Source organism: Agromyces sp. Y575 (genome assembly GCF_059445445.1).
Map to the genome: position 1 here is coordinate 1,084,255 of NZ_JCAIUI010000001.1, position 56,537 is coordinate 1,140,791.

The 56,537-nt window shown below is 68.3% G+C and carries 52 protein-coding genes and 1 riboswitch (2 of these 53 only partly in view); of the genes, 18 read left to right on the forward strand and 34 right to left on the reverse strand.

Annotated features, from left to right (window positions below):
- On the reverse strand, positions 1 to 774 hold the 5' portion of the coding sequence (gene dapE, locus AC1C2U_RS05160; RefSeq protein WP_495360627.1) for a succinyl-diaminopimelate desuccinylase. The gene continues 327 nt to the left of window position 1, outside the view; only the first 774 of its 1,101 coding nucleotides appear in the window; it begins with the start codon at positions 772 to 774; its stop codon lies beyond the left edge, outside the window.
- A 103-nt stretch (positions 775 to 877) separates the two neighbouring features.
- Between dapE and dapD the strand changes: the two genes are divergently transcribed.
- Together dapD and AC1C2U_RS05170 are read left to right on the forward strand one after the other, a co-directional pair.
- The gene (gene dapD, locus AC1C2U_RS05165; protein ID WP_495360628.1) at positions 878 to 1,831 is read left to right on the forward strand and encodes a 2,3,4,5-tetrahydropyridine-2,6-dicarboxylate N-succinyltransferase; all 954 of its coding nucleotides are present in this window, start codon (positions 878 to 880) and stop codon (positions 1,829 to 1,831) included.
- A 168-nt stretch (positions 1,832 to 1,999) separates the two neighbouring features.
- Positions 2,000 to 4,615 carry a penicillin acylase family protein gene (locus AC1C2U_RS05170; protein WP_495360629.1) on the forward strand — a complete coding sequence of 872 codons (2,616 nt, stop codon included), beginning with the start codon at positions 2,000 to 2,002 and terminating at the stop codon, positions 4,613 to 4,615.
- A gap of 113 nt (positions 4,616 to 4,728) precedes the next feature.
- Here the strand turns inward: AC1C2U_RS05170 and AC1C2U_RS05175 are convergent, their stop codons facing one another.
- The 5 genes from AC1C2U_RS05175 to AC1C2U_RS05195 form a co-directional block, all read right to left on the reverse strand.
- Positions 4,729 to 6,039 (reverse strand): citrate synthase, encoded by a 1,311-nt coding sequence (locus AC1C2U_RS05175; protein ID WP_495360630.1) that lies wholly within the window; start codon positions 6,037 to 6,039, stop codon positions 4,729 to 4,731.
- A gap of 182 nt (positions 6,040 to 6,221) precedes the next feature.
- Entirely contained in the window at positions 6,222 to 7,337 is a 1,116-nt protein-coding gene (gene dapC, locus AC1C2U_RS05180) for a succinyldiaminopimelate transaminase (RefSeq protein WP_495360631.1), read from the reverse strand.
- Between the two features lie 2 nt (positions 7,338 to 7,339).
- A complete protein-coding gene (gene fdxA / locus AC1C2U_RS05185; protein ID WP_056658762.1) occupies positions 7,340 to 7,660 on the reverse strand; it encodes a ferredoxin in 321 nt (106 codons plus the stop codon).
- A 38-nt stretch (positions 7,661 to 7,698) separates the two neighbouring features.
- Entirely contained in the window at positions 7,699 to 8,082 is a 384-nt protein-coding gene (locus AC1C2U_RS05190; RefSeq protein WP_495360632.1) for a hypothetical protein, read from the reverse strand.
- Positions 8,079 to 8,528 (reverse strand): hypothetical protein, encoded by a 450-nt coding sequence (locus AC1C2U_RS05195; RefSeq protein WP_495360633.1) that lies wholly within the window; start codon positions 8,526 to 8,528, stop codon positions 8,079 to 8,081. Before AC1C2U_RS05195 ends, AC1C2U_RS05190 begins: the two co-directional genes overlap by 4 nt.
- A gap of 161 nt (positions 8,529 to 8,689) precedes the next feature.
- Here AC1C2U_RS05195 and AC1C2U_RS05200 point away from each other — a divergent pair, with 161 nt between their 5' ends.
- Positions 8,690 to 9,499 carry an enoyl-CoA hydratase/isomerase family protein gene (locus tag AC1C2U_RS05200; RefSeq protein ID WP_495360634.1) on the forward strand — a complete coding sequence of 270 codons (810 nt, stop codon included), beginning with the start codon at positions 8,690 to 8,692 and terminating at the stop codon, positions 9,497 to 9,499.
- A gap of 87 nt (positions 9,500 to 9,586) precedes the next feature.
- On the opposite strand, the gene AC1C2U_RS05205 is transcribed toward AC1C2U_RS05200, so the two are convergent.
- From AC1C2U_RS05205 to AC1C2U_RS05230, 6 genes are all read right to left on the reverse strand, one after another.
- Positions 9,587 to 10,387, reverse strand: a complete 801-nt coding sequence (locus tag AC1C2U_RS05205) for a M23 family metallopeptidase (protein ID WP_495360635.1) — start codon at positions 10,385 to 10,387, stop codon at positions 9,587 to 9,589.
- 243 nt (positions 10,388 to 10,630) lie between these two features.
- Positions 10,631 to 12,535, reverse strand: a complete 1,905-nt coding sequence (gene typA, locus AC1C2U_RS05210) for a translational GTPase TypA (protein WP_495360636.1) — start codon at positions 12,533 to 12,535, stop codon at positions 10,631 to 10,633.
- A gap of 237 nt (positions 12,536 to 12,772) precedes the next feature.
- The gene (locus AC1C2U_RS05215; protein WP_495360637.1) at positions 12,773 to 14,542 is read right to left on the reverse strand and encodes a dipeptide ABC transporter ATP-binding protein; all 1,770 of its coding nucleotides are present in this window, start codon (positions 14,540 to 14,542) and stop codon (positions 12,773 to 12,775) included.
- Positions 14,539 to 15,492 carry an ABC transporter permease gene (locus AC1C2U_RS05220; protein ID WP_495360638.1) on the reverse strand — a complete coding sequence of 318 codons (954 nt, stop codon included), beginning with the start codon at positions 15,490 to 15,492 and terminating at the stop codon, positions 14,539 to 14,541. The genes AC1C2U_RS05215 and AC1C2U_RS05220 overlap by 4 nt, the downstream gene beginning before the upstream one ends.
- The gene (locus AC1C2U_RS05225) at positions 15,482 to 16,411 is read right to left on the reverse strand and encodes an ABC transporter permease (RefSeq protein ID WP_495360639.1); all 930 of its coding nucleotides are present in this window, start codon (positions 16,409 to 16,411) and stop codon (positions 15,482 to 15,484) included. Before AC1C2U_RS05225 ends, AC1C2U_RS05220 begins: the two co-directional genes overlap by 11 nt.
- A gap of 187 nt (positions 16,412 to 16,598) precedes the next feature.
- Positions 16,599 to 18,221, reverse strand: coding sequence for a peptide ABC transporter substrate-binding protein (locus tag AC1C2U_RS05230; protein WP_495360640.1), 1,623 nt, complete (start codon positions 18,219 to 18,221; stop codon positions 16,599 to 16,601).
- A 207-nt stretch (positions 18,222 to 18,428) separates the two neighbouring features.
- Here AC1C2U_RS05230 and AC1C2U_RS05235 point away from each other — a divergent pair, with 207 nt between their 5' ends.
- Positions 18,429 to 19,193, forward strand: a complete 765-nt coding sequence (locus AC1C2U_RS05235; protein ID WP_495360641.1) for a CPBP family intramembrane glutamic endopeptidase — start codon at positions 18,429 to 18,431, stop codon at positions 19,191 to 19,193.
- Here AC1C2U_RS05235 and AC1C2U_RS05240 read toward each other — a convergent pair.
- The 4 genes from AC1C2U_RS05240 to gcvT form a co-directional block, all read right to left on the reverse strand.
- Positions 19,139 to 19,645: a hypothetical protein gene (locus AC1C2U_RS05240; RefSeq protein ID WP_495360642.1), complete on the reverse strand. Its 507-nt coding sequence runs from the start codon at positions 19,643 to 19,645 to the stop codon at positions 19,139 to 19,141. The two genes, AC1C2U_RS05235 and AC1C2U_RS05240, sit on opposite strands and share 55 nt — an antisense overlap.
- 140 nt (positions 19,646 to 19,785) lie before the next feature.
- On the reverse strand, positions 19,786 to 22,704 hold the full coding sequence (gene gcvP / locus AC1C2U_RS05245; protein WP_495360643.1) for an aminomethyl-transferring glycine dehydrogenase: 2,919 nt from the start codon (positions 22,702 to 22,704) through the stop codon (positions 19,786 to 19,788).
- 8 nt (positions 22,705 to 22,712) lie between these two features.
- Positions 22,713 to 23,084: a glycine cleavage system protein GcvH gene (gene gcvH / locus AC1C2U_RS05250; protein ID WP_495360644.1), complete on the reverse strand. Its 372-nt coding sequence runs from the start codon at positions 23,082 to 23,084 to the stop codon at positions 22,713 to 22,715.
- Between the two features lie 82 nt (positions 23,085 to 23,166).
- Positions 23,167 to 24,369, reverse strand: coding sequence for a glycine cleavage system aminomethyltransferase GcvT (gcvT, locus tag AC1C2U_RS05255; protein ID WP_495360844.1), 1,203 nt, complete (start codon positions 24,367 to 24,369; stop codon positions 23,167 to 23,169).
- Between the two features lie 246 nt (positions 24,370 to 24,615).
- A riboswitch (glycine riboswitch) is annotated at positions 24,616 to 24,734 on the reverse strand.
- 197 nt (positions 24,735 to 24,931) lie between these two features.
- On the opposite strand from gcvT, the gene AC1C2U_RS05260 reads away from it, so the two are divergent.
- The 7 genes from AC1C2U_RS05260 (at position 24,932) to AC1C2U_RS05290 (ending at position 32,723) form a co-directional block, all read left to right on the forward strand.
- On the forward strand, positions 24,932 to 25,648 hold the full coding sequence (locus tag AC1C2U_RS05260; RefSeq protein WP_495360645.1) for an NUDIX hydrolase: 717 nt from the start codon (positions 24,932 to 24,934) through the stop codon (positions 25,646 to 25,648).
- Complete coding sequence (nadA, locus tag AC1C2U_RS05265) at positions 25,645 to 27,162, forward strand: quinolinate synthase NadA (RefSeq protein WP_495360646.1); 1,518 nt, start codon at positions 25,645 to 25,647, stop codon at positions 27,160 to 27,162. Before AC1C2U_RS05260 ends, nadA begins: the two co-directional genes overlap by 4 nt.
- A 1-nt stretch (position 27,163) precedes the next feature.
- Positions 27,164 to 28,810 (forward strand): L-aspartate oxidase, encoded by a 1,647-nt coding sequence (gene nadB / locus AC1C2U_RS05270; RefSeq protein ID WP_495360647.1) that lies wholly within the window; start codon positions 27,164 to 27,166, stop codon positions 28,808 to 28,810.
- Positions 28,810 to 29,721, forward strand: coding sequence for a carboxylating nicotinate-nucleotide diphosphorylase (gene nadC, locus AC1C2U_RS05275; RefSeq protein WP_495360648.1), 912 nt, complete (start codon positions 28,810 to 28,812; stop codon positions 29,719 to 29,721). Before nadB ends, nadC begins: the two co-directional genes overlap by 1 nt.
- A complete protein-coding gene (locus tag AC1C2U_RS05280) occupies positions 29,718 to 30,863 on the forward strand; it encodes a cysteine desulfurase family protein (RefSeq protein ID WP_495360649.1) in 1,146 nt (381 codons plus the stop codon). Before nadC ends, AC1C2U_RS05280 begins: the two co-directional genes overlap by 4 nt.
- Positions 30,860 to 31,027 (forward strand): hypothetical protein, encoded by a 168-nt coding sequence (locus AC1C2U_RS05285; RefSeq protein ID WP_495360650.1) that lies wholly within the window; start codon positions 30,860 to 30,862, stop codon positions 31,025 to 31,027. Before AC1C2U_RS05280 ends, AC1C2U_RS05285 begins: the two co-directional genes overlap by 4 nt.
- Before the next feature lie 238 nt (positions 31,028 to 31,265).
- Positions 31,266 to 32,723, forward strand: a complete 1,458-nt coding sequence (locus AC1C2U_RS05290; RefSeq protein ID WP_495360845.1) for a DHA2 family efflux MFS transporter permease subunit — start codon at positions 31,266 to 31,268, stop codon at positions 32,721 to 32,723.
- 144 nt (positions 32,724 to 32,867) lie between these two features.
- On the opposite strand, the gene AC1C2U_RS05295 is transcribed toward AC1C2U_RS05290, so the two are convergent.
- On the reverse strand, positions 32,868 to 34,631 hold the full coding sequence (locus AC1C2U_RS05295) for a VWA domain-containing protein (protein ID WP_495360651.1): 1,764 nt from the start codon (positions 34,629 to 34,631) through the stop codon (positions 32,868 to 32,870).
- A gap of 208 nt (positions 34,632 to 34,839) precedes the next feature.
- Here AC1C2U_RS05295 and AC1C2U_RS05300 point away from each other — a divergent pair, with 208 nt between their 5' ends.
- Both AC1C2U_RS05300 and AC1C2U_RS05305 read left to right on the forward strand, forming a co-directional pair.
- Positions 34,840 to 35,970: an N-formylglutamate amidohydrolase gene (locus tag AC1C2U_RS05300; protein ID WP_495360652.1), complete on the forward strand. Its 1,131-nt coding sequence runs from the start codon at positions 34,840 to 34,842 to the stop codon at positions 35,968 to 35,970.
- Positions 35,971 to 36,142: 172 nt separating this feature from the next.
- A complete protein-coding gene (locus AC1C2U_RS05305; protein ID WP_495360653.1) occupies positions 36,143 to 36,793 on the forward strand; it encodes a phosphoribosyltransferase in 651 nt (216 codons plus the stop codon).
- Here the strand turns inward: AC1C2U_RS05305 and AC1C2U_RS05310 are convergent.
- A complete protein-coding gene (locus tag AC1C2U_RS05310) occupies positions 36,782 to 37,597 on the reverse strand; it encodes a putative protein N(5)-glutamine methyltransferase (RefSeq protein WP_495360654.1) in 816 nt (271 codons plus the stop codon). The two genes, AC1C2U_RS05305 and AC1C2U_RS05310, sit on opposite strands and share 12 nt — an antisense overlap.
- A 212-nt stretch (positions 37,598 to 37,809) precedes the next feature.
- Here AC1C2U_RS05310 and AC1C2U_RS05315 point away from each other — a divergent pair, with 212 nt between their 5' ends.
- Both AC1C2U_RS05315 and AC1C2U_RS05320 read left to right on the forward strand, forming a co-directional pair.
- Positions 37,810 to 39,690 carry an anthranilate synthase family protein gene (locus AC1C2U_RS05315; protein ID WP_495360655.1) on the forward strand — a complete coding sequence of 627 codons (1,881 nt, stop codon included), beginning with the start codon at positions 37,810 to 37,812 and terminating at the stop codon, positions 39,688 to 39,690.
- 364 nt (positions 39,691 to 40,054) lie between these two features.
- Positions 40,055 to 40,471: a hypothetical protein gene (locus tag AC1C2U_RS05320; protein ID WP_495360656.1), complete on the forward strand. Its 417-nt coding sequence runs from the start codon at positions 40,055 to 40,057 to the stop codon at positions 40,469 to 40,471.
- Positions 40,472 to 40,544: 73 nt separating this feature from the next.
- Here the strand turns inward: AC1C2U_RS05320 and AC1C2U_RS05325 are convergent, their stop codons facing one another.
- From AC1C2U_RS05325 to AC1C2U_RS05340, 4 genes are read right to left on the reverse strand one after another with little or no spacing between them, the layout of a single operon-like run.
- Entirely contained in the window at positions 40,545 to 41,159 is a 615-nt protein-coding gene (locus tag AC1C2U_RS05325) for a GNAT family N-acetyltransferase (protein ID WP_495360657.1), read from the reverse strand.
- A 30-nt stretch (positions 41,160 to 41,189) separates the two neighbouring features.
- Positions 41,190 to 42,866, reverse strand: coding sequence for an ABC-F family ATP-binding cassette domain-containing protein (locus AC1C2U_RS05330; RefSeq protein ID WP_495360658.1), 1,677 nt, complete (start codon positions 42,864 to 42,866; stop codon positions 41,190 to 41,192).
- A 43-nt stretch (positions 42,867 to 42,909) separates the two neighbouring features.
- Positions 42,910 to 43,488, reverse strand: coding sequence for a GNAT family N-acetyltransferase (locus AC1C2U_RS05335; protein ID WP_495360659.1), 579 nt, complete (start codon positions 43,486 to 43,488; stop codon positions 42,910 to 42,912).
- A 24-nt stretch (positions 43,489 to 43,512) separates the two neighbouring features.
- Entirely contained in the window at positions 43,513 to 44,373 is an 861-nt protein-coding gene (locus tag AC1C2U_RS05340) for an Fpg/Nei family DNA glycosylase (RefSeq protein ID WP_495360660.1), read from the reverse strand.
- A 103-nt stretch (positions 44,374 to 44,476) separates the two neighbouring features.
- On the opposite strand from AC1C2U_RS05340, the gene AC1C2U_RS05345 reads away from it, so the two are divergent.
- Positions 44,477 to 44,842: a DUF4180 domain-containing protein gene (locus tag AC1C2U_RS05345; RefSeq protein ID WP_495360661.1), complete on the forward strand. Its 366-nt coding sequence runs from the start codon at positions 44,477 to 44,479 to the stop codon at positions 44,840 to 44,842.
- 10 nt (positions 44,843 to 44,852) lie between these two features.
- Here the strand turns inward: AC1C2U_RS05345 and AC1C2U_RS05350 are convergent, their stop codons facing one another.
- From AC1C2U_RS05350 to AC1C2U_RS05375, 6 genes are all read right to left on the reverse strand, one after another.
- Positions 44,853 to 46,157 (reverse strand): hypothetical protein, encoded by a 1,305-nt coding sequence (locus AC1C2U_RS05350; RefSeq protein WP_495360662.1) that lies wholly within the window; start codon positions 46,155 to 46,157, stop codon positions 44,853 to 44,855.
- 70 nt (positions 46,158 to 46,227) lie between these two features.
- A complete protein-coding gene (locus AC1C2U_RS05355) occupies positions 46,228 to 46,749 on the reverse strand; it encodes an RNA polymerase sigma factor (RefSeq protein ID WP_495360663.1) in 522 nt (173 codons plus the stop codon).
- A 201-nt stretch (positions 46,750 to 46,950) separates the two neighbouring features.
- Positions 46,951 to 47,412, reverse strand: coding sequence for an NUDIX hydrolase (locus AC1C2U_RS05360; RefSeq protein ID WP_495360664.1), 462 nt, complete (start codon positions 47,410 to 47,412; stop codon positions 46,951 to 46,953).
- Positions 47,413 to 47,549: 137 nt separating this feature from the next.
- Entirely contained in the window at positions 47,550 to 48,404 is an 855-nt protein-coding gene (locus AC1C2U_RS05365; protein WP_495360665.1) for a DNA-formamidopyrimidine glycosylase family protein, read from the reverse strand.
- Between the two features lie 157 nt (positions 48,405 to 48,561).
- Entirely contained in the window at positions 48,562 to 48,822 is a 261-nt protein-coding gene (locus tag AC1C2U_RS05370; protein ID WP_495360666.1) for a DUF6458 family protein, read from the reverse strand.
- A 39-nt stretch (positions 48,823 to 48,861) separates the two neighbouring features.
- Positions 48,862 to 49,044, reverse strand: coding sequence for a CsbD family protein (locus AC1C2U_RS05375; RefSeq protein ID WP_495353423.1), 183 nt, complete (start codon positions 49,042 to 49,044; stop codon positions 48,862 to 48,864).
- 416 nt (positions 49,045 to 49,460) lie between these two features.
- Here AC1C2U_RS05375 and AC1C2U_RS05380 point away from each other — a divergent pair, with 416 nt between their 5' ends.
- Complete coding sequence (locus AC1C2U_RS05380) at positions 49,461 to 51,092, forward strand: helix-turn-helix transcriptional regulator (RefSeq protein WP_495360667.1); 1,632 nt, start codon at positions 49,461 to 49,463, stop codon at positions 51,090 to 51,092.
- 56 nt (positions 51,093 to 51,148) lie between these two features.
- Here the strand turns inward: AC1C2U_RS05380 and AC1C2U_RS05385 are convergent, their stop codons facing one another.
- The 5 genes from AC1C2U_RS05385 to AC1C2U_RS05405 all read right to left on the reverse strand — a co-directional run bounded on the left by AC1C2U_RS05385 (position 51,149) and on the right by AC1C2U_RS05405 (position 55,639).
- Positions 51,149 to 52,294 (reverse strand): FAD-dependent monooxygenase, encoded by a 1,146-nt coding sequence (locus tag AC1C2U_RS05385; protein ID WP_495360668.1) that lies wholly within the window; start codon positions 52,292 to 52,294, stop codon positions 51,149 to 51,151.
- Positions 52,294 to 53,736 carry an FAD-binding oxidoreductase gene (locus AC1C2U_RS05390; RefSeq protein WP_495360669.1) on the reverse strand — a complete coding sequence of 481 codons (1,443 nt, stop codon included), beginning with the start codon at positions 53,734 to 53,736 and terminating at the stop codon, positions 52,294 to 52,296. Before AC1C2U_RS05390 ends, AC1C2U_RS05385 begins: the two co-directional genes overlap by 1 nt.
- Positions 53,737 to 53,936: 200 nt before the next feature.
- Positions 53,937 to 54,752: an alpha/beta fold hydrolase gene (locus AC1C2U_RS05395; protein ID WP_495360670.1), complete on the reverse strand. Its 816-nt coding sequence runs from the start codon at positions 54,750 to 54,752 to the stop codon at positions 53,937 to 53,939.
- A 199-nt stretch (positions 54,753 to 54,951) separates the two neighbouring features.
- A complete protein-coding gene (locus AC1C2U_RS05400) occupies positions 54,952 to 55,197 on the reverse strand; it encodes a hypothetical protein (protein ID WP_495360671.1) in 246 nt (81 codons plus the stop codon).
- Complete coding sequence (locus AC1C2U_RS05405) at positions 55,166 to 55,639, reverse strand: NUDIX domain-containing protein (protein WP_495360672.1); 474 nt, start codon at positions 55,637 to 55,639, stop codon at positions 55,166 to 55,168. The genes AC1C2U_RS05400 and AC1C2U_RS05405 overlap by 32 nt, the downstream gene beginning before the upstream one ends.
- A gap of 88 nt (positions 55,640 to 55,727) precedes the next feature.
- On the opposite strand from AC1C2U_RS05405, the gene AC1C2U_RS05410 reads away from it, so the two are divergent.
- On the forward strand, positions 55,728 to 55,955 hold the full coding sequence (locus tag AC1C2U_RS05410) for a hypothetical protein (RefSeq protein ID WP_495360673.1): 228 nt from the start codon (positions 55,728 to 55,730) through the stop codon (positions 55,953 to 55,955).
- A 122-nt stretch (positions 55,956 to 56,077) separates the two neighbouring features.
- Here the strand turns inward: AC1C2U_RS05410 and AC1C2U_RS05415 are convergent, their stop codons facing one another.
- Positions 56,078 to 56,537 carry the 3' portion of an NIPSNAP family protein gene (locus tag AC1C2U_RS05415; RefSeq protein ID WP_495360674.1) on the reverse strand. The gene runs 224 nt beyond the window's last position, so only the last 460 of its 684 coding nucleotides appear in the window; the start codon falls outside the window, past its right edge; the stop codon is at positions 56,078 to 56,080.

Here is a 56,537-nt window from a genome sequence, read left to right on the forward strand (position 1 = left end):
CGCGAAGCGGTAGTTCACGGTGAGCACGGCGTCGTCGGGGATCACGTTGCCCGCGATGCCGCCCGAGACGAGCACAGCGTTCAGCCCCTCGCGGTAGGCGAGGCCGTCGACCTCGACGGTCTCGGCCTGGTACTCGGCGAGGCGAGTGAGCGCCGGAGCGAGCTTGTGGATCGCGTTCTCGCCGACCCAGCTGCGCGCCGAGTGCGCCCGCAGCCCGGTTGTGCGCACCTCCGCACGGAGGGTGCCGTTGCATCCGCCCTCGACCTGGCCGTTGGAGGGTTCGCCGAGGATGGCGAAGTCGGCCTCGAGGAGGTCGGGTCGGGTGCCGGCCAGTAGGCCGAGCCCGTTGAGGTCGGCAGCCACCTCTTCGTTGTCGTACCAGAGCCAGGTGAGGTCGACGACGGGCGAGGCGAGTTCGAGTGCGAGCTTCAGCTGCACGGCGACCCCAGCCTTCATGTCGACCGTGCCGCGGCCCCAGAGGTACTCGACGCCGTCGATCGTCTCGAACCGCGTCGGCAGATTGTCGTTGATCGGCACGGTGTCGAGGTGCCCGGCGATCGCAACCCGCCGTTCTCGGCCGAGGTCCGTCCGCGCGACGACGGTGTTGCCTGAGCGGATGATCTCGAGGTGGGATGCCCCGGCGAGCGCCTGCTCGACGAGGTCGGCGAGCAGAGATTCATCGCCCGATACGCTCGGCACGTCGCAGATCGCGCGAGTGATGGCGACGGAATCGGCTGACAGGTCGAGCGGCGGCACGGTCGGCACGGGAGGCATGCCCTCGATTCTACGGTCGCGCTCGCTGCGCTCGTCGAAGCGCAAGTTTGCGCGACACGTCCCCTGCAGCCGGCTCAGAGAACGGGGCCGATACGCTGGACGCATGCCCGCGAACGACGACTCCAACCCGCCCCGCATCGCCCGGGGGGCTGCACTCATCACGGTCGCGGGCGATGGCACCGTGCTCGACGCCTGGTTCCCGGCACCGTCCCTCGGCGGCGACACCGCCACCCCGCTCTCAGCCGAGCACGTCGCGCTCGCCGGAGCCGACGAACGCCGTGGCGTCACCATCGAGGCCGTCGACGTCACGATCGATCTCGACGCTCCGCCCGCCGGCACCACCGACGCCTACCTCCGCCTCCACGTGCTCTCGCACCTGCTCGCAGCACCGAACACCGTGAACCTCGACGGCATTTTCGCGCACCTGCCCGCCGTCGTCTGGACGAACGCGGGCCCGGTGCATCCGAAGGACTTCGACCGTTTGCGGCCCGCCCTGCAGCGCGCCGGCATCCAGGCGACGGGCCTCGACAAGTTCCCGCGCCTGCTGGATTACGTCACTCCCGACCGGGTGCGGATCGCGGATGCCGCTCGGGTGCGCCTCGGCGCGCACCTCGCTCCCGGCACCACGGTCATGCACGAGGGCTTCGTGAACTTCAACGCCGGCACGCTCGGCACCTCGATGGTCGAGGGCCGCATCTCCCAGGGCGTCGTCGTCGGCGACGGCTCCGACATCGGCGGCGGCGCGTCGATCATGGGCACCCTCTCCGGCGGTGGCACCCAGCGTGTCAGGATCGGCGAACGTGCGCTGCTCGGAGCGAATTCCGGCATCGGCATCTCGATCGGCGACGACAGCGTCGTCGAGGCCGGCCTCTACGTGACCGCGGGCACCAAGGTCGTGCTGCTCGGCGGGGCGGGCGAGCGACCCAGCACCGTGAAGGCCGTCGTGCTCTCGGGGGTGCCCAACCTCCTCTTCCGTCGCAACTCGCTGAACGGTCAGGTCGAGGCCATCTCCCGCACCGGCGAGGGCATACTGCTGAACGCATCACTGCACGCCTAGCGGCCGGCGAGGTGTCGATCGCTCGCTGCGCTCGCTCCTCAACCCACTGGGGTCAGCACACATCACAGCCCTGCAACGACCCGCCGCAACGCGCGCCGTCTCGGCTACAGTTGGTGACTCGGGCCGCCATGTGGCGGCCCCTCGTCTTGCGCATCACGAAGGAGTGGCGTGGGTACCGACGCACCGAGAACCCGCCGGCATCGGGGAGTGAGCTTCCTCATCGGCCTGCTCGTCACCGTGCTCGTGCTCACCGTCGTGGCGGCGGGGGTCGGCTGGTGGACGGTGCAGCGATCGTTCCCGACGACGAGTGGTCGCATCGAAGTTCCGGGCCTCACCGCGGAGGCCACCGTATACCGCGACGATGCCGGCATCCCGCAGCTCTACGCCGAAACCGACCACGACCTCTTCTTCGCCCAGGGGTATGTGCATGCCCAAGACCGGTTCTGGGAGATGGACTTCCGCCGCCACGTCACCGCGGGCCGTCTCGCCGAGCTGTTCGGCGAGTCGCAGGTCGGCACCGATGCATTCATCCGCACCCTCGATTGGCGTGGCATCGCCGAGCAGGAGTACGGCTTGCTCGACGAGGTGTCGAAGGCGTACTACGACGCCTACGCCGAGGGCGTGAACGCCTACCTCGCCGAGCGCAGCGGCGCCGACCTCTCCCTCGAGTACGCCGTGCTCGGTCTGCAGCGGCCGGGCTACTCCCCCGAACCATGGTCGGGCGTCGACTCGATCGCGTGGCTGAAGGCGATGGCGTGGGACCTCCGCTCGAACCTCGGCGACGAGATCGATCGAGCGCTCCTGTCGACGGTGCTCCCGCCCGAAGAGGTGGCACGACTCCATCCCGATTTCGCCTGGGGGCAGATGCCGACGATCATGGGCCCGCCGCCCGTTGCGGCGCCGGCAGCGCTCTCGGTCACACCGCTGGCCGCGGCCGACGACGAGTCGAGCGAGGGCGAGTCGAGCGAGGGCGAGTCGAGCGAGACGGATGCTCCGGCGGCATCCGGGCTCGACGCCGACTACGCTGCTGCACTCACGAGCCTCAGTGCGGCGATCGACGGAGTGCCCGAGATGCTCGGGCCCGAGGGCGGCGACCTCGGTTCGAACTCGTGGGTCGTCTCCGGCGCTCTGACCGAATCCGGGCTGCCCCTGCTCGCCAACGATCCGCACCTCGGCCCGGCCATGCCCTCCATCTGGACGCAGATGGGCCTGCACTGCGTCGCGATCACCGACGAGTGCGGGTTCGACGTCGCGGGGTACTCCTTCTCGGGCCTGCCCGGCATCATCATCGGGCAGAACGACAGCATCGCGTGGGGGTTCACCAACCTCGGACCCGACGTCGCCGACCTCTATCTCGAGCGCGTCGACGGCGACGCGTACGAGCTCGACGGCGCCCTCATACCACTCGAACTCCGCGAGGAGACGATCGAGGTTGCGGGCGGCGATCCCGTCACGATCACCGTACGATCCACCGCACGCGGACCGATCGTCACCGACATCGGCGAGGACTTCAGCAGGCTCGCGAGTGAGTTCCCGGCAGCATCGGGCCAGGCCGATGGGCAGTACGCGGTCTCCATGCAGTGGACCGCGCTGACAGCAGGCAAGACGGCCGGTGCGATCTTCGCGCTCGACCGCGCGCGCGACTGGAATGCGTTCCGAGCGGCCGCGGCACTCTTCGACGTGCCGGCGCAGAACCTCGTCTACGCCGACATCGCCGGCAACATCGGCTACCAGGCACCAGGCCGCGTCCCGGTGCGAAAGTCGGGCGACGGCACAATGCCCCTGCCCGGTTGGACGAGCGCCAACGGGTGGGCGGGAACCATCCCCTTCGACGAACTCCCGTCGGAACTGAATCCCGCCGCGGGCTACATCGTCACGGCCAACAACGCCGCAGCCGGCCCCGACGGGCCGATGCTCACGAAGGACTGGGACTACGGCTACCGCGCCGCCGGCATCGACCGCCTCCTCACGGAGCAGATCGACTCCGGAGAGAAACTCACCGTCGACTCGCTCGCCGAGATCCAACTCGACACGAGTGACGCGAATGCCGAGGCGTTCCTCCCGGTGATCGCGTCGCTCGACCTCATCGGCGATGCCGGGCACGGAGCCGACCTCCTCCGCGGCTGGGATGGCACGGCGGACGCCGACAGTGCGCAGGCCGCGTATTTCGCAGTCTTCTGGCGCACCCTGCTCGACGACATGTTCGGCGACCTTCCCGAGGCGACTCGACCCCAGGGCGGCGACCGGTGGTTCGACGTCGTGGGCACCCTCCTCGACGAACCGGATTCGACCTGGTGGACGGACGAGGACCAAGACGTCAGCGGCCGTGACGCGATGATCGCGCACGCGCTCGGCGCGGCTTGGCGCGAGTCGGCGAACCGCATGGGATCCAACTCCGACACCTGGCGCTGGGGCCGCTTGCACACCCTGACGCTCACCAGCCAGAGCTTCGGCGAGTCGGGCATCGCCCCGATCGAGTGGCTCTTCAACCGCGGCCCCTACGAACTCGGCGGCGGCTCGGCGATCGTCAACGCGATCGGCTGGGACGCGAGCGTCGGCTACGGCGTCGACTGGGTGCCATCGATGCGCATGGTCGTCGACCTCGACGACCGCGATGCGTCTCGCTGGATCAACCTCACGGGCGCGTCAGGTCATGCCTTCCACGCGAACTACGCCGACCAGGCCCCGCTCTGGCAGCACGGCGAGCTTCGCGACTGGGCGTTCACCGCCGACGCCGTGAAAGTGAGCGCCCGCGACACCCTGACGCTGACGCCGGGCGGCTGAGACGGCGAACGCCCGCCGAACAGGGAGACGTATCGAGCCCGCCGAAGGCTGGTCTCGATACGCTCGCTGGCGCTCGCTACTCGACCGGCGAGGTACTCAGAACGCTGAGTAGCTCAGGCCGAGGGGTAGTGCCGCTCGGCCTCGCCGATGTACAACTGCTGCGGGCGACCGATCTTCGTCTGCGGGTCGAGGTTCATCTCGCGCCAGTGCGCCATCCAGCCGGGCAGTCGGCCGATCGCGAAGAGCACCGTGAACATGCGCGTGGGGAAACCCATCGCCTTGTAGATGACACCCGTGTAGAAATCGACGTTCGGGTAGAGGCGTCGCTCTTTGAAGTAGTCGTCTTGCAGGGCGAACTGCTCGAGTTCTTTCGCGATGTCGAGCAGCGGGTCGGCCACGCCGAGCCCCGCGAGCACCTCGTCGGCCGACTGCTTGACGATCGTCGCGCGGGGGTCGTAGTTCTTGTAGACGCGGTGCCCGAAGCCCATGAGCTTGACACCATCTTCTTTGTTCTTCACGCGCTCGACGAACTTCTCGACGCCTTCACCGGAGTCGCGGATGCGGGCGAGCATCTGCAGCACCGCTTCGTTCGCGCCGCCGTGCAACGGGCCCGAGAGCGCCTGGATGCCCGCGGAGATCGAGGCATAGAGGTTCGCACCGGTCGAGCCGACGAGCCGCACCGTCGACGTCGACGCGTTCTGCTCGTGGTCTTCGTGCAGAATCAGCAACCGGTCGAGCGCGGTGGAGAGCACCGGGTCGACCTGGAACGGCTCGGCCATGTTGCCGAAGTTGAGCTTCAGGAAATTGTCGACGAACGACAGCGAATTGTCGGGGTAGAGGAACGCCTGCCCGACCGACTTCTTGTGCGCGTACGCGGCGATGACCGGCAGCTTCGCGAGAAGGCGCACCATCGTCAGCTCGACCTGCTCGGGGTCGTGCGAGTCCGAGGAGTCTTCGTAGTACGTCGAGAGCGCCGACACGGCACTCGAGAGCACCGACATCGGGTGAGCCGTGTGGGGCAGTGAGGAGAAGAAGCGCTTGAGGTCTTCATGCAGCAGCGTGTGGTGCCGGATCTTCTCATCGAATTCGCCGAGCTGATCGGCCGTCGGCAGTTCGCCGTAGATGAGCAGCCACGCGACTTCGAGGAACGTCGAGTTCGCCGCGACCTCTTCGATCGGGTACCCGCGATAGCGGAGGATGCCCTGCTCGCCGTCGATGTAGGTGATCGCCGATCGCGTCGAGGCGGTGTTCACGAACCCGTAGTCGAGCGCGGTGAGTCCGGTCTGACGAGTCAGCGTCGACACGTCGATGCTCGGGTTGCCCTGCACAGCGGCGCGGACGGGGAATTCGGCGGTGGTGCCGCCGAAGCTGAGGGTGGCGGTCTGGGGGTTCTCCCCTGCCGCACTGTTCACGACGTCGCTCACGGCGCCTCCTGTGATCGTCACTTGCGCGGTCACCTGCTTTCCGGGCATGACCGTTAGGGGCGGTCCACGGCCCGACTACAGCCTAGACGCGCTCCGAGCACACTGTTGCATCCGCCAATAGATCAGGGCATCCATTGGCGGTGATCACAAGACGGGCGATGAAACGGCCCAGCGAGCGGATGTCACGCCGCAGCGGCGGCCCCGAGTCGCCTGGCGGCCGCCTCGACCCGCTCATCGCTCGCGGTCAGCGAGAGCCGAACATGCTCGGGGTAGTGAACGCCGTAGAAATGGCCCGGACCGGCCACGATGCCGAGGTCGGCGAGGCGCCCGATCGAATCCCAGGCATCGCGACCCTCGGTCGCCCAGAGGTAGAGCCCCGCTTCGCTGCGGTCGATACGGAACCCCGCCGTCTCGAGAGCAGGCTTCAGAAGTGCGCGACGGGCCCGGTATCGCTCCTTCTGCACGAAAACGTGCTCGTCGTCGCGGAGCGCTGCGAGCATCGCCGCCTGCAGCGGCTGCGGGACCATCAGTCCGGCGTGCTTGCGCACCGTCGTGAGGCGACCGATGACTGTGCTGCAGCCGGCGACGAACGCGGTACGGTAGCCGGCCATGTTCGACTGCTTCGACAGCGAGTATGCGACGAGCGTGTTGCGGCGGCTCTCGCCGATCACCCGCGGGTCGAGCAGGCTCGGCACAGGGGCATCCGCCCATTCGCCCTCCCACCCGAGCTCGGCGTAGCATTCGTCGCTCACGATGACCGCGCCGAGATCGAGCGCCCGCTGACGCGCAGTACGCAGCTCCTCGATCGTGAGCACGCGGCCGTCGGGGTTGCCCGGGCTGTTCAGCCAGACGAGCTTGGTGGCGGCGGGCCATTCGGCCGGGTCATCGGAGGCCATCACCGTCGCACCGACGAGCACGGCGCCCATCTCGTAGCTCGGGTACGCGGCACGCGGGTGCACGACGACGTCCCCCTCGCCGAGTCCGAGGAGGAACGGCAGGAGGGCGACGAGCTCTTTGGAACCCACCGTCGGCAGCACGTTCGCCTCGGCGAGCCCGGTCACGCCGCGGCGACGCGCGAACCAGTCGACGATGGCGGCGCGGAGCTCTCGGGTGCCCGTCGTCTGCGGGTAGGCGTGCGCGTCGCTCGCCTTCGCGAGCGCTTCGCGCACGAGCACCGGCGTCGGGTCGACGGGTGACCCGATCGACAGGTCGACGACCCCATCGGGGTGGACTGCGGCACGCTCACGATACGGCGCCATGAGGTCCCACGGGTAGTCGGGCAGCTCGCCGCGCGCCATGCTCAGTGCGCCTGGGGAGGAAGCACCGCGATCACCGGGTGATCCTTCGGGATGACGCCGATCTTCGCCGCGCCGCCGGGCGAACCGATGTCGTCGAAGAACTCGACGTTGGCCTTGTAGTAGTCGGCCCACATCTCAGGGAGGTCGTCTTCGTAGTAGATCGCCTCGACGGGGCACACGGGCTCGCACGCCCCGCAGTCGACGCACTCGTCGGGGTGGATGTAGAGCGAACGCTCGCCCTCGTAGATGCAGTCGACAGGACACTCGTCGATGCACGCACGGTCTTTCACGTCGACGCACGGAAGGGCGATCACATAGGTCACGGTGGTTCGCTGTCCCTTCGGAAGGCTGGAACTCCAGTCTAAGCGTCGCGCGGCCGCGCCGATGGCAGCTTCGGCCAGGCGACCACGAACACCGCGATGAGCGCGGGCGCGATCGACCACACCGTGCCGGTGAGATCTCCGACGATGATCACGGACCCGCCGGGGCCCGGCAGCGTGAGCACGGCGACCGCGACGATGATGCCCGCGGCCGCAGCGGCGGCGGCGAACCGACCGCCCGCGACCAGGCGCATTCCGAGGAGCAGCGCCGCGACGCCGACGAGCGCTGCGACGAGCCCCAGTGGAATCGTGAGGTCTACGATCTGCAGGGTCATGCGGTGGCCGACCGTTGCGAGGGCGCCGTAGACAAGCCCGATCAGGAACGAGATGACGACGGTGCCGATGCGGTTCGCCGCCTTCGTCATTGCGGCTGCTGCGTCACCGTGTACGAGACGGTATCGCCGTCACCGGCCACGAGCACGAAGTACTCGCCATTCGAGAAGACCATGGCGTCGGCACCTTCGCCTGACAGGCTCGTGTCCTTCGTGAACCCTGCAGCCTCGAGGGCGCTCGCGGCGTCGGCGACCGGCTCGGCGGCCGTCGAAGTGATCATGACGATCCAGCCTTCACTGCCGCCGGCACCGGCGGCGAACGCGATCTCGCCGTCGATCAGCGCGACCGGCTCGGGGAAGTCGGCGGGCAACTCGCCGCCGAGACTCACCTCGCCACCCGTCGCGTCTTCGACGGCGTCTTCGAGGCCCTTGTCCACGAGGTCGCCCGGGTTCGGGAAGCAGCCCGACAGGAGCGTCATGGTCACGGCCACGATCGCCGCGGCGGTGCCCACGCGACGACGCGTACTGGAGTGTCGCATGGCTGGCTCCTCTGGTGCGAGCGATCAGGTGAAGAGTTCGGGGAACGGCGGAACGCAAGCATCCGCACCCTCGATCGAATTCTACCCGCCCCGCCGGGTGGGGGCGATGGCGTACCGTGGACCGGGACACGGAACGGACCGTGCGGGAAGGATCGACGACGATGGCCGAAACCGGTACCGAGGCATCCGCACCCGAAGTCCGCGTGGAACGCGACGACACTCTTGCGATCGTGACGATCGATCGGCCCAAGGCACTGAACGCCCTCTCGCCCGCCGTGCTGACGGCGCTCGACGGGGCATTCGAAGCCCTCGCCGCCGGTGGCCCCGCCGTGCGCGGCGTGATCCTCACGGGCGCCGGCGGCCGCGCGTTCGTCGCCGGCGCCGACATCCGTGCCATGGCCGACTTCACTCCGGAGCAGGGCGAGGAGACGGCGCGGCTCGGTCACCGTGTCGCGGACGCCATCGAACGCCTGCCCGCTCCGGTCATCGCCTGCGTCGACGGATTCGCGCTCGGCGGCGGTCTCGAGCTCGCCCTCGCCTGCGATTTCATCTACGCGACGGATGCCTCGATCTTCGGCCAGCCCGAAGCTCACCTCGGTCTCATCCCCGGTTTCGGTGGAACGGTGCGCCTGCCCCGCGCCGTGGGCCTCGCCCGGGCGAAGGAACTCATCTACACCGGCCGGCGCATCGATGCGGCCGAGGCGGCATCAGTGGGTCTCGTCAATCGCACCTTCACCGATCGCGAGTCGCTGTTCGAAGGCGCCCGGGCAACGCTCGCCGAGATCGGCGAGAACGCCGCGCCGGCGGTCGGCCTCGCGAAGCGAGTGCTCGTCACCGCGGCCGGCCGGCGCACCGAGAGCGCGAGCGAACTCGAGATCGCCGGGTTCGGCGACGCGTTCCGCACCGATGACATGCGCGAAGGCGTGGCCGCCTTCATCGAGAAACGCGAGCCGCAGTTCACTGGGGCGTGACCGGCGGGGCTCGACAGGCCCCTCTGCAGAACGATCCGTCACGTCGAATGGGTTCTGCATTCCCGGTTTCGGGCTGGGCCAGCCGGGTCAGGCGACGTGGGCGCCAAGCCAGGCGAACCCGTCGAACCGCACACCGTCGACGCCGAACATCTCGAGGTGCATGTGCGGGCCGGTCGACTGGCCGGTCGTGCCCACGAGGCCGACCTGCTGCCCGGCGACGACGCTCTGGCCCACCGAGACGGCGAGCGACCCGAGTTGCATGTGTGCGTACGAGCTCGTGACGAGTTCACCGCCGATGTTGTGCTGCACCTCGACGTTGACTCCGAGACCGCCGCCGGCCTCGGTCGCGAGCACGACCACACCGTCGGCGAGCGACATCACCGGGGTTCCGTTGCCCGGGTTGAAGTCGACCCCGTCGTGGTTCGTCGAGCAGCCGGCGCAGGGCGCGGAACGCGGGCCGAAACCCGAACTTCGACGCTCGGGAGTCAGCACGGGCCAGACGACCGCCCCGGTGTCGATGAGCGAGACGCTGCCGAGGCTCGCCACCTGCGAGGTGATCGGCGGTGGCGCTGCCTCGACGTTGTAGGCCTCGGCGGCGAGCGTCGACATCACACCGTCGCCGCCGACCTCGATGGTCTGCGGTTCGTAGTGCAGCGTGTCTTCAATCGGAGCGTAGACCGAGGCGCGCGGCTCTGCGTCGGTCGCCGTGATGGCCAGGGCGGGAACGCTCGTGGCGACCATCATCGCACCGACGAACGACATCGCCACGACGGAGAAGATCGGCCGGAACGAGGCGCGCGCTCCGCGAGGCGCGCGCGGACTGCCGGAGACGGCAGTGGTGGGCGTGGGGCGGGCAGGAGCGGGTGCGGCCGCGCGGCGGCCGTGCATGGGGGAAGGCATAGATTGAGTGCGTCGCGTATCTGTGGGGGTAGGTTCGAGACAGTTCGGGTTCGAGACAATCTCAGCTACCGTACGTAGCGACTCTGGGAGGAACCTTCGCGGAGCATGCGTGTTCCCCGAGTGCCGCTGAGAGCGGTCTCACGGCGGCCCGCCGGGAACGACGAAGCGGATGCCGCGGGCCCGTGTGGCCCGCGACATCCGCTCGCTTCACTCAGTACTGCTGCGCGCCGCTCAGCCTTGCTTCTTCAGGCGCGACGTCGCGCGAGCGCGTGCGGTGGCATCGAGCTCGACCTTGCGGATGCGCACGATCGCCGGGGTCACCTCGACGCACTCGTCTTCACGCGCGAACTCGAGGCACTGCTCGAGCGAGAGTTGACGCGACGGGGTCATCGACTCGAACGTGTCGGAGGTCGACTGGCGCATGTTCGTCAGCTTCTTCTCTTTGGTGATGTTCACGTCCATGTCGTCGCTGCGCGAGTTCTCGCCGATGACCATGCCCTCGTAGACCTCTTCGGTGGGGTTCACGAAGAAGGTCATGCGCTCCTGCAGGGCGATGATGGCGAAGGGCGTGACGACGCCGGAACGGTCGGCGACGATCGAGCCGTTGTTGCGCGTGACGATCGCGCCTGCCCACGGCTCGTAGCCGTGCGAGATCGCGTTCGCGATACCTGTGCCGCGGGTCGTCGTGAGGAACTCCGTGCGGAAGCCGATGAGGCCGCGGCTCGGCACGATGAACTCCATGCGCACCCAGCCCGTGCCGTGGTTCGCCATGTTGTCCATGCGGCCCTTGCGCCCGGCGAGCAGCTGCGTGATCGCGCCGAGGTACTCTTCGGGGGCGTCGATCGTCAGGTGCTCGTAAGGCTCGTGCACCTTGCCATCGACCTGCTTCGTGACCACCTGCGGCTTGCCCACCGTGAGTTCGAAGCCCTCGCGACGCATCTGCTCGACGAGGATGGCGAGTGCCAGTTCACCACGGCCCTGCACCTCCCACGCGTCGGGGCGGCCGACGTCGACGATCTTGAGCGAGACATTGCCGACGAGTTCGCGGTCGAGGCGGTCTTTGACCATGCGGGCAGTGAGCTTGTGACCCTTGACCTTGCCGACGAGCGGCGAGTTGTTCGTGCCGATCGTCATCGAGATGGCCGGCTCGTCGACCGCGATGATCGGCAGGGGGCGCACGTCTTCGGGGTCGGCGAGGGTGTCGCCGATCATGATGTCCGGGAAGCCCGCGACAACGGCGATGTCGCCGGGGCCGGCGCTCTCGGCCGGGTAGCGGTCGAGAGCCTTCGTGAGGAACAACTCGGTCACACGCACGTTCTCGACGGAACCGTCATGCTTCACCCAGGCCACCGTCTGGCCCTTCTTGATGGTGCCGTGGAAGACGCGGAGGAGCGCGAGCCGGCCGAGGAACGGTGACGCGTCGAGGTTCGTGACGTGCGCCTGCAGCGGGTGCTCGTCATCGTAGACGGGGGCCGGGATGTGCTCGAGGATCGCCTCGAAGAGCGGCTCGAGATCGTCGTTGTCGGGAAGCTCGCCGTTGGCCGGCTTGTGGTGACTCGCGGCGCCGTTGCGCCCCGATGCGTAGACGACGGGCACGTCGAGGATCGCGTCGAGGTCGAGGTCGGGCACGTCGTCGGCGAGGTCTGAAGCGAGACCGAGCAGCAGATCTTGGCTCTCGGCGACGACCTCATCGATGCGCGCGTCGGGGCGGTCGGTCTTGTTGACGAGCAGGATGACGGGCATGCGGGCCTCGAGCGCCTTGCGCAACACGAAACGGGTCTGCGGCAGCGGGCCCTCGCTCGCGTCCACGAGCAGCACGACACCGTCGACCATCGACAGGCCGCGCTCGACCTCACCGCCGAAGTCGGCGTGGCCGGGGGTGTCGATCACGTTGATCGTGATCGGACCGTTCGTCGCGTGCGTGCCCTTGTACGAGATCGCCGTGTTCTTGGCGAGGATCGTGATGCCCTTCTCACGCTCGAGCTCGTTCGAGTCCATGGCACGCTCTTCGAGGTGCGCGTGCGCGGCGAACGAGTCGGTCTGTCGGAGCATGGCGTCGACGAGGGTCGTCTTGCCGTGGTCGACGTGTGCGACGATCGCGACGTTGCGCAGATCGTTCCGGGTGGCGTTGGCCATAGTTGGTCCTCGAGGATGCCGGCTGCCGAGCCGCCGCCCGCCAGGCTTGCGCACGGCACAGCGACAGCGTGGAAGCGCTGAGATGTAGATCTGTGGGGAGCGCAGGATGCCGCAGTGACGGTGTGCGCCCCACTAGCCTACCCTGCCGGAGCACCCCGATGCTGGGAACGCGGAACGCCCGGCATCAGTGGGTACGGATGCCGGGCGCTCGCGTTGTGCGTATGCCGGAACTGCCTACTATGCGCCGAGCTCGATGTTTGCACCCGGGATCGCCGCGAGGAGATCCTTCGTGTACTGCTCCTGCGGGTGGTCGAACACCTCGTCGGTGGTCGCTGCTTCGACGATCTTGCCCTTCTGCATCACGCAGACGTTGTCTGCGATGACCCGCACGACCGCGAGGTCGTGCGTGATGAAGAGGTACGTCAGCCCGAGCTCTGCCTGCAGGTCGGCGAGCAGGCGCAGGATCTGAGCCTGCACGAGCACGTCGAGCGCCGAGACTGCTTCGTCGAGCACGACGATCTCGGGTTTCAACGCGAGCGCACGCGCGATCGCGATGCGCTGACGCTGGCCGCCCGAGAGCTCGTTCGGGTAACGGCTGATGAGCGTGCGCGGCAGCGACACCTGATCCAGCAGCTCGTACACCCGCTCGCGTCGAGAGTCCTTCGAACCGACCTTGTGCGTGAACAACGGTTCGGCGATGGTGTTGCCGATGTTGCGCAGCGGGTTCAGCGAACCGTACGGGTCCTGGAAGACCGGCTGCATGCGGCTGCGAAGGTCGAACAGCTCTTTGCCGGTGACGCTCGCGAGGTCGTGCCCGCCGACGACGATCTTGCCGCTCGTGGTGTCTTCGAGCTTCAGCAGCATCTTCGCAACGGTCGACTTGCCCGAGCCGGACTCGCCGACGAGCGCCGTGGTGGTGCCCTTGGCGATCTGGAACGACACATTGTCGACCGCGGTGAATGAGCCCGAGCCGCGGATCTTGAAGACCTTCGTGAGATCTTCCACCACGATCGCCGGCGGTGCGGGCGGAGCGGCCGCGAGCGCCTCGGCACGAGCCTCGGCAGTGGCGATCAGGTCGATCGTGTCGCCCGCGGCAGACGCTGCACCCTCGACCATCGCGGACTCTGCCGCCGCGAACGATCCTGATGCCTGGATACGGCGCGAGGCGAGGCTCGGTGCCGCCGCGACGAGTCGCTGCGTGTACGGGTGCTGCGGGTCCTGCAGGATGTCGACCGACGGACCGGACTCGACGACCTTTCCCTTGTACATGACCACGAGCTGCTCGGCGCGCTCGGCTGCAAGGCCGAGGTCGTGCGTGATGAACAGCAGGGTCGTGCCGAGTTCGCGGGTCAGCGACCCGAGGTGGTCGAGGATGACCCGTTGCACCGTGACGTCGAGAGCCGACGTCGGCTCGTCGGCGATGAGCAGCTGCGGGTTGGCCGCAAGGCCCATGCCGATGAGCACGCGCTGGCGCATGCCGCCCGAGAACTGGTGCGGGAACTGCTTCATGCGGCGGTCTGCGTCACCGAGACCGGCCTCTTTCAGCACCTCGATGGCCCGCTTCTTGACCTCTTTGCGACCGGTCGCGATGCCATTGGCCTTGATGGCCTCTTCGACCTGGAAGCCGATCGACCACACGGGGTTGAGGTTCGACATCGGGTCTTGTGGGACGAAGCCGACCTTCCGGCCGCGGATCGCCTCCATGTCTCGCGGCGTGGCCTTCGTCAGGTCTTGGCCGTCGAGCAGGATCTGACCGCCGGAAACGTGACCGGTGCCGGGGAGCAGGTTGATGATCGCGTGCGCGGTCGTCGACTTGCCGGAACCCGACTCCCCCACGATCGCGAGGCTCTGCCCGCGATAGAGGGTGATGTTCACGCCGTCGACGGCCTTGACGATGCCGTCTTGGGTGTTGAACCCGACCTGCAGATCTTTGATCTCGAGGAGCGGGCGTTCGGCGCCTGCGGCGCGTTCTGATTGCACGTTCGATCCGTTCGAAGTCTCGCTCATCGCTGTGCCCTCGCCTTCGGATCGAGCGCATCACGCACGACCTCGCCGAGCATGATGAAGCTCAGCACGGTGACCGACAGCGCGATCGAAGGAAGGATCAACGTCTGGGGCGCGGTGCGCAACGACGTCTGCGCCTGGCTGATGTCGTTGCCCCACGACATGATGTCGGTCGGCAGGCCGACTCCGAGGAACGACAGCGTCGCTTCTGCAACGATCGCCGATGCGAGCGAGATCGTCGTGATCACGATGACGGGCGCGATCGAGTTCGGCAGCACGTGACGCACAAGGATCCGCAACCGCGAGACGCCGAGCGCCGTCGATGCCATGACGAAGTCGGCATTCTTCACGCGGAGGATCTCGGCACGCAGCACACGTGCTGTAGCGGGCCAGGCGAACAATCCGATGGCGAGTGAGATCACCCACACGTTCCGATATCCCGAGAACACCGACATGATGACGACGGCCGCGAGGATGTAGGGGATCGAGAAGAAGATGTCGCCCAGGCGCGAGAGCACCGAGTCGAGCCACCCACCGTAAAAGCCCGCGAAGGCACCGAACACGACGCCGAACAGGGCGACGAGGAACGTCACGATGAGGCCGACGGCCAGCGACGTCGACGTACCGTGGATGATTCGCGAATAGATGTCGCAGCCCTGCTTCGTGAAGCCGAGCGGGTGGCCCTCGGCCGGGCCGGCGTTGCTGTTCGCGAGGAGGCAGTCGTTGTTCGGCGGCGTCTGCGTGAACAGGCCGGGGAAGAGTGCGACGACGACCACGAGGAGGATCAGCACTGAGGAGATCCAGAACATCGGGCGTTTGCGCACGTCGTTCCAGGCATCGGTCCAGAGGTTGGAGGGCTTGCCCTCGGCCTTGACCACGTCGATGCCGACGAGCGGCGTCTCCTCGAGCGGAGCGACGAAGTGCTGCTGGTCTGGTCTGGTGTTACTTTGCATAACGGATCCTCGGGTCGAGAACGGCGTAGAGGAGATCTACCAGCAGGTTCACCACGAGGTAGATCAGCACCATGATCGTCACGAAGGAGACGACGGTCGGTCCCTCACCTCGGATGATCGCCTGATAGAGCGTGCGGCCGACTCCCGGCACGTTGAAGATGCCCTCGGTGACTGTGGCGCCGACCATGAGCGTGCCGAAGTCGACGGCGAGGTAGGTCACCACGGGGATGAGCGAGTTGCGCAGGATGTGCACGGGAACGATGCGCCGACGGGAGAGACCCTTGCTCGCGGCGGTGCGAACGAAGTCCTGCCCATCTGTATCGATGACCGACGCCCTCGTCAGTCGAACGATCTGGGCGAAGCTGATGGTGGCCAAGACTATGGCGGGCAATATCAAGTCTTGCGTTGGCGCGCCTGTACCGACCGTGGTTCTGAACCACCCCAGATAGATGCCGAAGAACCACTGCATCACGAACGCGAGCACGAAGATCGGCAGCGAGATGAGGATGAGGCTCACGACGAGCGCGCTCGCGTCGAAGATGCCGCCCTTGCGGAGGCCGGACACGAGGCCGATGGTGATGCCGGCGACCATCTCGAAGAACACGGCCATCGCCGCGAGCCGGAGCGTGACGGGGAACGTGGCCATCAGGATCTCGGAGACGGGCTGGCCCGAGAACGAGACGCCGAGGTCGCCCTTGAAGATGTTGCCGAGGAAGATGAAGTACTGGATGATGAACGGCTGGTCGAGGTGGTACCGCTCGCGCAGGGAGTCGATGACGGACTGCGGCGGAGTCTTGTCGCCGAACAGCGCGACGATCGGGTCGCCGGGCATGGCGAAGACCATGAAATAGATCAGGAACGTGGTGCCGAGCAGGACAGGGATCGCCTGCAGCAATCGGCGCAGGATATAGCCGGCCATGGATCAGGCCCTGCAATCTGCGAATGTGGACATGTTGAAAGAAACCTCACCGTTGTGCGAGTTCGACTCCACGATGTTACGCCGATCAGACGAACACCGGGGATACGTGGGAGTGGGGCGGCAGCCTGCTCGGCTGCCGCCCCACGGGCGCCTCAGAGTCTAACCCCGAGGCGTCCTCGATCGAGAATTACTCGCTCTTGGTGATCTGGTTGTACAGCGGCACCGAGTTCCAGCCGAACTCGACGTCGTTGACCAGTTCGCTCCATGCGCCGTTGACCGTGGCGTACCACAGCGGGATGACCGGAAGCTCCTGGAACAGGATCTCCTGACCGGCCTGGAATTTCTCGTTGGCGGCGGCGACATCGGTCTCCGCGAGGCCCTCGCTCAGCAGCGCGTCGAACTCGGGGTTCGAGTAGTCGCCGTCGTTGGAGCCTGCACCCGTTCCGTAGAGCGGGCCGAGGAAGTTGAAGAGCGCCGGGTAGTCCGCCTGCCATCCCGAACGGAATGCCGTCTGGATGGTGCGGTCGGTGATCTTCGTGCGAGCCTCGGCGAACGTCGGGTACGGGTCGCCCGAAGCGTCGATGCCGAGGTTGTTCTTCAGGTTGTTCGACACAGCGTCGACCCAGGCCTGGTGGCCGCCGTCGGCGTTGTAGGCGATCTTGAAGGTGCCGTCCCAGGGGGCGATGGCGTCGGCCTGAGCCCACAGTGTCTTCGCCTCTTCGGGGTCGTAGTCGAGCACCTCGGCACCCGGGATGTCTTCCGAGTAGCCGTCGATGACCGGCGACGTGAAGTCGTGCGCCGGGGTACGGGTGCCGGCGAAGATCACGTCGGTGATCTCTTCACGGTTGATCGCGTGCGAGATCGCCTGGCGGCGGAGGCTGCCCTCTTCACCCGAGAAGTGCGGCAGGCGCGCCGGGATCGTGAACGACTGGAAGATCGCAGCGGCCTGGGTGACCGAGCGGTCGGCGAACTCGTCTTCGAAGGTCTCGAGAGCCGAGTCGGGAATCGCGTCGAGCACGTCGAGGTTGCCGCCCTGGAGGTCGGCGTACGCGGCATCCTGCGAGGCGTAGAAGATGATGCTCAGACCACCGTTGACCGCCTTGCGGGGGCCGTCGTAGTCGGGGTTCACGACGAGGTCGATCTTCTCGTTGTGCTTCCAGGCGCCTTCGCCGTCGAGCATGTACGGGCCGTTGCCGACGGGGTTCTCGCCGAAGGCCGCGAGGTCTTCGAACGCCGACTCGGGCAGCGGGTAGAAGGCCGAGTAACCGAGACGCAGCGGGAAGTCCGACTCGGGCTGGCTCAGCGCGACCGTGAAGGTCGTGTCATCGACGACCACGAGGCCCGGGAGCTCGGGCACGGACTCGTCGTAGCTGAAGCCCTCGATCGACTCGAAGAAGTACTGCGAGAGCTGCTCGTTGGCCGTGTCGGCGCCGTAGTTCCACGCGTCGACGAAGGAGTTCGCCGTGACGGGCGAGCCGTCGGAGAAGGTCTGGTCGGCCTTCAGCGTGATCGTGTAGTTCTGCGCGTCGTCGGTCGTGATCTCGTCGGCGACGTCGTTGTGAGCAGCACCCTTGGCGTCGTAGTAGACGAGGCCCGCGAACGTCGCGTCGAGGATCTTGCCGCCACCGACCTCGTTGGTGTTGGTGGGGATCAGCGGGTTCTGGGGCTCGTTCCCGTTGGTCGTGATGATCGCTGTGGCGTCGCCCGCGGGTGCCGACGGGTCAGCGCCGCCGCTCGTGCAGCCCGACAGCGTCAATGCGCCGGCGGCAGCAAGAGCAATGGCGGCTACGCCGATTCTCTTGATCTTCAATGTTCCTCCTGATGAGATGTGCGACGGCAGCACGGCTCGTGGCCGCGCTGGAGCGCTGGTAGATCGAGACTATGAACCCGGTCACCCCGAAGCAAACCAGATGGGCAAACCGTTACCGACGCGCAACCTAGCGACACGCACCTCGCCGGAATTCGTCATCTCTTCGCACGATTCTTGCGTCACGACCCTTCATGCGAAGATTGCCACATGTCTTCTGCACGACGACTACGGCTTGAGGTCGCCATCGTGCTCGGGTTGTCGCTCGGGGCATCCGCAGTCTATTCGATCGTCTCGATCGTCGCGAAGCTCACCGCCGAGAGGCCGCTCGGCGAACAATCGGTCGCCCTGAACCCGTCACGAGCACCGCGCGAGTGGCTCGATTTCACCTACCAGTTCCTCGACGTCTTCTTCGGCGTCTTCGCCGTCGCTCTTGTGCTCTACCTCCTGTGGCAACCCGGCACGAACCCGTTCCGGCGCATCGGCCTCGACCTCACGAGACCGGGTCGTGACGCGGCATCCGGAGTGCTGCTGGTGGTCGCGATCGGCGTGCCGGGGCTCGCACTGTACGCTCTCGGCCGTGCCCTCGGTCTCACGGTCGCCGTGGAGGCCTCACCGGCCGATTGGCTGTGGTGGACCGTGCCGATCCTCGTGCTTCGGGCGCTCGAGGCGGCCCTCACGGAAGAGATCATCGTTGTCGGATACCTCTTCACCCGATTCAAGGAACTCGGCGTCGGCCCATGGGCGACGATCGTCTCGAGCGCCCTGCTCCGCGGCACCTACCATCTGTACCAGGGCATCGGGCCGTTCTTCGGGAACGTCGCGATGGGCGTCGTCTTCGGCTGGTGCTATCAGCGGTGGGGGCGCACGATGCCGCTCGTCATCGCGCACTGGATCCTCGACGTCGTGTCCTTCGTCGGCTATCCGGTCGCCGTGGCGTGGTGGCCCGCGTTCTTCGCAGCGTCGACGAGCTGATCCGGCGACCGACCGGGTGAAGGGGTCGACGGGGCCGGCGACGGCATCGGTGCATGAACGGGCGATGACGGATGCCGCCGGCGCGGCGTCTGCGGCATGTGCTCGCTCCGCGCGAGTGCGATGACCGTTGCGGGCATGGGCGGCAGCACTTCCTCGGCCGGCTCGACCCGCAAGTCGGAGTCCGTGCCGCGCACGCGCGCCATGTCGAGGCTGCTGCGCCGGGTCGGCGTGCAGACCGCGGAGAAGCCCTCACCGCCGTAGAGCCCGGCGCGTGCGAGGTCGCCGAACGATTCGCCGCGGCGGAGCGCCTCGGCCATGCCGGGATCGCGCCGCTCGACGAGGCCGGCGCGCTGCTCGAGGCCGAAGATGCGCGAGGCCGCGACCGAGCATCCGACGAACGCGCCGACGAAGCCGACAGCGGACAGGAGGGCGAGGAGATCGATCGATGACATGAGCACCCCCAACGTGCGAGTGAACCTCAGTGTAGACCTGAGGTTCACTCGGGTACAGGGGTGTCTCAACCCTCGACACGCGAACGCCGTGACTGCAACCGGCGAAAAGAGTCGCCGCTGCATTTCCCTCGAGGCGTCCGCTACGCGAACGCCTCGACCGGCGGGCAGGCGCACACGAGGTTGCGGTCGCCGTAGGCCTGGTCGATACGTCGCACCGGAGCCCAGTACTTGTTCCGTACGAGTGCGTGCACAGGGTAGACCGCCTGCTCGCGGGTGTACGGGTGCGTCCACTCCCCTGCGATGACCGACTCGGCGGTGTGCGGCGCGTTCACGAGCGGGTTGTCGTCGGCCGGCCACTGCCCGCCCGCGACCGCATCGGCCTCGGCCTTGATGAGCACCATCGCCTCGACGAAGCGCTCGAGCTCGGCCAGGTCTTCCGACTCGGTGGGCTCGACCATGAGCGTGCCCGCGACCGGGAACGACATCGTCGGCGCATGGAAGCCGTAGTCGACGAGGCGCTTGGCCACGTCGTCGACCGTCACGCCCGTCGCCGCCGTGAGCGGCCGCAGGTCGAGGATGCACTCGTGCGCGACGAGTCCGTTGTCGCCCGTGTAGAGCACCGGGAAGTGCTCGCGCAGGCGAGAGGCGACGAAGTTCGCCGCGAGCACCGCCGACGCGGTGGCCTGCTTCAGCCCCTCGGAGCCCATCATGCGCACGTACGCCCACGAGATCGGCAGGATCGATGGGCTGCCGTACGGCGCCGCCGAGACGGGGCCACCGTCGTGCGTGACGCCGCCCGAGTGGTCGGCGCGCTGCGCCATCGGGTGCCCGGGCAGGTAGGGCGCGAGGTGCGCCTTCGCGGCGACCGGGCCGACGCCCGGACCGCCGCCGCCGTGCGGGATGCAGAACGTCTTGTGCAGGTTCAGGTGCGAGACATCGCCGCCGAAGTCACCGAAGCGCGAGTAGCCGAGCAGGGCGTTGAGATTCGCGCCGTCGACGTAGACCTGGCCACCGGCGTCGTGCACGGCCTGGGTGATCTGCTTCACCTCGTGCTCGTAGACGCCGTGGGTCGACGGGTAGGTGATCATGAGCGCGGCGATGCGGTCGGCGTGCTCGGCGATCTTCGCTCGCAGGTCGGCGAGGTCGACGTTGCCGAGCTCGTCGCACGCGACCACCACGACGCGCATGCCGGCGAGCACCGCGGATGCCGCGTTCGTGCCGTGCGCGCTCGAGGGGATGAGACAGAGGTCGCGGTCGGCCTCGCCGTTCGCCTCGTGGAAGCCCCGGATCGCGAGGAGGCCGGCGAGCTCGCCCTGGCTGCCGGCGTTCGGCTGCAACGACACGGTGTCGTAGCCCGTGACCTCGGCGAGCCAGCTCTCGAGCTGCTCGATGAGCCCGAGGGTGCCGACGACATCGGCCTCGGGGGCGAAGGGGTGCAGGTTCGCGAATTCGGGCCAGGTCACCGACTGCATCTCGGTGGCCGCGTTGAGCTTCATGGTGCACGAGCCGAGCGGGATCATGCCTCGATCGAGCGCATAGTCGCGATCGGCGAGGGTCTTCAGGTACCGCATCATCTGCGTCTCGGAGTGATGCGTGTTGAAGACGGGGTGCTCGAGGTAGCCGCTCGTGCGGCGCAGCTCGCCGCTCGCGACGGCAGGCGCGATTGCGGTGTCGATCGCGACCTCGGTGCGCTCGGGCAGCCCGAACGCCTGCGCGACGAGGGAGAGCTCCGCCTCGGTGGTCGTCTCGTCGACGGCGACGTGCACGGTCGCCTCATCGGCCTCCCACACGTTCACGCCGAGCTTTCGGGCGCGCTCGACGATGTTGCGGGCGAGCCCGGGCACGTGCACCCGGATCGTGTCGAAGTAGTCGTCGTTCGCGAGCGTCAGTCCGTAGCCGGTGAGCACCTCGGCGAGCGCGGTCGCCTTCGCCGCCGTCGACACCGCGATGTGACGGATGCCCCGGGGCCCGTGGTACACGGCGTACATCGACGCCATGACGGCGAGCAGCACCTGCGCGGTGCAGATGTTCGAGGTCGCCTTCTCGCGGCGGATGTGCTGCTCGCGGGCCTGCAGGGTGAGCCGGTACGCGGGCGCGCCGACGGCGTCTTTCGAGACGCCGACGAGGCGACCGGGGAGCTGGCGTTCGAGGCCCTTGCGCACGGCCATGTAGCCTGCGTGCGGTCCGCCGAAGCCCATGGGCACGCCGAAGCGCTGCGTGGTGCCCACTGCGACATCGGCGCCGAGCTCGCCCGGGCTCGTGATGAGTGCGAGCGCGAGCAGGTCGGCGGCGACGACGACGAGACCGCCCTGCGCTTTCGAGGTTGCGATGACGGATGCCGGGTTCCACACGCGGCCCGAAGCGCCCGGGTACTGCACGAAGAGGCCGAAGTGCTCGCCGAGGCTCTCGAGGCTCGGGCCGTCGTCGCCGATGCGGGCGAGGTCTGCGAGCGGTGCGACGACGAGCTCGATGCCGACCGCCTTCGCGCGGGACTCGAGGAGCGCGTGCGTCTGGGGCAGCGTGTCAGCGTCGACGACGAAGCGATTCGAGGTCGACTTCGAGGCGCGGCGGGCGAGGAGCATCCCCTCGACGACCGCGGTGCCCTCGTCGAGCATCGACGCGTTCGCCGTGTCGAGGCCCGTGAGGTCGGTCACCATCGTCTGGAAGTTGATGAGCGCCTCGAGCCGTCCCTGCGAGATCTCGGGCTGGTACGGGGTGTAGGCGGTGTACCAGCTCGGGTTCTCGAGCACGTTGCGCTGAATCACCGACGGCGTGATCGTGCCGAAGTAGCCGAGGCCGATCATCGACGTGCGCACGGTGTTCTGCTCTGCGAGCGCCGCGAGCTCCGCGAGGGCCTCGCGCTCGGTTGCGGCGGGCGGGATCGCCGAGTTCAGCACCTCCCCCATACGGATCGACGTGGGCACCGCGGCGGCCATGAGAGCGTCGAGGGAGTCGTAGCCGAGTTCGGCGAGCATGAGCCCGTGGTCGCTCGGGCTCGTGCCGATGTGGCGGCGGCCGAACGCGTCGAGGTCGAAGGCTGAGGAGGTGGGGGTGCTCATGTGATTCGTTACTCTCCGACCAGTGCGCGGTACTCGTCGTGCGTGAGGAACTTCCGAAGGCTCGAGGCGTTCACCTTGATGAGCCAACCCTCGCCGAACGGGTCGCTGTTGACGAGTTCGGGCGAGTCGACGACGGCCTGGTTCGCCTCGACGACCTCACCGCTGACGGGGGCGAACAGCTCGCCGACCGACTTCGTCGACTCGATCTCGCCGACGACGGTGCCCTCGGTCACGGTCGTGCCCGCCGCGGGCAGTTCGACGAAGACGACGTCGCCGAGCTTGTCGGCGGCGTAGTCGGTGATGCCGATCGTTGCGACGTCGCCGTCGAGCGCGATCCACTCGTGTTCTTCGGTGTAGTGCAGTGCGGTCTGGTCGGTCATGGGGTGCTCCTCGCGGTGGATTGTACGTTTCGTTCGAATCATCCGAGTTGCCCGAATATGTACGGAGTCGGGCAACTCGAGGTCAGGCGGTGCGCTTGTAGAAGGGCAGGGCGACGACGGATGCCGCGACGCGCGTGCCGCGCACGTCGACGAAGAGTTCGCGTCCGGCTTCGGCGGCGTCAGGGGCGACGAAGGCCATCGCGATCGGGTGGCCGAGCGTCGGCGACAGCGCCCCGCTCGTGACGACGCCGACACGAGTGGCGGAGGCGCCCTCGCCGTCGAACACCTCGTAGTCGGCACGGGCCGCACGACGGCCCTCGGCGGCGAGACCGACGAGCACCGGGGCATCCGCTGCAGGGCCCTGCTCGATGGCGGCGCGGCCGACGAAGTCGTCGGGCTTGCCGAGTGAGACGACCCGGCCGAGGCCGGCCTGCACCGGCAGGATGTCGCGGCTGAGCTCGTGGCCGTAGAGCGGCATGCCCGCTTCGAGGCGGAGCGTGTCGCGGCTCGCGAGGCCGCACGGGGTGACGCGCGGGCCGCCGGTCTCGGCGAGCGCCTCCCAGAGGTGAGTGGCCCGCTCAGGGGCGAGGTAGAGCTCGAAGCCGTCTTCACCCGTGTAGCCGGTGCGGGCGACGAGCACGGGCTCGCCCTCGAAGGTCGCGGGGAATGCACGGTAGTACTTGAGGGCTTCGAGCTTCGCGTCGAAGTCCTCTTCGTCGTTGCCCGGCCCTTCGACGCCGAAGCCGGGCGTCTCGAGCAGGACGGCGCGTGCGTCAGGCCCCTGGATCGCGATGAGGGCGATGTCGTCGCTCTCGTTCTCGATGATCGTGTCGAAGCCCGCAGCCCGGGTGCGGAGCTCGTCGGCGACGACGTCCGCGTTCGAGGCATTCGCGACGACCATGTAGCGGTCGTCGCCCGTGCGGTAGACGACGAGGTCGTCGATGATGCCGCCGTCGTCGTCGAGCAGCAGCGAGTACTTGGCCTGGCCGATCTCGATCGCCGAGAGCTTGCCGGCGAGAGCGTGATCGAGTGCAGCCGCGGCCTCGGGACCGATGAGCACGATCTCGCCCATGTGGGAGAGGTCGAAGAGGCCCGCATGCTGCCGCACAGCGTGGTGCTCGGCGAGGTCGCTCGAGTAGCGCACCGGCATCTGCCAGCCGGCGAAGTCGGTGAAGCTCGCGCCCGCAGCGCGGTGCACGGCATCGAGGGGGCTGAGCCGCTCGGGGCTCGGCTGCCCAGAACTCGACTGCCCAGGGCTCGGCTGCCCAGGGTTCGGCTGTTCGATGCTGGTGGTACCGGGGTCGTTGGTCACGAGAGTTCTCCAGACGTGCCGGCGGTCGCCGGCGTTGTCACGGTCGCGGTAGCTTGCCGTGTGGGAACTCCCCCTCTGTCATGAGCCTGAGAGTTTCACGCGGGTTTTGCGCTTTCACCGTGGGCGGCCCGTGTTCGCACGAAGCTCTCGATACGCGTCGCCTTCGGCGTCGCTGCTCGATCTGCTCCGTGCTCCGTACGGAGCACTTTTCAGAGCGGCCTCGTCATCGCGGTGTATTGACCTGAGAGATTGGCGGGGAGGCTTGCTCCTTCGGTGCCGGCGGAGTTGCGTCAGCGCACTGCGTTGACTGAACTGCCCGGCTCTCCCGCGACGCGTCGATGGCCCGGTATGAGATTGTACGGCGATCTTAGCAGCGGGGCCGGCCTGCCGCGTCGAGCATCGGCCGGACGACAGGGGGCGAGGCCCGCGGCGCACGGGCGGTGTTCGAGTCGAACTGACTGTAAGCTGACCACGTGGAGTTCGAGTCAGAATGACCCGAAGACCGGAGGAGGTACGGATGCCGCAGGCTCCCGGAATGCAACCGGACGCGCCGACGCGCCTCGCCGTCTCGACGGTGATCTTCGCATTGCGCCCGGATCACACCGGTCGGCCGGTGCTCTGGACCCCGCTCGTGCGCCGCACGCGCGAGCCGCAGCTCGGCCTCTGGGCGCTGCCCGGTGGCTGGTTGCCTCCGAACGAAGAACTCGAAGCCGCCGCCGCGCGCACCCTGCGGTTGACCACGGGCCTCGCGCCCAAGTACCTCGAGCAGCTCTACACGTTCGGCGAAGTCGACCGCTCCCCCGGCATCCGCGTGGTCTCGGTCGTCTACTGGGCGCTCGTGCAGAGCGACGAGGCCGCGCGCGCGACGGCAGGGCCGAACGTGCGCTGGGTGCCGGCCGACACCCCGCCGAGGCTCGCGTTCGACCACAACCGCATCGTCGAGTACGCGCTCTGGCGCCTGCGCACGAAGGTCGAGTACGCCGAGATCGCTCATGCGTTCCTCGGCGAGACCTTCACCCTCGCCGAGCTGCGCGAGGTGTACGAGGCCGTGCTGCAGCGCCCGCTCGATCCAGCGAACTTCCGGCGCACGATGATCGCGTCCGGTCGACTGCGCGAGACCGGCGAACGACTGGCCGGTGCTCCGCACCGCCCCCCGAAGCTCTACAGCTACGACCCATCCGCCATCACGGCCGGGGCCGTCGAACCGTTCACGCGAACCGAACCATTCATGAGGGAGCGACCCGCATCATGACCATCTCCATCGACGACACGCGCACCGGCGGCGACACTCGCGCCGCGGCATCCGTCGACCGCACCATCCGGCTGATCACCGCAGGCTCGGCCGTGGGCGAGACGTGCGCCCCCGATCTCGCGAACGGCCCGTGGACGTTCGACCAGGGGCCGGCGGGGTACGGCCCCGGCTCGTCGATGGGCGACGTGATTCCGACCGGCTCACCCCGTCAGGGCGCGCTGCCCGAGGCATACCGCGCCGCGTCGAACGACGAGCTGCACGCTCGCATCCGCGCTGCGAAGGCGACCCTCGGCGACCGGGTCGTCGTGCTCGGCCACTTCTACCAGCGCGACGAGGTCATCGAGCACGCCGACTTCACGGGCGACTCGTTCCAGCTCGCGAATGCGGCGCTCGATCGGCCCGATGCCGAGGCCATCGTCTTCTGCGGCGTTCACTTCATGGCCGAGACCGCCGACCTGCTTTCACGCCCCGAGCAGGCCGTGATCCTGCCGAACCTCGCCGCTGGCTGCTCGATGGCCGACATGGCCGACGAGTCGAGCGTCGAGGAGTGCTGGGAGCAACTCGAGCAGATCTACGGCAACCTCGACGCGGTCGACACCGACGGCCGCGTGCCGGTCATCCCCGTGACCTACATGAACTCGAGCGCCGCGCTCAAAGGCTTCGTGGGTCGCCACGGCGGCATCGTCTGCACCTCGTCGAATGCTCGCACCGTGCTGGAGTGGGCGTTCGAACGTGGACGGCGGGTGCTGTTCTTCCCCGACCAGCACCTCGGCCGCAACACCGCGAAGGCGATGGGGGTGCCGCTCGAGCAGATGCCGATGTGGAATCCGCGCAAGGCGCTCGGCGGCAACAGCGCAGCCGAGCTCGACGACGCCCGCGTAATCCTCTGGCATGGCTTCTGCTCTGTGCACAAGCGGTTCACCGTCGAACAGATCGCCGCGGCTCGCGTATCGCACCCCGGCGTGCAAGTCATCGTGCACCCCGAGTGCCCGATGCCGGTCGTCGACGCAGCGGATGCCGCGGGCTCGACCGACTTCATCGTGAAGGCGATCCAGGCGGCACCGGCAGGCTCGACGTTCGCGATCGGCACCGAGATCAACCTCGTGCAGCGGCTCGCGGCGGAGTACCCGCAGCACACGATCTTCTGCCTCGACCCGGTCGTGTGCCCATGCTCCACGATGTACCGCATCCACCCGGGCTATCTCGCCTGGGTGCTCGAAGAACTCGTCGCGGGCCGCATCGTCAACCGCATCACCGTCGCCGGGGACGTCGCCGACCCGGCGCGTCTCGCGCTCGAACGCATGCTCGCGGCGACCCCCACCACTGCTGGTCGAGTAGCGACGAAGGAGCGTATCGAGACCCCCACCACTGCTGGTCGAGTAGCGACGAATGAGCGTATCGAGACCCCCACCACTGCTGGTCGAGTAGCGACGAAGGAGCGTATCGAGACCCCCACCGGAAGTCCTGACACGCTCGCCGGCGCCCACCCCTCGACCAGCGAGAACGTGGCCTGACATGGCGCACGTGCTCGTGATCGGCGGCGGCATCGCGGGACTCTGGACCGCGGTCAGAGCCGCCGACGCGGGGCACGCCGTCGAGCTCGTCACGAAGGCCGATCTCGCCGAGGGCAACACCCGCTACGCGCAGGGCGGCATCGCCGCGGCGCTCTTCCCCGACGATTCGGCTGAACGGCACTACGCCGACACGATCGAGGCCGGCGCCGGCCTCGCCGATCCGGCCGCGGTGCGCGTGCTGGTCGACGAGGGCCCCGAGCGGGTGCGCGACCTGATCCGATTCGGGGTGGCGTTCGACCGCGACGAGTCCGGCCTCGAGCGCGGCCTCGAGGCCGCGCACTCCCGGGCCCGGATCCTGCACGCGGGCGGCGACGCCACCGGCGCCGCGATCGAACGGGCGCTCGTCGACACCGTGCGGCGCCGCGCCGTGCGGATCGATGAGAAGGCGATGCTCGTCGACCTCGTCGTCGAGGGCGGCCGCGCTGTGGGTGCACGGCTGCTCGAGGCATCCGGAACCATCGTCGCGCGTCGCGCCGATGCGATCGTGCTGGCCACCGGCGGCAATGGATGCCTCTACCGGCATACGACGAACCCGGCCGTGGCGACCGGCGACGGCGTCGCTGCCGCTTGGCGTGCGGGCGCGGTCGTCGCCGACCTCGAGTTCACCCAGTTCCATCCCACCGCTCTCGCAGCCCCCGGTACGCCGCTCATCTCCGAAGCCGTGCGCGGCGAGGGAGCAGTGCTGCGCGATGCGCAGGGGCGCCGATTCATGTTCGATGTCGACCCGCGCGGTGAGCTGGCTCCCCGCGACATCGTGGCGCGCGCAGTGTGGCGGCGTTCGCTCGAGCAGGGCGGCACTCCGGTACTGCTCGACGCGACGATGCTCGACGGCCAGACACTCGCGCGTCGCTTCCCCGGGCTCGACGCGGTCGTGCGCGCCGCAGGCTTCGACTGGTCTCGCGAGTCGGTGCCGGTGACGCCTGCCGCGCACTATGCGATGGGCGGCATCGTGACCGATCTCGACGGCCGCACGAGCCTGCCAGGCCTCTTCGCGGTCGGCGAGGTGGCTCGCACGGGTGTGCACGGTGCGAACCGGCTCGCCTCGAACTCGTTGCTCGAGGCGGCGGTGTTCGCCGAGCGCGCTGTACGGGCGATCGGCAACGAGTCGGCCAGCGCGTTCGCGCACGAGTCCGCGCACGCGGCGTCTCGTGTGCACAACTCCGGAGATGCGACGCGACTCGCCTCGCCCCGAACACCGACACACGGTGCAAGGCTCGAGTCCTCCGGAGTTGTGCGCGACGATCACTCGGACGCCGGAGCCTCGGCGGCACGCGCAGACTTCGATCGCGAGCAACTGCGGGTGCTCATGTGGCAGCACGTCGGGCTGGAGCGCGACGAGGCGGGGCTCGGCGAGGCATCCGCTCGGCTCGGTGCGTGGCGCGCCCCTGAACCGCGCGACCGCTGCAGCGCCGAGGATCGCAACCTGCTCGACCTTGCACGGCTGACTGCCCAAGCCGCTCGAGCACGGCGCGTGAGCAGCGGCGCCCACTTCCGCACCGACGACACCGGAGCACCCGGCGCCGCCGGAGCACCCGGCGCCGCCCGCGAGCACCCCATCCCGACGACACTCGACCGAGAGGCCGCCTGATGACCGACGCACGAGAGATCGACCGCATCGTCGGCACTGCGCTCGACGAGGATGCCCCGTGGGGCGACCTGACCTCCGAGACGCTCATTCCCGCCGAGGCGACGGCGACCGCGGAACTCGTTGCGCGTGAGCCGGGCGTGCTCAGCGGCATCGACGTGTTCGCGTCGGCCTTTCGCCTGATCGACCCGACCGTCGTGGTGGAGGCACTCGCGACCGACGGCGACGCCTTCACCGCCGGTGCGGTGCTCGCGCGCGTCAGCGGGCCGGCGCGCGGCATCCTGCGTGCCGAACGCATCGGGCTGAACTTCGTGCAGCGGATGTCGGGCATCGCGACCCAGACGGCCTATTACGTCGCCGAGACCGCGGGCACTCGCGCCCGTATCGTCGACACTCGCAAGACCACGCCGGGGCTGCGCAGCCTCGAACGCCAGGCGGTGCGCGACGGCGGCGGGCGCAACCACCGGCGCTCCCTCTCCGACGCGGTCATGGCGAAGGACAACCACCTCGCGGTGCTCAGGGCGGGCGGCCACGACCTCGCGACCGCCCTGCGGGCCGCGCGCGAGCGGATGCCGCACACCGCGCACCTCGAGGTCGAGGTCGACCGGATCGATCAGGTCGAAGCGGTACTCGCCGGCGGGGCCGACACCGTCATGCTTGACAACTTCTCGCCCGACGAACTGCGGGCGGGCGTCGCGCTCATCGCCGGACGCGCGATCGTCGAGGCATCCGGCGGAGTGACGCTCGAGTCGGTGCGCGCGATCGCGGCGACCGGCGTCGACGTGATCTCGGTGGGCGCGCTCACGCACTCGGTGCGCTCGCTCGACCTCGGCCTTGACGTGGTGGTCGAGACAGCGGTTGGCGAAACAGCGGTGGGCGAAACAGCGGTGGGCGAGACAGCGGTGGAGAGATGATCTTCCTCGACCACGCTGCGACCACACCGGTGCGCCGGGAGGCGCTCGAGGCGATGTGGCCCTACCTCTCGGTGGCGTTCGGCAATCCGTCGAGCCGGCACGGCCTCGGTGACGAAGCGGCCCGGGCGCTCGCCGGTGCGCGCGCCGAGGTCGCCTCGGTGATCGGCTGCCGGCCCGGAGACGTCGTGTTCACGAGCGGCGGCACCGAGGCCGACAACCTCGCAGTGAAGGGGCTCGCGCTGGCGAACCCGCGAGGCCGGCACATCGTCATCTCGCCGATCGAGCATGAGGCGGTGCTCGAGTCGGCCGCCGCTCTCGCGCGGTTGCACGGCTTCGAGGTGTCGGAGGTCGCCGTCGATGCCGGGGGTGTGGTCGAGATTGAGGCGCTCGCCCGGGTCCTCCGCCCTGACACGACGCTCGTCTCCGCGCAGCTGGCCAACAACGAGATCGGCACCGTGCAGCCGATCGCCCGGCTCGCCGAGCTGGCGCACGCGGCAGGCGCGCTGATGCACACCGACGCGGTGCAGGCGGCCGGCTGGCTCCCGCTCGACATCGATGATCTCGGCGTCGATGCCCTCTCGCTCGCGGGCCACAAGGTCGGTGCTCCGAAGGGCACGGGCGCACTCATCGTGCGGGGCCGGCTCCCGCTCGAGGCTGTGCTGCACGGCGGCGGGCAGGAACGAGGGCGACGCTCGGGCACCGAGAACGTCGCGGGCGCGGTCGCCTTTGCGACTGCATTGCGCCTCGCCGAGGCCGAGCGAGCGGATGCCGCGGCGCGCGTCGGCCGTCTCGGCGCGGTGCTCAGCGCCGGCGTCGCCGCGACGGTGGCCGGTGCACGCCTCACCGGAGACCCCGTGCGCCGGCTCCCGGGCACGGTGTCCTTCGTCTTCCCCGGCACGAGCGGCGAGGCGGTGCTGCTCGAGCTCGAGCGCGCGGGCGTGATCTGCTCCAGCGGTTCGGCGTGCGCGGCCGGCAGCGATGAACCCTCGCACGTGCTCACGGCGATCGGGGTGCCGGCCGAACTCGCGCAGACGGCGGTTCGGTTCACGCTCGGCGCCGAGACGACGACGGATGATGTGACGGATGCCGTGGCATCCGTCGCCCGTGCAGTGTCGGCGGTGCGCGCTATCGTGGAGTCATGAGCAATTCGATTCCGACCCCTGCAGGCGACGACGAGCTCAACAGCGGAGTCGCCGATGCCGATCTCGGCGCCGATGTCGGTGCAGAGCTCGCGCCCGAAGAGCAGCTGCTGAAGGGCTGGCTCCCCGAGCCGACCCCGACCGACGGTCCGGCCCCGGCTCCGTAACCCACCCCACGACTACAATTCCCCAGCGGATTCGATTCATCGACTGAGCGCAGTTCCATAAGTTCCGATCGATGTCGGAATCGGGGAATATCGCGTGACCCTTCGCGGGTTGACTCACCTATTCGACGCTCTCCCTGGCGCAGCTCTGCGCCAAATTGATTGGACGCATTTTTCCTTGACCGAACGAGCCGTTCCCGAACTCCGTGACCCCGGCGTCGCCTCAGCAGGCGACGCCCCGATGCATGAACACTCCGATGTCGAGGCGCTGCACGGCGCCCGCAACAACCGAGTGATCTGGCTGCTGCTCGCGGCTTCCTTCGTCGTCATCCTCAACGAGACGATCATGGGCGTGGCGATCCCGCAGCTCGTCGACGACCTCGACATCTCCATCTCCGCCGCCCAGTGGCTCTCCACCGCGTTCATGCTGACCATGGCCATCGTGATTCCGATCACGGGCTTCCTGCTGCAGCGCTTCGCGACTCGACCGATCTTCATCACGGCGATGAGCCTGTTCTCGGTCGGCACGCTCATCGCCGCCCTCGCACCGGGCTTCGAAGTGCTCCTCCTCGCCCGCGTGGTGCAGGCGAGCGGCACCGCGATCATGATGCCGTTGCTCATGACGACGCTCATGACTCTCGTTGCGCCGAGTGATCGCGGGCGGCTCATGGGCCGGGTCTCGATCGTGATGTCGGTCGCACCCGCCATCGGCCCGACCATCTCGGGGCTCATCCTGAACTCCCTCTCGTGGCGGTTCATGTTCTGGCTCGTGCTGCCGATAGCGCTCGTCATGCTCGTCATCGGCATGCGCCGCGTCGAGAACGTCAGCGAGCCGCGGGTGATCCCGATCGACGTCTTCTCGGTCGTGCTCTCGGCGTTCGGCTTCGGTGGCGTCGTCTACGGGCTGAGCCTCATCGGTGCCGAGACCGACGGCAGCGTCCTCGGCGCTGCGCCGATGTGGATCGCGCTCATCGTGGGCGCCCTCGGCATCGCCGCGTTCATCTGGCGTCAGATCGCGCTGCAGTCCGACGATCGGGCGCTGCTCGACCTGCGTACGTTCCGATCGGGCAACTTCGCGATCTCCGTGGGCCTCATGACGATCATGATGGCGGCACTCTTCGGCACCATCATCCTGCTGCCGATCTACCTTCAGAACGTGCTGCACCTCGAGCCGATCACGACCGGGCTCCTGCTGCTGCCGGGCGGACTCACCATGGGTCTGCTCGGACCAGTCGTCGGGCGCCTCTTCGACCGGCTCGGGCCGACTCCGCTCCTCGTGCCCGGCTCGATCGTGGTCAGCGCTGCGCTCTGGTCGCTCACCCTCGTGACCGACCAGACGTCGCCCTGGCTGCTGCTGATCGCGCACGTGGTGCTCTCAGCAGGCCTCGCGTTCATGTTCACGCCGCTCTTCACCTCGGCGCTCGGCTCCGTCGAGCCACGCCTCTACTCGCACGGGTCCGCGATCGTCGGCACGGTGCAGCAGGTGGCCGGTGCTGCCGGTACCGCCCTCTTCATCACGATCATGGCGGCGCAGTCCCTGACCAGCGCCGCGACGGGGGTGACGGCCGAGGCTGCCGCGGCATCGGGCGTTCGGTCCGCGTTCCTCGTCGGTGCGATCCTCTCGCTCGCGGCCATCGTCGGTGCGTTCTTCGTGCGCAAGCCCGCAGACATGATGGAAGGTGCGCCCGTCGCGCACTAGCGACGACGCTACCCGCAAGCACAACGAACGAAGGGCCCGGCAATGAACTGCTCCCCTGGAGTTGGACTGAGAAATCAGTTCTGAATCCAGGGGACCAGCTCACAATGCCGGGCCCTTCGTCATGCACTCCTCGGCTCTGGCGGCTCAGCCGCAGTTCGGCCGGCAGCTGCGCTGCGAGAGTGCGTCGACGAGCACGATGCCGAGGTCTTCGGGCTTCGACGCCGAGTAGGCGGCGCCCTTCGTGGCCTGCGCGATGCGCTGCATCGCCGCGAGGTCGGTGTCGGGGCCGAAGCCGATCATGATGACTGGCACCGGCTTCTTCGGGTCGTCGATCTTCGCGAGCTCGGCGAGCAGGGTATCGATGTCGATGCCGTTCTCGTCTTCGTTCTTGCCGTCGGTGAAGAGCAGCACCGAATTGACCTTCTCGGGGTCGTACGTCTCCCGCACCCGCTGTACCGCCGCGAGGGTCGTGTCGTAGAGGCCCGTGGCACCGCCGAGCCTGTCGGGCAGCGATTGGATGACGCCGGCGATCTGCTGCATGTGCGCTGCATCACCGAGCGGAGCGATCGGGGAGAGGTCTTCGTAGTCGAGGTCGCCGTTGCGCGCCGTCGAGAACACCCAGACGCCGAGCTCGACCTCGCCCGAGAACTTCTGCATCGCGCCGACGGCGGCCTGCTGGAAGATGTCGATGCGGCGGAGTCCGTTCTCGGCGGGCTCCTCCATCGACCCCGAGACGTCGATGACGGCGAGCATGCGCGAGCGGAGCGTCAGCACGCTCCAGGCGCGGAGGATCTCGAGCTGCGCGGCGCCGTCGAGCGCGGCTGCCACCGGGGGCGAGTCCGCACCGATACCGGCGATATCGAGCTCACCGGATCCGTCGGGCGCGCGGAATCCAGCTGCTGCGAGGGTCTTCGCGCCCTCGCGCACCGCTGCCTCGAACGCGTCGATCAGCTCGGCGCGCGATGCCGTGCCCGCGTCGGTACCTGCGTCGGCGTCGGTACCTGCATCGGCGTCTGCGTCGGCCGAGTCCTCGTCGGCGTCTGCTGATTCGTCGGAGGTCGCCGCAGCCGCTGCCCCGAGTCGCACGAACGGGTAGTCGAGAGCGACCGTACCGTCGACCGGGTAGGCGGCGACGAGCCCCTCTGCCGGGTCGTCGAGGTTGTACGCGGCCACTTGCGCCTCGCTCGCGACGACGACGGCGGGTTGCCCGCTCGCACTCAGCGCGCCGAATGCCGCACTGGTCGACGCCGGGATCGACTTGCCGAGCTCGATCATGGCACCGGCGAACTGTCGCGGGTCGTCTGGTGAGGAGTGGCCGCGCAGAGCGAGAAGGCCCGCAAGGCTCGCAGCGGATGCCTCGGGGTCGGGCAGGATCGTCGGCAAAGTGCCGCCGAGCACTCGTGCCCAGCTCACCGGCTCGGCCGCGAGTTCGGTGGCTTTCGCCGCGGCGCCGGCGAACACGACCGGCGAGGACGCCACCGATTCGCGGACGTCCACTTCGGGCGTGCTCTGCCCGAGCGAGGTCGCAGTCGCGTTCATGCGATCGAGCCACACGGTCGACTCGGGCACCCAGGCGTCGGCATCCGAACTGCCGGTCGCGACGATCGCGGCGGTGTCGGCTGAGTCTTGGGCGACGATCTCGGTGGTGGCGCACAATTTCGAGCCCTCGTCGAACGCTGCAGCGAGATCGGTGAGTGCGGGCGCGATCGACGTGTCGGCGACGACGACGATCTCGTCGGTCTCGGCGCAGCCGGCCTCGGCCGAAGCGAAGATCGGGTTCAGGTAGCCGCCGACCCAGAGGAACACCCCTGACGCGACGACGCCGACCACTACGACGGCACCGATGATCGACAGAATGAGCTTGCGGTCCGGCATCTTCACCGGTGCCGCGACAGTATGACGCCCCACGGACACTCCAAGCCGACGGGTCGGGGCCCGTCGAATCCTTAGTTCGGGTTCCCCTCTCGGGGAAGGATTGCGTTTAGTGTAGGCGACGAGTCCCAGTAAGCGAACTTCACTCGTCTTCTTCACAGCCGGCCGTGAACCGACAGCGACTCGACACCGACCCGCCATCGCCCCGCCACCCCGTTCAGGCGCCGGGTCTAGGGTCGGAAACATGGATGCCGCAATGCCGCTGCTGATCCCCGCCGGAACTGTCTTCACGAGGGACGACATCACCCACTTCGCGGGCAAGGGCGAAGACGGCGTGAAGCTCGATGAGGCGATCGCCCGCGCCGACGTGCTCGTCACCGCCCCGCACGCGGGCGCAGCGATCCCAGAGGAGCTCGCGGCGTTCCTCGCGCCCGGGTTCACCCGGCGCCTGCAGTTCGACTACACCGACTGCTCGACGAGCCCGATCGTGCGGCGGTGGGCCGAGATCGACCCGCGCATCGTGGTCGTCGAGAATCCGCATCCGCGTATGGTGCGCGACCCCAACCGCGAGAAACCGGCCGACCTCGCCGCCACTCTCACGGAGGCGTTCGCTCGAGTGCGCGCCGCGGGCGCCTGGAATCCCGTCGATCTCACAGGCGTCGACGCGATCCGCCCGGTCACCTTCTCGTTCTTCCCGTTGCTGCGTGTGCCGCAATCGGCGACCGAATTGCACGAGCTCGTCGACCAGTTCTCCGAGGTCGCCGAGCGCGGGCTCGGCGTCTACGAGCTCGCACGCGACGAACTGATCGAGCGTTTCCAGCAGCGGGCTTTCGCGCTCGCCGCGCCGGGCTCACCGACCGCGTTCACGATGTTGGCCTTCCACGACACGATGAACCACACGACGACCCGCGATGGCGCGATCTCCGTCGAGCGCGCACCCGAGGCGCGTTTGCCCGACGTCGTCGCCCTGTCGAACCGCGGCGATCACCACGGCGACCCCATCGGCGACTCCCCCGTGACGATGCGCCCCGATCTGCTTCGCCGCCTCGCGGATGCCGCTCGCCGCGCGTTCGATGTCGACGCGCCCGATGCGGTCGCCCCCAACCAGCCATATCTTGGCAGCTACGAGATCATCGCGGCCGGCCGCCGCTTCGGCGACGTCGCCGGGCGAGCGGATGCCGCGGGCGTCGTGCTCTCGGCGGTGCAGGCCGAGTTCCGGCGCGAGTTCCTGCTCGGCGACGCGAACACCCGTGTGCTCATGCGACCCGGCACGGGGTGGATCGAGCCCGACGCGGATCGGGTCGACGCCATCGCCCATGCCTGCATGGCGATGTTCGATGACGTGCGGCCTGGCCTCATCGCATCGCGCGACTGACTTCCCGCCACCGGCATCGCGCGCCGTCGCCCCGGCCAGCTCGGCCGCCCCGGCATCGCGCTGCCGCACGAGTGCGCCCCCTTGGCAGCGCGCCGTCGCGGTGCGACCATGGAAAGGGTCGACGGGTCCGCGACCGACGGATCCGAATCGATGCTTCAACGGATGCGCACAAATGGAGCAGTTCCGCAACCGGACGGATGCCGGTCGGCGTCTCGTCGCCGCACTCGAGGAAGTCGACCTCGAGCGGCCGGTCGTGCTGGGACTGCCGCGCGGCGGCGTGCCGGTCGCTGCGCCGGTCGCGCGAGCGTTGGGTGCGCCCCTCGACGTGCTCGTGGTGCGCAAACTCGGAGTTCCGGGCCAGCCAGAGGTCGCGATGGGCGCGATCGGCGAGCAGGGTGCCCGTGTGTTGAACGACGACATCGTCGACGCCGCGTACCTGTCGCCGGGCGAGTTGCGCGACATCGAGCGGGTCGAACGGGTCGAGCTCGAGGCGAGAGTCGCTCGTTTCCGCGGAGCCGAGTCGCCCGTGGCCCTCGAGGGGCGCACCGCGGTGATCGTCGACGACGGCGTCGCGACCGGGGCGACCGCACGCGTCGCGGCTGCGGTCGCGAAGGCCAGGGGTGCCGTGCGAGTGGTGCTCGCGGTGCCCGTCGGCGCCCCCGAAGCGCTCGCGACGATCGCCGCCGAGACATCGGTCGACGAAGTGGTGTGCCTCTCGGTGCCGCCCGGGTTCATGGCGGTCGGCACGCACTATCTCGACTTCGCGCAGACCACCGATGACGAGGTCGCCGCACTGCTGGCGGCCGCGCACTCAGGCGGCTGAGGCCCGCTCACCGATCACGAGCGTCGCGTCGGCTTCATCGTCATGCAGGATGCGCGCCGAGAGTCCCGCGGCCTCGAAGAAGTCCGCCGCCACGGGCGCTTGCCGATCGCTCGTCTCGATCAGCAGAGTGCCGCCGGGGGCGAGCCATGATCGAGCGGATGCCGCGACCTGTCGATGCACGTCGAGCCCGTCGCTCCCGCCGTCGAGTGCCATGCGGGCTTCGTGGTCGCGCGCCTCGGGCGGCATCATGGCGATCGCGTCGCTCGGCACATAGGGGGCGTTGACGGCGAGCACGTCGATGCGCCCTCGGAGGTCGGCCGGAAGCGCAGCGAAGAGGTCGCCCTCGAAGACGAGACCGCCCAGCGGCTCGAGGTTGATGCGCGCCGCCTGTACGGCGACCGGGTCGAGGTCGGCGGCGACGAGATGCACGGGCGCCGCGGCTTCCGCGATGGCCGCACCGATCGCACCGGCGCCGCAGCACAGGTCGACGACGACCGGCAGGTGTGCCGAACCGTCGTCATCGCGCGCGAGCGCGGCGTGCGCGACGAGGCGGGAAGCCTCGGCCGCGAGGAACTCGGTGCGCCGGCGGGGCACGAAGACACCCGGCAGCACGCGAATGCGCAGCCCCGCGAACTCCGCCCACCCGAGCACCTGCTCGAGCGGCTCACCCGCGACGCGGCGTTCGACGAGCCGATCGAGTTCCACCGGATCCGGAGTCGCCTCCACGAGGAGTCTGGCCTCGTCTTCGGCGAAGACGCATCCTGCTGCGCGCAGGCGGGTGACGATCTCGGGTTCAGCAGGCATCCGTCGCAGCCTACTGCGGATGACCGTCGGGCGTCGTCGTCGGGCGCGCTGTTCGGGCGTGGTGCTACAGTGCTCTGCATGACCACGTCGAACCAGAACTGGTGGCTCGCCTCCTAGGCGGCCACGCGTTTCGACGTACTGACGACCGCCCGAGGGCGGTCGTTTTTCGCGTTTGCGGGAGGGCCGAGCCGAGGGCCCGACCGGAGAACACCATGACGCGACTGCTCGCTACCCTGCTCGCCGCCGACGAACCTGGGCCCTTCGCGGTCCTGCGCCGCGAGAACGAACCTCGACTCGACGTACTCATCGGTGACGTCATCGACGTCGACCGACTCGCCGACATTCCACTCGACGGCGCTGAGGTGCTCGCCCTCGTGCCGTTCCGCCAGGTGCGCGAACGTGGTTTCGTCGCTCACGACGACGGGGCTCCCCTGCGGTGCCTCGTCGTGCGTGAACGCGAGTCGATCGACGTGGATGAGGCCATCGGCATGCTGCCGGAGCATCCGCTCGCCGTCGACGACCTCGCAGTCGACGTGAGCGATGTCGACTACGCCGCCCGAGTGCGCCGGGTGATCGATGAGGAGATCGGCCGGGGCGAAGGAGCGAACTTCGTGATTCGACGCGAGTTCGCAGGGTGCATCGGGGCACCGGCCGGCCGAGCCGTGCTCGGCTGGCTTCGTGCGCTGCTCGAGCACGAATCGGGTGCGTACTGGACGTTCGCGGTGCACACTCGCGGTCTTTCCGCAGTCGGTGCGACGCCCGAGCGGCACGTGAGCTCGATCGACGGGGTCGTGTCGATGAATCCGATCAGCGGCACCTTCCGCCATCTCAGCGGGCCGCCCTCCGACGACGAGCTCGCGGTGTTCCTCGATGACGTGAAAGAGCGCGAGGAGCTCGTCATGGTCGTCGACGAGGAACTGAAGATGATGAGCTCCATCTGTCCTGAGGGCGGGCGCATCCGAGGTCCGTTCCTGAAGCGGATGTCGCGGCTGACGCACACCGAGTACCTCCTCGAGGGGCGAAGCGACCTCGACCCGCGCGAGGTGCTGCGGCGCACGATGTTCGCCCCGACCGTGACGGGATCGCCGCTGGGCAACGCCTGCACGGTGATCGCACGCCACGAGGCGACGCCGCGGGGCTATTACGGGGGCGTCCTTGCCCGCTTCACGCCGACCGCAGCCGGGTACGACCTCGACGCACCCATCCTGATCCGCACCGCGTACGTCGACGGCGCCGGCGGGGTGCGCGTGCCGGTCGGTGCGACGCTCGTGCGGCACTCCGATCCCGACGGCGAGGTCGCGGAGACGCACGCGAAGGCGGCGGGCGTGCTGACCGCGCTCGGCGCCATCCCGCGCAGCGGCGGGCCGGTCGCGGCGGTCGTCACCGCCGGGGGCCGCGACGACGACCGCATCGCCACCCTGCTCGCCGCCCGCAACGGGCATCTCGCGGCGTTCTGGAGCACGCCGCAGGGCGCTTACGCCTCGCGCGGAGCCACAGCGCTCGTCATCGACGCCGGTGACGACTTCACGACGATGCTCGCGCACCAATTGCGCCACCTCGGCGTCGCAGCACGGATCGTGCCGTGGAACGAGGCCGCGCCCGAGGTATCCGACGATCTCGTGGTCTTCGGCCCCGGGCCGGGCGACCCGCGCGACCCCGACGACGAGCGCGTCGCGCGCTTGCGCGAACTCATGGCCGCGCGACTTGCGAGCGGAGCGCCGCTCCTCGCGGTGTGCCTCAGCCACCAGGTTCTCGCCGATCTCGCCGGTCTGTCGATCGAACCGCTGGCCGCGCCGCATCAGGGCCTGCAGCTCACGGTCGACCTGTTCGGCGAACCGGCCGCGATCGGGTTCTACAACACCTTCACGGCGTCGGCATCGAACCGCTCGATCACTCCGCGACTCGACCTCGAAGTGGCATCGAATGCTGCGACGGGTGTGGTGCACGCGCTCCGCGGTCCCGGCGTGGCATCGGTGCAGGGGCACCTCGAGTCGGTGCTCTCACCCGACGGGCTCAGCGTGCTCGAGCGGCTCCTCGACGGACTGCTTGCTCCAGACCGGGCCGGGCTCGTCGGGGCCGGAGGTGCAGCCTGACCATCGGGATGTCGGGATCGACCAGGCCGGTGACATCCTGAATCGACCGTTGCAGCATCGCCCATGCCTTGGGCCGATTCGCGGCGTACCGCAGCAGCAGCTCGCGACTTTCGTCGGGGTCCAGTAGCTCCGCGCGGGCGGCACACGCCGCCGCCAGCCGGTGCTCACACCGCAGCGCGATTCGGCCGCGAGATTCCGGTACCACTGCGCGCGGGTGCCGAACCCGGAGGCCACGACGACGCGGCCGGATGCTTCGCGCCTCTCCGGCCGGATCATCCCGCACTGCGGCCGGTTCCGCAAGGCGTTGCCACGCCGGGCCGGGCACGCTTGGCTTGGCGTGACCGACCTGAGGAGGCGGATCACCGTGGATACCACCATCGTCTGGATCATCATCGGCATCGTCGTCGTGATCGTGATCATCGTCATCATCGTCATGGCAACGAATCGGCGGCGCCGAGAGGCCCACGCCGAAGCCGGGCGCAGGAAGGCCGCGGATCTGCGGCAGGGAGCCGCCGAGACGGATGCCACTGCGCGGCAGCGTGACGCGGATGCCGCGAGCGCAGCTGCCGCGGCGAAGCAAGCCGACGCTGAAGCTGCGCAGGCCCGTCTCGAATCGCAACGGCTCTCCGACGAGAGCGCCGATCGCCAGTCCGCTGCCGCCGGCCTTCATGCCGAAGCCGACGATCGACTCCGCAAGGCCGACGCGCTCGATCCTGACGTCGACGTCTCAGCCGACGAGGCCGTCGACGACGGTCGGCGCGGGGAGTCTCCTCCGAGGTGACCGTCGGAACACCTTGACACCGCGCGCGTGAAAAAGCGCAAGACCGACATTCGGCTGACTGCCGAGAGCCCGTTCAGCCGAGTGCGATGACCGCGTCGAGTGTTGCGTCGTCGAGGGAACGATCGGCGAAGATCACACGCTCGAGATGCGTCGTGCCGCCGGCGTGCGATTCGTTCACGACGTCACCGCCGAGTCGCGCTGAACGCCCGCTCCACTGGTGCACGAGGCCAATTCGTTCGAGCACACGGATCGAGGCGAGATTGCTGGCGAGCACCCTGGCGGTGACCGGGGTAGCGGGCCGCGTCGCCTGAGCCGCGGCGAGTGCCGCCGTCGCGGCTTCGCTCGCGATTCCAGTACCCCATGACTCAGGAGCGAACCGGTAGCCGAGATTCCACGCATCGAAGTCGAGCATCTTGGCACCGGCTGATCCGATGAAGGTTCCAGCGGGCAGATCGCGAACCGGCTCGCGGAGCACGACTGCGCAATGGGCGAAGCCGTAGGCGCGACGACTCTCGAGCGATGCCTGAATCGCTCGGACGGACTCGGCACGTGTCGTGTGGCGACCGCTCGGGAGATGCTCCCAGGTGCGCGCATCTCCGTAGACCGCGAAGTACTCGTCGACGTCGTCGAGGGTGAGGGGTCGCAGCAGCAGCCGGTCGGTCTGGAGCGTCTGGAGTTCGTCGATCATCCCCAGAAGTCTCGCAGCAACATCCGACAGTCAGCTGTCGCTGACTCGCCCGGCTTCGACGTGCCACCGGCGGTCGAGCCGGACGTTCGCGAGCATCCGTCGATCGTGCGTGACGAGCAGCAGGGTGCCCTCGTATGATTCGAGTGCCTCTTCGAGCTGCTCGATCGCGACGAGGTCGAGGTGGTTGGTCGGTTCGTCGAGCACGAGCACGTTGACACCGCGCGCCTGCAGCAGCGCGAGCCCGGCACGGGTGCGCTCGCCCGGCGAAAGCGCGTCGACGGGTCGGAGCACGTGGTCGGCCTTCAGCCCGAACTTCGCGAGCAGGGTGCGTACCTCTCCGGCCGAGTACTCGGGCACGAGTGCTTCGAAGGCATCGGCGAGTGCGGCCTCTCCCGTGAGTTGGGTACGGGCCTGGTCGATTTCGCCGATGGCGACGGATGCACCGAGGCTCGCGGTGCCGGCATCCGCATCACGCCGACCGAGGAGGAGGCCGAGGAGCGTCGACTTGCCCGCCCCGTTCGGGCCCGTGATGCCGATACGCTCCCCTGCATCGACCTGCAGCGAGACCGGGCCGAGCGTGAAGTCGCCCTGCGTGACCACCGCCTCGTTCAGGGTCGAGACGACCGAGCTCGATCGCGGCGCCTGGCCGATCGTGAACTCGAGCTGCCATTCCTTGCGCGGCTCCTCGACCTCGTCGAGGCGCGCGATGCGGCTCTCCATCTGGCGCACCTTCTGCGCCTGCTTCTCGCTCGACTCGGTCGCAGCCTTGCGCCGGATCTTGTCGTTGTCGGGAGACTTCTTCATGGCGTTCCGCACGCCCTGGCTCGACCACTCCCGCTGGGTGCGTGCGCGCGAGACGAGATCGGCCTTCTTCGACGCGAACTCCTCGTAGTCGTCGCGCTGCTGCCGTCGCGCCGTCGCGCGTTCTTCGAGGTAGGCGTCGTAGCCGCCGCCGTAGATGCGGTTCGAGTGCTGGGCGAGGTCGAGCTCGAGCACGCGCGTCACCGAGCGGGCGAGGAACTCTCGGTCGTGGCTCACGAGCACCACCCCGCCGCGAATGCCGCGCACGAACGACTCGAGCCGGTCGAGACCATCCAGGTCGAGGTCGTTCGTGGGCTCATCGAGCAGCACCAGGTCGAAGCGGGAGCACAGCAGTGCGGCGAGACCGACGCGAGCGGCCTGCCCGCCCGACAACGACGTCATCAGCGAGTCGGCCGAGAGTTGGGCGTCGAGTCCGTCGAGGGTCAGCCCGAGCTCTGCGAGCACGGCCGGCAACCGCTCGTCGAGGTCGGCGGCGCCCGATGCGAGCCAGCGCTCCAGGGCGACGGAGTACTCGTCGGCAGGGTCGGGGGCGCCCGGCGCCGGGACATCCGTCGAACCCAGCGCGGTCGCTGCGGTATCAAGGCGAGCGGATGCCTCGGCTGCCCCCGTGCGCCGTGCGACGTAGGCGGCGATGGTCTCGCCTGGCACGCGCTCGTGCTCTTGCGGCAGCCAGCCGACGAACGCGTCGGACGGCGAGAGGTGCACGGATCCGGCTTGCGGCCCCAGCTCGCCGGCGAGGATGCGCAGCAGCGTCGACTTGCCCGCCCCGTTGACACCGACGATGCCGACGACATCGCCCGGAGCGACGGTCAGGTCGAGGTCTTCGAAGAGCGTTCGGTGGGCGTAGCCGCCGGCAAGGCCCTGAGCCACGAGTGTTGCAGTCACCGGTCAACTGTAGTCAGCCCGCGCTGCGAACTCACCGCGCGGGTCACCGCGCCGCGCGCCACTCCTCGTCGAGGATCGCGTAGGTGTAGCCGTCGATCCAGCCGAGCTCCGCATGCCACGAGTCCTGCACCCCGTGCTGCTCCCGCCGCATACCGAGCTTCTCCATTACCTTCCACGAAGCGATGTTGTCGGCGAAGCAGCCCGCCGTCACCCGGCGCACGCCGAGCTCGCCGAACGCGAGGTCGAGCAGTGCCCGGGCGATCTCGGTGGCGTAGCCCTTGCCCGCATGCGCGGGATCGAGCAGGTACCCGAGGCCCGCCTCCGCTCGGCGCCACGGCCCCTGGTCGACGTGCGACTGCCCCATGGCGTCGGTGATCCAGAGGGAACCGGTGCCGAGAACTTGGCCGTCGATCAACGCAACGGCCGAGTGGTCGTTCGGGTCGTCGATGCCGCCGAGCCAGTTCGCACGGAATGCCTCGGGGTCGACCTCAGTTCGTATCAGCCAACGAGTGACCTCCGGGCGGTTGCGCCACACGAGAACCTGGTCGAGGTCGGCGCTCGTCGGAGGGCGGAGGATCATTTGGCCAGCAGGGCGCGGCCACTGCACTTCAGGGGTGGTCATACCTTCTGCTTAGCAGGTTATGGGCTACTTCAGGAGTCGCGACAACACCCGGTCGGCAAGCGGCTTGCCACCCGTCTGGCACGTCGGGCAGTACTGGAAAGTCGAGTCGGCGAAGATCACCTCGCGCACGGTGTCGCCGCACACCGGGCAGGCCTCGCCGGTGCGGCCGTGCACCTGCATGCGTGTGCGCTTGCCGTCTTTCAGTTCGTCTGGTCGTTTGCCGGATGCCCCCGCGACCGCCTCGCCGAGCGTGGTGCGCATCGCGTCGTAGAGGCGCTCGACCTCGTCTGGGCTGAGCTTCGCGGCGAGCGCGTACGGGGACATGCGCGCGGTGTGCAGGATCTCGTCGGAGTAGGCGTTGCCGACTCCCGCGAACACCGATTGGTCGCGGAGAAGTCCTTTGATGCGGGTGCGTCGGTCGTGGAGGATCGCCGCGAAGTCGTCGAGGGAGAAGTCGGGTGCCGTCGGGTCGGGGCCGAGCCGCGCGATGCCGGGTACTTCGGCGATGTCACGCACGACATAGACGGCGAGCGACTTCTTCGTGCCGGCCTCGGTGAGGTCGAAGCCCGAGCCGTCGTCGAGCCGCACACGGAGCGCGATGGGCGACTTGCCGGGCTTGATGATCGTCTTCGGCACCTCGTCGTACCAGCGAAGCCAGCCGGCGCGCGCGAGATGGAACACCAGGTGCAGCCCGCCCGTGTCGAGGTCGAGGAACTTGCCGTATCGATTCACCCGCTCGATGCGTTCGCCATTGAGCGCCGACAGCGGCGGATCGAAGGTCTTCAGCGCAGCGATGGCCGCCACCGAAGCCGACGAGACGGCTCGACCCACGGCGTGCTCGCGCAGGAATCCGGCGAGCGCTTCGACCTCTGGGAGCTCGGGCACACGACCATCCTGCACCCGGATACCGACAACGGCACCCCGGAAACCAACTCGACACCGGAACTTCGACGAGCACAACGAGCGCGGCCGCAGCTATGGTCGACCCATGCGCACCGAAGAGAGCAACGGCACCAGGGTCCTGCACGTCCCTCTTGATGGGCCCGTCATCTCCACCCCCGACGATGCAGCCGATCTCGTGGGTCATGCCTGGGCGCACGCCGCCACGCTCGTCGCTGTGCCCGTCGAGCGCATCGACCCCGCGTTCTTCAAGCTCGGTTCGGGAATCGCGGGCGAGATCACACAGAAGTTCGTCAACTATCGACTCCGGCTCGCGATCATCGGTGACATCGCTGAGCATGTCGAGGCGAGCGACGCCCTGCGCGACTACGTCTGGGAGACGAACCGCGGCACGCAGGTCTGGTTCCTGCCCGACGGTGCTGCGCTCGACGAGAAACTCGGCCGACGCCACTGATCTCGTCACATCATTTCGAGCTGAAGTCGAGCATCGAGTCAGCGACCGCGATGACCGACCACGTGCCACCCTCGGCATCGGTGAACTCGTAGGCCGGAACGACGAGTACGGCGCCGTCGGGTTGCCAGTGGCTCGCGAGACCGAGGCGCGCGCTGACGATCTCGACCTCGTTCACAGGCCATGAGAGCGACGTGCCCTTCGTCGGGGTCACCGGCGGCTCGGTCGGTGGCACCCACTCCTCTGCGACAGCCGGCTGCTCGCGCAGGGCGATCGGCAGGTTCGTCATCTGCGCACCGAACCGCGGGTCCGAGAGCCGCTCGAAGGCCAGCTGCTCGCTGACGATGGCGTAATCGCCCACCGTGACGAGGTCTGCGAGTGCACCGTTGACGGTGAGCACACCGCCCTCAGCCAGCTCGAGCGACCAGGCCTGGTCAAGGCGCTGCCCGTTGACGACGGGCCACGCCTGGGCGGTGCGCGTCACCGCCCCCTCCCAGGTCTCCGACGTGAACTCGAAGGTCTCAGGATCACGCCCCGCCGAAACGACGAACGAGCGAAGCGCATCGATCGCTGCCTCCTCGCTCGGAATCTCCCCCGCCGGTTCGCAGACGTCGTCGACGCACTGCCACGGGTCGTTGAGCGGGTTCCAGAACGAGAAGTTGAGCGCGCCGTCGAGCCCGACGGTGAGGGACGGGCCGGTGCCGTCCTGCGTGCCGACCGTCCAGCCGCCGTTCTGCAGCACGGCCGTTCCCTCGATGCCGAGCGCGGCCGCGAGTGCCGTGACGGTCTCGGAACTCAACGAGCCCTGCGCGTCGAAGGCGTACGCGGGCGAGGTGCCCTCGCTGCCGGCGAGCCCGGAGGCGCTGAAGCTGTTGCGACCGAATCCGGAGGGGTACATCAGGTCGGTCACCCCCGAACCCGCCATCTTCCGGCCGTCGATGCCGATGGCCTCGGGCCCGGCGCTCTGCATCGCACCGTCCTGCGTGGCACCCTCCTGCATCGCATCGCCCTGCAACGAGATGGGCGGGGCCGCGGCCCCATCGGCGAGATTCGAAGCATTGCCGTTCGCCGCACCCAAGCCGTATCCGACGCTGCCGACGATTGCGATCGAGGCGGCAACGGCGGCGATCGGCAGCCACCGGGGGCGACGACGGGTACGCTCGACGGCCAGATCGGCCGCCGCGGACGAACCATCCGTCGGCTCGGCCGTCGCACTCGCGACGACCTCGTCGGCGAAACCCGCTCGGGGTTCGACACCGGCAGCTGGGTCAGCCGCGCGCAGTCGCGAAATCGGGTCGAGCTCGTTCTCGTCGTTCATGTCGATCATCCTCCGTGCGTGCCGTTCACCTACGGATATGTGCGGCGCGACCCGAACCTTGCACGAGCAGTCAGAACGACATCCGTTCGCCCCATGCGTCCCGCAATCGTTTGCGGGCTCGGGAGAGCGCGGCATCCGCACCCGACCGGGAGATGCCGAGCACCTCGGCGAGCTCTGCTCCGTCGAGGCCCTCCCAGGCGTGCAGCAGCAGAATCCGCCGGTCGCGCTCACCCACACTGGCGAGCGCACCCCGGAGCTCGGCGTCGAACAGGGCACTCAACTCGGGGTCGTCGGCGACGCGCACCGCTCCCGACTCGGGCACCTCGTCGACCGGAAGGTCGATGCGCTTGCGGCGCTGGTTCGCAAGCGTGAAACCGGCTGTGCGGTAGAGCCACGGCAGCACGGCATCTCGGGGAACGTCAGCGCGTCGACGCCACGCCGTCGCGAAGACGTCGGCGGCGAGATCCTCGGCATCCTGCCGCGGGCCACGACGAGCGAAGTAGCGCACGAGCGCGGTCGAATGCTCGCGAACGGTCTCGGTGAACCATGCCGCGTCTGCGTTCATCACGGGTGGTTCCGATCGCTCGGGCATCGCCACCCCCTCGGCCACATCGGCGCTTGCTGCGGTGCTGGCGATCCTCACACCAGGTATGTGTCTCGTCAGCCGCGAGTCTTGCACGTCGCACGCGCAGAGTCCGCTCGCACGCGCAGATGTTCCGACGACGGTTCGCGCGCGCGAGGACGCTCCCCGATCACCCGCAGCGACGCAAACCGTCGTCGGAACTGCCGCGCCTCACGAAACCAGGGGGTACCAGTGGCGCTCTCGCAGCACCGCGGCATCACCCTCGATGCTGAACCACTCACCGGCGATCACTGGGTCGCCCTCCACCATCCACACACCGAAGTACGCCAGCGGGGTCGGCCATTCATAGTCCGCCTGACGCGCCCCCACGATGTTGCGCACGGCACCGACGAACGTCGGATGATGTCGGCGGCCGGTCACCTCCTCGATGAGGACGCCGATCGATCTGGAACCATCTGCATCGTCCGCCTCGACGGCGCGCGTCGGCAGGTCGAGCTTCCCGGTCGGATGCCTCGGTACACAGAAGACAAGGTCGCCGCGGCGGAGCAGCAGTCGAACGAGGCTCATGGGCCGCGGCGGCACGACAGCTCGAACGACCTCGGCGCGCCCGCCGCGCGGAAGCCAGGACGCGTCGACCGTCGAATGAACCACGAACTCCCCGGCATCCACCACTTGGGCAGCCTAACTCGTGTGCGCCTCGTCCGTTCCGACGACGGTTTGCGCGCGCGAGGACGCTCCCCCAGCACCCGCAGCGACGCAAGCCGTCGTCGGAACGGCGCCTCGGCAACGCCTCGGCAACGCCTCGCGCGCTATTTCGCGGGGCGGAGCGGCAGGTGCTCCCCACCCGTCTGACATGTGGGGCAGTACTGGGCCGTCGTGCTCGCGAACGAGAAGTCGCGGATCGTGCCGCCGCACACCGGGCACGCCTCCCCCGCGCGTCCGTGCACCCGCATCGACGCGACCTTCGCCGCCTTCAGTCGATCGATCGGCACCCCGCGCTGCGCGGTGATCGCGTTCCTGATGGTGCCGACCGTCGCCTCGAACAGGCGGTCGAGCTCGACGCCGGTCAGCGAGGCGGCGTGCACGACCGGCGAGATCTTCGCCGCATGCAGGATCTCGTCGGAGTACGCGTTTCCGATGCCCGCGAGCGACTCCTGTTCCTGCAGCACGGCCTTCACCTGCTTGCGACGGCCGACGACGGCCCGATCGAAGTCCGCGCGCGAGAATCCGGCATCGGCCGGGTCGGGTCCGAGTTTCGCGATCGCCGGCACTTCGGCCGGGTCGTCGACGACCCAGCAGCCGAGCGACACCCAGCCACCGGCATCCGTGAACTCGACGACCGTGCCATCGTCGAAGGTGAACACGACAAGGGCGGGCGGCGCCTCGGCGGCGGCATCGGATGCATCCGCCCCACTGCCTGCGTACCGCGTCCAGCCGTGCCGGCCGAGCGAGACGACGAGGTGCGCGGCGTCGCCGACGGCGAGGTCGACATGCTTGCCGTGCCGCGAGACGCCCGTCACCCGCTCGCCGACGAGCGTCGACGGGGGGCGAGTTCGTGTCTTCGTCGCGCGGAACTCGACGACGTCGACGCCGCTGATCTCATGGCCACTCAGTCGGGAGTCGAGATCTTCGACGAGTGCCTGTACCTCGGGTGACTCTGGCATGACGTCAGCCTCGCACAACCCCCCACCACTGGGGAGCGTTCTCGCGGGTCACGATCGACGCGACGAACCATCGATGAGGCAGGTGGTTTGCGGTGTCATGCGCAGAGAAGGTCGAGCGGATGTCGCGGCCCCCGCATGCGACATCCGCTCTCTTCCCTCAGGCCTCACCTCTCAGGAGGTGTTGCCTGGCCCTCGGTCCGTGTGACTGCTGCCCGGCCACCGGATCGGCGGTCGCGCTCGTCGTGGAGTTGCTCCGACGACGCCGCATCATGAAGACGAGACCGAGGATGATGACCGCCCCCGCGATCATCAGGACGTAGCCGACGAGATCGAGGTCGATCCAGTCGGCGGTGATATTCAGCGCGAAAGTGAGTACGGCGCCGGTCGCCACGAGCGGAATGCCGAGTCCGATGCTCATGTCGTTGCCTATGGTCCTGCTCGATCGTCAGATCTACTTCTACTTCGTGCCGTCCTTGAAGGCGTCCTTGACGTTCTCAGTCGCCTTCTTGGCGTCGGCCTTGACCTGGTCGGCCTTGCCCTCGGCCTCGAGCCGCTCGTTGTCGGTCATCTTGCCGATGCCCTCCTTTGCCTTGCCCGTCAGTCGTTCGGCAGTATTGCCGAGATCGTCCTTGGCGCTCATGGCGTCCTCCTCAGGAATCGGTGTCGCCGCGCGTATCCTGCGCGTCGGTGTTTCCACGTTAGGCAGCCGTGCTCGGGTCGACAACGGGTTGACAACGCGCCAGGTAGCTCGTAAAGGCACACGTTCGCCATCTACGAGGTCACCAAGCTGACGCGCATCGGCCGCGGCATTCGGGGTCCACTACATCGCCACCGACGGCGCAGCCGGGCGGTTCACTGCCGCGCCCGAAGCGGTCAGCCGAGTTCTGCCCGTCCTCGCAGAGGCGTCGGACTCGCACGTCGCCTGACGCGGTGCCGAGGCCTGTCGTGCGCGGCGCCACAGCGGCGCGCTGGTGCGTCTGATCGCACGGCGGTAGCCTGACCACATGACGGGCGGCCGGCGTCTTCTGCGCGGGACTCTCACCGTCAGCTGGCATCATGACCTCATCAGTCGAGCTCGATCGCGGCCGGACCGCCTATGCGGAGCATCGGTGGAACGATGCGTTGCGAGCCTGGAAGGATGCCGATCAGGTCGGCGAGCTCCCTGCAGAAGATCTCGAGCGATTCTCCACGGCGGCCCTACTGATCGGTCAGGAGACCATCGGTATCGACGTTGCGACTCGGGCGCACCGGGAGTTCCTCGCCATCGGGAATCTCGTGGGTGCCGCCAGAAGCGCCGGATGGATCGGCATCTACCTGATGAGCGTCGGCGAGATGGCAAGGAGCGCCGGCTGGTTGGCACGTGCCCAGCGAGTCCTTCAGCAGAACGCTGAGCCCAGTTCGGTCGAGGGATTCCTCCTCATTCCCGTTGCACTCGAGAAACTGCGGTCCGGCGATCCGAACGGGGCGGCAGACAGCTTCGACGAAGCATTCGCCGTTGGTGATCGCTTCCGCGACCCCGACCTGATGGCCCTGGCCCAGCTCGGGCAGGGTCAGGCGAAGATCATGCTCGGAGAGCTGAACGAAGGGCTGGGCCGGCTCGACGAGGCGATGGTCGCGGTGACAGCTGGCGAAGTCTCACCGGTTCCCTCAGGCATCGTCTACTGCGCCGTGATCTGGAGCTGCTACCTCGCCTCTGACGTGCGCCGCGCCCAGGAGTGGACGATTGCACTCGACCACTGGTGCGGCGCACAGCCGGATATGGTCCTGTTCAGCGGTCAGTGCCAGACGCACCGTGCCCAGCTCTACTTCCTGCACGGCGCATGGAGCGACGCGCTCGCCGCCGCTCGCGCGGCACAGGAACGAGCCCGGCGCGGGGACCGGAACGCGGTCTACGGGGCCTGGTATCAGCAGGGCGAAGTGCAGCGGCTGCGCGGAGAGATCGACGCGGCCGAGGAGTCGTACCGTCAGGCCAATCGATCAGGGTACGAGCCCGAACCGGGGCTCGCGCTTCTCCGTCTGGCTCAAGGCAAGCCCCTGCTCGCACAATCATTGATCCGTCGAGCCATGGACGGCGTCGACCCGGCGACCCGACGCCAGCTTTTGCCGGGGCGGGTGGAGATCGAGCTCGCGGCCGGCGATGTCGCAGCGGCGCGAGAGGGAGCGGAAGAGCTGACCGGGATGACCCAGGCTGATGCAATGCCGATGGCGCAGGCCATCGCCGCCCAGTGCGAGGGCGCCGTGCTTCTCGGGGCGGGTGATGCTCGGGGTGCGCTGACGAGCTTGCGTCGAGCGTGGTCGCTCTGGCAGGAGGTCGATGCTCCCCATGAAGCCGCGCGCTGCAGGGTACTCACGGCACGCGCTTGTCGCGCTCTCGGTGATGAGGACTCGGCAGCGATGGAGCTCGAGGCGGCAAGAGCGGTCTTCGTCGACCTTGGCGCGGAACCCGCGCTCGTCGAGATCGTCGCCTTGTCACGGTCGGGTTCCGAAGATGCCAGCGGCCCCCTGACTCCGCGGGAGATCGAGGTCCTGCGCCTGGTGTCTGCAGGCAGAACCAACCGGGCCGTCGCGACCGAGCTGTACCTCAGCGAGAAGACCGTGGCCCGCCACCTCAGCAATGTGTTCACGAAGCTCGGCCTCTCGTCGAGGTCGGCCGCGACCGCGTACGCCTATCAGCACGGGCTGGTCTAGTGTTCCCCTCCGGCGTTCATTCGGGCTCAGGGCTGGTGCACTGGCGCCTCGATTCCTCAGGTCGCGTCGTCGACCTCACCGGGTAACGAGACGGGCGAGCGTAGCGGCTCGTACGCCTCGCGGAAAGCTCGAGGGCCGAGAACCGGTCCGACGACGTCACGCAGCCAGATCGGCAGCCCTGCGATGCGCGACATCCTGTCGGTCGCGGCCCGAACGAGCTCCACCCGGGGGCGCCTGAGTCTCTCGAACTCGGCGCCCACTGCGGCCCAGTCGGAACGATTGCTCAGCAGCCCAGCGAGGACGAGGCCATCCTCGAGTCCCAGACCGGCGCCCTGCGCCCAGACCGGCCCCATGGCGTGAGCCGCGTCACCGATCAGGGTGATCCGCTGCCGACTCCAGTGCTCGGCATGCACCTCCTCCACCGGTGAGTGGTAGAGCCCGTCTCGGGTGGCCAAGGCGACAGCGACCGCCTCTCGCACCGGTCGCGGAAAACGCGCCGACGCGTCCGCGAGCAGTACGGGGTCGTCGATACTCACACCACGCCGGGTAGTCGATGCGTAGCCGTAGACGTTCTCCCGATCGATCGGAATGAGCAGGAAAGTATTGTCGCGACCCGACCACACGGTCCAGCACTCCACCCCGGGATTCGGCGCGAGGAAGCGCCAACTCGTGGCCGACATCAGGGAGAGGCCTACTCCGTCGTCACCCGCCACCGCAGAACGCACAGCCGAGTGGACTCCGTCCGCGCCGACGACGTAGTCGTACTCCTCGGTGGATCCTGATGCCAGCTCAACCCGAACACTCCTCTCAGCAGGATCCACTCGGACGACCTCGGTGCCCCACCGAACGGTCGTGTGAGTCGCACCCGTCCGCAGCACGTCGAGGAGCGCTGCCCTGCGCAGACAGACCGAGGCACCGACATCACCCCAGAACGACTCCTCGTCCACGGCGAACAGTACGCGACCCGATCGGGTGCGGTACTCACGTCGCCGTATCCTGCTCCCCGCCTGCGCCACCTCCTCGGCCACGCCGAGCATGTGCAGAGCTCGAAGTGCATTGCCGGGAAGGTTCATGCCGAGGCCGGATTCCGAAGGTGCCGGCATCCGCTCGACGATCGAGCACGACACTCCGCGGAGCGACAATGCTCTGGCCAGACCGAACCCGGCGATACCGCCGCCGACGATGAGCACGCCGCCTGGCATCAGCGCACCTGCTGGTCTGCCGACACGATATTGCGGTTCGTCCGGAACAGGTTGTCGGGATCGTATCGGCGTTTGATATTCGCGAGCCGCTCATAGTTCACGCCATAGCTCGCCCGCACGCGGTCATCACCCTCCTCGGCGGTTTGGAAGTTGATATACGTGCGGCCCGTCGCGAATGGGCGCTGCCGCTCCCATGCATCACGGATCCATCGTCGGTATGCGACCGCCTCAGGCTCATCCGGCTCCCACATCCCGTTCACTCCCAGGACGTAGCGGGCGTTTCTGTTGCCGACGACTCCATCGTCCTCGGCGCGTTCGTTCAGGGCGCCGCCGATATGGAGGAAACCCAGTTCCGCTCCCGGGACGGGACACTCGGCGAACTGCTCGCTGACGGTCGCGAGGAGTTCGTCGCTCAACTCGACGGCGAACTCGGTCTTCCAGTAGTAGTGCAGGCCCTTGGGCTCACCGTCGTCGAGGTAGGACTGGATCTGTGTGTACGGCTGCTCGGCGAGCAGATCCACGATCGGCGCCCCGATCGTGCGGATCGGCGCGAGCACGTCCTCGATCCGATCCAGCCCGCCGCTGTAGCAAACGGTCATGGCGCAGATCTTCCTGCCATGCCATTCCTCCGGGATGAACGGCTCCGATGGTGCCTGAATGAGGAGAAGCCATACGGCGAGCTCTCGCGGAGCCGCACTCGTCATCGTTCGGTAGGCCCGGAGAATCTCGTCCGTTCGATCGGACGGCCACGCGATGAAACCGCCGAACACCGTCGGGCCGACCTCGTGCAGCCGGAGCGTGAATCGGGTGACAACGCCGAAGTTGGCGCCGGCTCCGCGTACCGCCCAGAACAGATCGGAGTTCTCGGCGCGACTGGCGATGCGGATCTGGCTGTCCGCTGTCACGATCTCAACCTCCTCCAAGTTGTCGACCGTCCATCCGAACCGGCGGGTCAGATAGCCCAGGCCACCGCCGAGGGTGAGGCCGGCGACGCCGACCTCGGAAATGAAGCCGAGGACGGTCGCCAGCCCGTGCTCCTGGGTGGCCCGGTCGACGTCGTGGAGTAGGCACCCGGGTCCGACCTGAGCACGCATGGCGCGCGGGTCGACGGTGATGGCATCCATGAGGGACATGTCGAGGGCCAGCCCGCCGTCGGCGAGACCGGTGCCCGCGATGTTGTGACCACCGCCCTTGATGCTCAGCAGCAGTTCGTGTTCTCTCGCGAACCGAACAGCCGAAGCGACATCGCGTGCGTCGCGCGGCCGAACGACGAGGGCAGGCGACTTCGTCGTGTCGCCGTTCCAGAGTTGGATGGCTTCATTCCAGCCGTCGTCGTCGGCATGCAAGAGCGGGCCGGCAAGACCCGAGGCGAAGCCTTCGAGCTGCTCATCCGTCAGGTGAACCTCCACGCCCCTGAATCCGGTGAGGTCGAACCCGCTCATGATCGCGCCGCTTCCGCCAGTACGGTTTGCCTGGTTTCCATCGTGGCCCTCCCCGGGTGTCGAGCGAGATCTCGAGCACGAGGCTAATTGTCGGCGGCGGGATGGCGCGTCGGGTGAACTGCTCACATCGTCTGCCTCGCCGAATGGGTGATCTTGCCCAGTCCGGCGCGACTGGGCCGATCAAGCCGGCGTGGCGATTGCTACAGGTCGTGCCGCGACCCGGCCGGCGGCGGCGAGGCGCGCGCGTCGCGCGCCGCGGTGACGAGTACGGCGTCGAGCTCCGGCCCAGAGCAGTCGTGTCCTGCGTGGGCGATCTCCACGAGGCGCGCATCAGGAAGAAGTTCGCAGATCTCCACTGAGGCGCTGAGCGGACTCCGCGCGTCGGCGACGCCACGCACGACGACGGTCGGCGTTCGGATCGTCGGCAGGCCAGGCCGGAGATCCTGCACCATCACGTCGAGCAGCGCCAGCGTTGTCGCGGGCCGCCAGTCGCCGAGAAGGCTGCGAACGCGAGCACGACGCTCCGGCGGCGCATCCGGCGCGAACACGGAATCGAGGAAGTCGTCGGCCCACTCTTCGATCGGGTGCTCGAGCGTGAATCGCGTCGCCGCGATGCGCTGTTCCAGCGACACAGCATCGAGGGACCCGCCCCAGCCCGCGTAGGCGCCGATGAGCACAAGTCTGCCGACGGAGGCAGGATGGTCCCTGGCGAGCAGCAGCGCAATCATCGACCCGAGCGAGAGACCCGCGACGGCGGGACTCCTCAGGCCCAGGGCGGTGATGAATCCGGATGCCGCGTCCGCCCAGTCCCCATCACTCCACCCTCGGGGCACGTCGTCCGAGGCGCCGCACCCCGGCGCATCCCACGCGATCACGTCGACGAACGGGCTGAGGGTCTCGAGCTCCTCCGCCCAGGCCCGAGAGTCCTCGAATGCACCATGGAAGAGCACGAGCGGTGCCCCGCGCCCGCGCCGTCGGTACGCGATGCGCACCCCGCCGACGACGACCTCGGCCATAGCGCGACAGTACACCTCAACGCGCCGCACGTCGCGGGCGGTCGCCCGATCGTTCAGTCGTCGACCTGAGAGGCACACATCGAAGCGGAACTCCACCGCGTTCGGCACGGAGAAACGTGACCCTTGCGAAGCTGCCGCCCGCCCGGGCCGATCGCGATCAGCGTCGCCGAGGCCCGTCGCTGCTTCGATGCTCCCGCCGTCACCGCAGGTTGACACCTGGGCCCGGTCCCAGGAGTGCCCCACGGGCAGGGCGTGGATGCGCCGGAAGGTCAGCACCATCGGCGTTGCCGAGGAGGCTGCGAAGACTGTCGTCCCAGCCGTCGATCAGGTCGAACGCGAGCGTCTTGGTGCCAGCGGTGTCGGTGACGTCGACCTGGTCGATCCAGTTCTCGTCGACGCGATACTGTGCCGGGTCACCACGATCCGAGCGGGGTTTGCTCCGCATCGGCGATGACTCGGTCGATCCATTCGAACCGCGAGAGTTCAGCGATCGCCGCTGCCTCGAACCACCCCACTTCCGAGAGCTCGTCGGCCTCGAGCGAGTCGGGGGTGCCGACGATGCGGCAGCGGTACGCAGTGGTGACGTACGCGACGATGTCGCCGTTGTCGCAGGTGTTCACGAGTTCGGGGCCGCCGTAGGCACCCAGGATCGAGAGGATCTCAACCTCGGTGCCGAGTTCCTCACATACCTCGCGAATCAGGGCATCCCGTGGCTCCTCGAGCGGCTCGGCGGCACCGCCGACGAAGCCCCAGCGGTCGCCATCGACGTGCTTGGCGAGGAGATACTCACCGCGTTCGTTCGTGACGACCGCGGTGACGCCGGGAAGCATCAGGAGTTGTGTGCCGATCCGGCGACGGATCTCGGTGACGTACTCGGAGGCGGGCATGCGTCGAGGCTAGGACATCCGAAGTGCCCTGCGATACGCACATCCGGGTGGGCCGTGGAATGTCAGTGGTTACTGAGACACTCTCACTATGGAGACGATCGAACTGCGACAGACCCGGCACCTCGCCGTCGGCGACACGCTCGTCAACGCCGCCGGCGCCACCTACGAGGTCACCAAGCTCACACGCATCGGCCGCGGCATCCGAGTTCAGTACACCGCCGCCGACGGCGCGGCCGGGCGCTTCACCGCAGCGCCCGAAGCGATCAGCCGAGTGCTGGGTGGCCGAACAGGTGCTTCGACCTCGCACGTCGCCTGACGTCGGGCGGCGAACGAAGTGTCGATTCGTCCAGACGCTCCGGATGTACGACATCGTCGCCGGCCAGACGATGCCCGCCGTGAGTGGCAACGACGACTACCCGCTGGCCTGGATCCTCGACGTCACCTGTCACGACCAGCCCGAGTAGGCAACGGGTCGAGGCGCGCTTCAACGGCCGTCGAGCAGACGCTCATCCTCCAGGTAGGCGGTACCGAATACATCGATGCCGAGCTGTCCCAATGAGGCCAGGAGATCGCGGGCATGACGAATCCACCCTGAGTCGAATCAGAATCGCCGTCCCACCAGATCCTCAGGTCGCAATCCGCACGGAGCCCATCGACGGCGGCGCGGTTCGGTGCAAGTACGTCGACAAGGCGACGTAAGGATCCCGTCCCCGTCTCGTCCGCTGATTCACTCGGATCATCCGAAATATCGAGGGTCCACACCGAGCGGCCCGTGGAAGCGCGCTTCTTGTTCGCAGCGCTCGCCGATCGACGCATCACTCGAAGACCGGCGAGACGAACCGCCGCTCGTAGCGACGGATGCACTTCGTCTCGGCGGCGAACTGGATTGCCTCGACGC

Coding starts and splice junctions, on each gene's coding strand:
- dapD (WP_495360628.1), top strand. CDS start 878: ATGCCCGCGAACGACGACTCCAACCCGCCCCGCATCGCCCGGGGGGCT.
- dapC (WP_495360631.1), bottom strand. CDS start 7,337: ATGGCGCGCGGCGAGCTGCCCGACTACCCGTGGGACCTCATGGCGCCG.
- AC1C2U_RS05190 (WP_495360632.1), bottom strand. CDS start 8,082: ATGACGAAGGCGGCGAACCGCATCGGCACCGTCGTCATCTCGTTCCTG.
- AC1C2U_RS05195 (WP_495360633.1), bottom strand. CDS start 8,528: ATGCGACACTCCAGTACGCGTCGTCGCGTGGGCACCGCCGCGGCGATC.
- AC1C2U_RS05200 (WP_495360634.1), top strand. CDS start 8,690: ATGGCCGAAACCGGTACCGAGGCATCCGCACCCGAAGTCCGCGTGGAA.
- AC1C2U_RS05205 (WP_495360635.1), bottom strand. CDS start 10,387: ATGCACGGCCGCCGCGCGGCCGCACCCGCTCCTGCCCGCCCCACGCCC.
- typA (WP_495360636.1), bottom strand. CDS start 12,535: ATGGCCAACGCCACCCGGAACGATCTGCGCAACGTCGCGATCGTCGCA.
- AC1C2U_RS05215 (WP_495360637.1), bottom strand. CDS start 14,542: ATGAGCGAGACTTCGAACGGATCGAACGTGCAATCAGAACGCGCCGCA.
- AC1C2U_RS05220 (WP_495360638.1), bottom strand. CDS start 15,492: ATGCAAAGTAACACCAGACCAGACCAGCAGCACTTCGTCGCTCCGCTC.
- AC1C2U_RS05225 (WP_495360639.1), bottom strand. CDS start 16,411: ATGGCCGGCTATATCCTGCGCCGATTGCTGCAGGCGATCCCTGTCCTG.
- AC1C2U_RS05235 (WP_495360641.1), top strand. CDS start 18,429: ATGTCTTCTGCACGACGACTACGGCTTGAGGTCGCCATCGTGCTCGGG.
- AC1C2U_RS05240 (WP_495360642.1), bottom strand. CDS start 19,645: ATGTCATCGATCGATCTCCTCGCCCTCCTGTCCGCTGTCGGCTTCGTC.
- gcvP (WP_495360643.1), bottom strand. CDS start 22,704: ATGAGCACCCCCACCTCCTCAGCCTTCGACCTCGACGCGTTCGGCCGC.
- gcvH (WP_495360644.1), bottom strand. CDS start 23,084: ATGACCGACCAGACCGCACTGCACTACACCGAAGAACACGAGTGGATC.
- AC1C2U_RS05260 (WP_495360645.1), top strand. CDS start 24,932: ATGCAACCGGACGCGCCGACGCGCCTCGCCGTCTCGACGGTGATCTTC.
- nadA (WP_495360646.1), top strand. CDS start 25,645: ATGACCATCTCCATCGACGACACGCGCACCGGCGGCGACACTCGCGCC.
- nadB (WP_495360647.1), top strand. CDS start 27,164: ATGGCGCACGTGCTCGTGATCGGCGGCGGCATCGCGGGACTCTGGACC.
- nadC (WP_495360648.1), top strand. CDS start 28,810: ATGACCGACGCACGAGAGATCGACCGCATCGTCGGCACTGCGCTCGAC.
- AC1C2U_RS05280 (WP_495360649.1), top strand. CDS start 29,718: ATGATCTTCCTCGACCACGCTGCGACCACACCGGTGCGCCGGGAGGCG.
- AC1C2U_RS05285 (WP_495360650.1), top strand. CDS start 30,860: ATGAGCAATTCGATTCCGACCCCTGCAGGCGACGACGAGCTCAACAGC.
- AC1C2U_RS05290 (WP_495360845.1), top strand. CDS start 31,266: ATGCATGAACACTCCGATGTCGAGGCGCTGCACGGCGCCCGCAACAAC.
- AC1C2U_RS05300 (WP_495360652.1), top strand. CDS start 34,840: ATGGATGCCGCAATGCCGCTGCTGATCCCCGCCGGAACTGTCTTCACG.
- AC1C2U_RS05305 (WP_495360653.1), top strand. CDS start 36,143: ATGGAGCAGTTCCGCAACCGGACGGATGCCGGTCGGCGTCTCGTCGCC.
- AC1C2U_RS05310 (WP_495360654.1), bottom strand. CDS start 37,597: ATGCCTGCTGAACCCGAGATCGTCACCCGCCTGCGCGCAGCAGGATGC.
- AC1C2U_RS05315 (WP_495360655.1), top strand. CDS start 37,810: ATGACGCGACTGCTCGCTACCCTGCTCGCCGCCGACGAACCTGGGCCC.
- AC1C2U_RS05325 (WP_495360657.1), bottom strand. CDS start 41,159: ATGATCGACGAACTCCAGACGCTCCAGACCGACCGGCTGCTGCTGCGA.
- AC1C2U_RS05335 (WP_495360659.1), bottom strand. CDS start 43,488: ATGACCACCCCTGAAGTGCAGTGGCCGCGCCCTGCTGGCCAAATGATC.
- AC1C2U_RS05345 (WP_495360661.1), top strand. CDS start 44,477: ATGCGCACCGAAGAGAGCAACGGCACCAGGGTCCTGCACGTCCCTCTT.
- AC1C2U_RS05350 (WP_495360662.1), bottom strand. CDS start 46,157: ATGAACGACGAGAACGAGCTCGACCCGATTTCGCGACTGCGCGCGGCT.
- AC1C2U_RS05355 (WP_495360663.1), bottom strand. CDS start 46,749: ATGCCCGAGCGATCGGAACCACCCGTGATGAACGCAGACGCGGCATGG.
- AC1C2U_RS05365 (WP_495360665.1), bottom strand. CDS start 48,404: ATGCCAGAGTCACCCGAGGTACAGGCACTCGTCGAAGATCTCGACTCC.
- AC1C2U_RS05370 (WP_495360666.1), bottom strand. CDS start 48,822: ATGAGCATCGGACTCGGCATTCCGCTCGTGGCGACCGGCGCCGTACTC.
- AC1C2U_RS05375 (WP_495353423.1), bottom strand. CDS start 49,044: ATGAGCGCCAAGGACGATCTCGGCAATACTGCCGAACGACTGACGGGC.
- AC1C2U_RS05380 (WP_495360667.1), top strand. CDS start 49,461: ATGACCTCATCAGTCGAGCTCGATCGCGGCCGGACCGCCTATGCGGAG.
- AC1C2U_RS05385 (WP_495360668.1), bottom strand. CDS start 52,294: ATGCCAGGCGGCGTGCTCATCGTCGGCGGCGGTATCGCCGGGTTCGGT.
- AC1C2U_RS05390 (WP_495360669.1), bottom strand. CDS start 53,736: ATGAGCGGGTTCGACCTCACCGGATTCAGGGGCGTGGAGGTTCACCTG.
- AC1C2U_RS05395 (WP_495360670.1), bottom strand. CDS start 54,752: ATGGCCGAGGTCGTCGTCGGCGGGGTGCGCATCGCGTACCGACGGCGC.
- AC1C2U_RS05400 (WP_495360671.1), bottom strand. CDS start 55,197: ATGCGGAGCAAACCCCGCTCGGATCGTGGTGACCCGGCACAGTATCGC.
- AC1C2U_RS05405 (WP_495360672.1), bottom strand. CDS start 55,639: ATGCCCGCCTCCGAGTACGTCACCGAGATCCGTCGCCGGATCGGCACA.
- AC1C2U_RS05410 (WP_495360673.1), top strand. CDS start 55,728: ATGGAGACGATCGAACTGCGACAGACCCGGCACCTCGCCGTCGGCGAC.